Consider the following 57671-nt stretch of genomic DNA (forward strand, 5'->3'; position numbering starts at 1 on the left):
AGTATTTGGCCTTACACTTCCGTCCGATCCCGTCTCACGACGGACACCCTTGTCCTCAGCTCATGGTTCCGACTACTACGGCCCATAGCGGACTTTCACCGCCTAGCTAATACCCATGCCGGGCGCACAAACAAAAAAGAACCCTTGATACACAAGGGTTCTGCACTACTAGTTGTCGCGACGACGTTCAGCGATACGAGTAGCCTTACCAGTACGTTCACGTAAGTAGTAAAGCTTAGCACGACGTACACGACCGTAACGAAGAACATCAATCTTGTCAACACGTGGTGAGTGAACTGGGAAAGTACGTTCAACACCTACACCGTTACTGATCTTACGTACAGTGTAAGTAGCACTGATACCAGCACCGTGGCGCTTGATAACAACACCTTCGAACATTTGGATACGTTCACGTGAACCTTCAACGATCCGAGCGTGAACACGAACAGTATCACCGGCACGGAATTCTGGAATATCATCCCGTAATTGACTAGCAGTAATCTTTTCGATTAACTTATTTTGACGCATAATATATTTCTTTCCTTTCGCCGACATTCATGTCCTGTATGACGGGCAGCGGAATACCGTTATTCACAGCTAAACAGCCAATAACTACTATACATTGTTTTCGACTGTCTTTCAAGGGTAAATCAGTGGGTTTCTTTATTAATGATTGAATGACGAATCCCATAGATAAAGTAAATTAACAAACCAATCACAAACCAACCAACCATTAAAATTTTCGCATCAGTATTTAGGCCCCAGAAGATCACAGCTGAAAAGATCGCCGAAATCGCTGGAAGTACTGGATATAACGGCATCTTAAACTGAGCTTCGGGTAAATCTACCCCTTCCCGCGGACGCAAGGCATAGATTCCCAGTGAAACAAAGATAAATGCGACCAGGGTTCCCGCAGAAACAAGGGTTGCCAAGAACGTAAATGGGAAAACAGAACCCAAGATCATAGCCAAGAAAGTAATCATCCATAATGCATGATTAGGGACGTGTTTATCATCGATTTGTCCGAGTGATTTTGGTAATAACCCATCCCGTCCAAAAGCATAGATTAGTCGAGAGGAAGCTAAGAGAATTGCGATTAATGCCGAGAAAATACCAACAATCGCAACAACAGAAAGCAAGTTCGCCGTAATATAGTGTCCAGACTGCCTTAAAGCCCAGGCTGCTGGTTCTGCATTATTTGTATAACGGCTATATTTAAACATCCCCACCAGTACGAGCGAAACTGCAATAAAGAAGCCTGTTCCTAGTAAGAGTGTCCCGATCAATCCTCGTGGCATTGTCTTTTGCGGGTTAATCGTTTCAGCTGTATTAGCCGCAATCGCATCAAAGCCGACATAGGCAATAAAGATTTGCGCAGTCCCAGCTAATATCCCCTGCCAGCCTCCAAAAGTGGTACCTGGTTGATGAGCGGGGAGAAATGGGACATAGTTTTGGGGATGAATTGCAGTTGCGCCCACAACGATAAACATTAAAATAACCAATAGCTTTACACTAACAATAATATTTTCAATCCGGCTAACCTGATGGACACCGCGGGAAATTAAAATTCCAACGATTAGAATTGCAAAGGCGGCCAGAATATCAATATAAGACCCTGTATGTGGATCAAAGCCACCAGTTAAAGTATGGGGCAAATTAATCCCAAAGCTGCCGAGAAAGCCTTGCATATAAGCTGACCACCCAGACGCAACAAAGGCGACTGAAATAAAATACTCAGCTAAAAGGGCCCAGCCAGCAATCCAGCCAAAGAATTCACCAAACAAAACATTGATCCAGGAAAAAGCAGAACCAGCAAAAGGCAGTACCGAAGACGTTTCCGCATAAGCTAATGCCGATAATCCTGCACCAATTGCGGCTACAATGAAGGCCAATGGAACTGCAGGACCGGTATGCTCAGCGGCAACAATCCCTGGCAAAGTAAATATAGCTGTGCCCACTACCATCCCAGTTCCTAGTCCAATTAAGTCTCTTGTTCGTAAACTAGGAGTTAATTGCGCATCCTTTTCTTCATAAACGCGCGGATTTTGCTTAAGAAATAATCGTTTAATTAATTTTTTCATTCGCGTCACCTTAGTCTGGAACAGTTGGATCTTCATCCAGCTTAATATCTTCTAACATTAGTTGTTGTTCCCGACTGAGCTTAGCAGTTTTTAAAAGGTCTGGTCGACGGTGAAGAGTCCGTCGTAGCGATTCACGCATCCGCCATTCTTTAATTTTCTGATGATTTCCACTCGTAAGAACTTCCGGTACCTTCATTCCCCGAAAATCTGCCGGACGTGTATATTGCGGATATTCTAGCAAACCGTTACTAAATGAGTCTCCCATTGGTGAAGACATATTGCCGAGCACACCAGGAACAAAGCGGACGGTTGCATCAATCATCACCATCGCAGCTAATTCTCCACCTGTTAATACATAGTCACCAAGAGATGCTTCATCGGTAACTAAATTACGAATTCGTTCATCATATCCCTCATAATGACCGCAGATAAATGTTAAGTGATCTTCTTGGGCTAACTCTTTGGCATAGGCTTGATCAAATTTTCGACCAGCGGGATCCATTAAAATAACGCGCCCTTTTGAATACTGATCTTTCGTTTGTTCATGAATTGCATCCATAGCGTCAAAAATCGGTTGCGCTTGAAGAAGCATCCCCGCTCCCCCACCAAATGGTGCATCGTCAACATGGTTATGCTTATCGGTAGTATATTGACGAAAATCGGTCACATTAATATCAACAAATCCATTATCTTGTGCTTTACCGATAATGGATTCCCCCATTGTTGCTTGAAACATATTGGGGAACAAGCTTAAAATATCAATCCTCATTATTCAAGTCCTTCCATTAATTCGACTGTTACAAGATTTTTATCAAGATCAACGTTTTTAACAACATCATCAATCACTGGTAATAATAAATCCCGTTTTTCCGGACGTTCAACAACCCATACATCATTCGCACCAGGGGATAGAATTTCCTTAATTTTACCCAGATGACGGCCATCTGTTGTTTCAACGTCTAATCCAATAACCTGGTGGTAGTAATATTGACCATCGTCTAAGGGCTGTTGATCATCAGCACTGACCATTAATTCGTGGTCACGGAATTGTTCAACATCATTGATATTATCGTAGCCGACAAACTTAACAAGAACGAAGCCCTTATGTTGTCGAGCACTTTCGATTGTCAATGGTAAGGGTTCTCCTGATTGTTGTAAGTACAAGATACTTCCCTTGGCAAATCGTTCATCAATAAAATCAGTAGTTGCTAATACACGCACTTCTCCACGAACACCATGAGTATTTACAATTTTACCAACATTATAATATTCCATAAATTCCTCCTGAAAAGACAAAAACTCCCACAGATTAGTGTGGGAGTTTTAAATTTAGTGACGATGGTCATTAATTAATAACCGGACTCGCTTAGAGTTAGCCCGCCGAGATTGAGTACTCTCGACTATTGTTCGCAATGCTGCGGCAACGTGTCCCTGTCGGCCAATTAGACGGCCAACATCATTGGGAGCAACATCAATTATATAACGATGGTAACGTCCATCATCTTTTTGGGTAATTGACAATGCCTGTGGCTGCTTCAATAGCGGAATAACTAAACTACGAATTAACGACTCAATATCTGTCTCAGCCATGACTGATTATCACTACTTCTTAGCGTACTTTGCTTCGTGGTACTTCTTCATAACACCAGCTGCTTGAAGCATGTTACGAACAGTATCTGAAGGTTGAGCACCCTTTTGTAACCATTCCATAACAGCGTCTTCATCAAACTTGACTTCCTTAGGAGTAGTCAATGGGTTGTAAGTACCTACTGAAGTAATAAAACGACCATCACGTGGGGCACGTGAGTCAGCTACAACGATCCGGTAGAATGGACGCTTCTTTGAACCCATGCGCTTTAAACGAATTTTAACAGACATTCTTTGCACCTCCCTGATTTCTTTTAACAGGTAATAATATACCAGTGTTCAAATAGAATGTAAAGTATTTTTTCTTGACAGGCTTAAATTTTTTGAAATTATTTTTTCTTTCGTAATTTACGAAGCTTTTTAATGCGTTTTTGCTTGTCTTTTTTCATTTTTCGCGCCATGCGGTTCATTGCCATTTGTCCCATCTTGCCACCTGGCATTTGTCCACCAAACATATTTTGCATTCCATTGAAATTACCGTTTGTAACCTGCTTCATCATCTTACGCATTTGATTAAATTGCTTAATCATCCGGTTAACTTCAACAATTGGTCGTCCCGCCCCTGCTGCTAAACGACGACGACGACTAGGATTCATTAAATCAGGATTTTCACGTTCTTCTGGTGTCATTGAAAGAACAATGGCCCGGATATGAGCAAATTGCTTAGGATCCAAATTAAGATTCTTCAAGGCCGGGTTATTAGCCATCCCTGGCATCATCTTAATAATGTTTTCCAACGGTCCCATCTTGGTAACCTGGTCCATTTGTGCCAAGAAATCATTATAGTCAAATGTGTTTTCACGCATTTTATCCATTGTTTCTTGGGCTTGTTCTTCATCAAAATTCTTTTGGGCCTTTTCAATCAGGGTCATCATGTCCCCCATACCCAAAATCCGTGAAGCCATCCGGTCAGGGTGGAAGACATCAAGATCCTCCATCTTTTCACCCTCACCGACAAACTTGATCGGCTTACCTGTAACTGCTCGGATTGACATGGCAGCCCCACCACGGGTATCACCATCTAACTTGGTTAAGATAACCCCAGTGATATCAAGTTTATCATCGAACCCTTGAGCAGTATTTACTGCATTTTGACCAGTCATCGAATCAATGACAAGCAAAATTTCATTCGGATTTACTAGCTCTTTAATGTTTGCAAGCTCATCCATTAATTGTTCATCAATTTGGAGTCGACCAGCAGTATCAATAATGACATAATCATTATGATTTTTCTTGGCTACTTCCATCCCTTCACGAACAATTTCAACAGGGTCAACGTCTGTCCCCTTTTCGAAGACAGGAACATCGATCTGATTAGCGACTTGTTGTAACTGAGTAATAGCAGCGGGCCGGTAAACGTCAGCCGCAATAAACATTGGCCGGGCGTGATTTTCATTCTTTAACCGTAATGCTAATTTACCGGCAGTGGTCGTCTTACCTGCCCCTTGAAGACCAACCATCATGATAACAGTTGGAATATGCGGTGCTTTGTTAAGCGGAACCGCTTCTTCCCCCATCAGTTTTGTCAATTCATCATTAACAATTTTAACGATTTGTTGGGCTGGATTTAACCCTTTCAATACTTCCGCCCCGGCTGCTTTTTCCCGAATGGTCTTTACAAAGTCTTTTACAACTTTAAAGTTAACATCGGCTTCTAAAAGGGCGAGCCGAATCTCACGCATCGTTTCCCGAAGATCAGCTTCCGTAACTTTGGGTTTGCGTCGTAATTTTTCCATCGCCTTTTGCAGACGATCTGTTAAACCTTCAAATGCCATTTTATTCTTCCTCCAAGCTTTCCAGATGATTTACTAAGTGATTGAGCGTTGCATCATCTGGATAGTTTTCTCGGACGTATCGTTGAATTCGATCCGCCTGTTGATTACGAACTTGAAATTCAGCATACAAATGCAATTTGGCCTCGTAATCTTCTAGTATGCTTTCTGTGCGCTTTATATTATCATATACGGCTTGACGACTAACATGGAAATTCTCGGCAATTTCGCCCAATGAGTAGTCATCCCCGTAATAAAGCTCTAAATAATCATTTTGTTTTTTTGTTAATAAGGGTTGGTAAAACTCAAATAATGAATTTATCCGATAATTCTTTTCAATTTCCATATCGTCACACCTGCCTAGTCAACTTCGACTAACCCTTTGAACAGGCCATAAACAAAGTCGCCAGCATCAAACTTCTGGAGGTCGTCTACCTTTTCACCAAGCCCCACATACTTAACTGGTAAGTGGAGCTCATTACGGATAGCAAGGACAATTCCCCCCCGAGCAGTTCCGTCTAGTTTTGTTAAAACAATCCCTGTTACATCGGTACTTTCCTTGAATAGCTTAGCCTGGTTAAGAGCGTTTTGCCCAGTTGTTGCATCTAAGACTAACAGTACTTCATGAGGAGCATCTGGAATTTCACGAGTAAGGATGCGCTTCATCTTAGCTAACTCATTCATCAAGTTAACCTTGTTTTGGAGCCGACCAGCAGTATCAACAAACAAGATATCATACTTTTCATCTTTTGCCCGTTTTACTGCATCAAAGACGACAGCCGCTGGATCACCGTTTTCTGGCCCTGTAACGATGTCAACACCGTCACGTTTTGCCCACACATCTAGTTGTTCAGTTGCCCCAGCTCGGAATGTATCAGCAGCCGCTAAAAGAACTTTCTTACCTTGTTTCTTAAAGAGGGCGGCCATCTTACCAATCGTTGTTGTCTTTCCGGCACCGTTAACACCAACAAACATAATAACAGTTGGGCCTTCCTTTGCCATGGTTAAGTCAGGATTTTCATCTTGACCAGCTTCATCGTAAAGTTCGACCATTTTTTCAATGATAACATTGGAAACGTCCTGCCTGTTCTTAGCATTTTGCAGTTTTACTTCTTCCCGCAATTCATCACTGAGTTTCATTGCCATATCATAACCGACATCAGATTCAATCAACATGTCTTCGAGGTCATCAAAGAAATCTTCGTCAACATGCCGGAAATTAGCCAAGAACTTATTTAATCGTGCTCCAAAGCCTGTTCGGGACTTCTCAAGCCCACGATCATATTTCTTAACCGTCTCAGTTTCTTGATCCTCTTCTGGTTCAGGAGAAGGTTGTTGCTCTTGCTCCTCATCACCATCATTTTCTTCAGAATTATCAGGCTCATTTGATTCTTCAGCAGCCGAAGAATCTTCTGCCGGTTTCTCTTCGGTTGTTATTACTGGTTCTTCAACTGTTTTTTCTTCTTCTGCAACAGGTTCAGTCGGTTCAACCGCCTCTTTAGTTTCAGAAGTACTAGACGGAGCCGACTCTTCTGCAGAAATAGTCTCATTAGGAGTACTAGATGATGGTACTTCTTCTTCAGAAACACTTGAATCTGCTACCTCTTCTGAGTGACTCTCCTCATTAGTTCCCTCTTCTTTTTCCTCTTTAACCCCGTTATGAAACGTTTCGCGAGTTCCATCCGGGTTAATCTTTTCCTCATAGCTATCAGCAGGAGGAATATTTATCGGTTCAGGATGAATTGGTGCAGAAGCTGGCGCCGCACTTGTCGTATCTGCTGATTCATCTTCATGCGCGGTTTCAGATTGAACAGCCGCACTTGAACTATCAGGCTTTTTTTCTTCTTTTTTATGACGACGGAAAATATCAAATAATCCCATACTTGAAGCCTCCTAAATTAGTTAATTATCACTCTCTTGTAAAGTATCAACAACATCCACTGATACCATCTTCGAAACTCCTGATTCTTGCATTGTAACCCCATACAACACATCGGCATCCATCATCGTTCCCTTCCGGTGGGTAATGACGATAAATTGTGGACCTTCAGCACCAAATTTGCTGAGATAATGGGCAAAACGTTGTACATTAACCTCATCCAAGGCAGCCTCTGGTTCATCAAGAATTGCAAATGGAACTGGGCGAACCTTTAAAATAGCGAATAATAAGGTGATCGCCGTTAATGCTCGTTCCCCACCTGATAACAATGAAAGGTGCTGATTTTTCTTTCCTGGTGGCTGGGCCATAATATCGACCCCGGTTGTTAATAGGTCATGAGGGTCGGTTAAGACAAGTTTAGCATGACCACCAGAGAAAATTTGCTGGAACGTCTCGTCAAACATCTGTGAAACCTGATTAAAGGTCGTAATAAACCGTTTCTTTACTTGGGCATCCATCTCACCCATCGTCTGATTAAGCTGAGCTCGTGAGGCAAGCAAGTCATCTTGTTGACCCTTTAAGAAATCGTACCGTTCACGAACGCGCTCATATTCTTCAATCGCTCCCACATTAACCTGACCAAGATCATCCAATCCCCGCTTTAATAGCTTCAACCGGGTCGCCAAGGTCTCTTTGTCCAATTCACTCATCTGCTGGCGAGCTTCATCAATGGTCATAGAATATTGCTCAGATAATCGATTAAGAGCTTGGTCAACCATTGACTCATACTTCACACGCTCTTCATTTAAGGTATTACGATCATCAAGAGCTGCCCGCTGAAGTTCTTGCAGACGATTATAATGTGCTTCGGCTTGTGACAGCTTTTGCTCAAGTTCTTCAAGCGCAGCTGAATTATCTTCCAGTTGCACCTTAGCTTTTGCCTGCTCTTCTTTAGCATCTTTTAAGGCTGTTTGTGTCGATTGTTCACTTGTTGATTGACTAGCTGATTGAGTCGTTAACTCAGCGATTGCAATTGTGACCTTTTCTAAACTCTCCTCAACTTCTCGCCGTTGCCGGTTATACTCTTGACTTTGGCGTTGATATTGTTGAAGTCGTTCTTCGGCCACTGCAATTTTTTGTTGCATTTGTGCTAATTGTCGTGCCTGAGTCGACTCATCATTCTGTAATTCATCGATCTGGGTAAGAATTTGCTTAATCTTTGCAACAACTTGCGTCAATTCCCAGTTTACTTTATCAGCTTGTTCATTATTTTGTTGAACTTGTGATTCGTAATCCTGATGTTGAGTGTCTTGCTGTTTATTTTGGGTTTCTAAAATCTGTACCCGATTAGTAAGCGTCTCACGCTTACTTGAGATCAACTGACAACTACTTTCTTGCTCATGAAACTTATCCTGTAAAGTCTGAACTTGTTGCTGATAATCAGCTACTACTTGTTCGTTCGCTTTTTGCGCCTGTTGTAGTTTAGCAACTTCTTGCTCTAAGTTTGCTGCAAGCTGTTCCTGTTTTTTTAGCTCTTCTTCTAGTTGTTTAGCCATTTGCTTTTGACTTAAAAGTCCTGTCCGTTGGCTACGGGTGGCTCCCCCGGTCATTGCTCCACTAGCATTGATCAACTGACCGTCAAGGGTTACCACCCGTACCATATGACGACCTGCACGAGCAATCTCAGTCGCATGATCAAGGTTGTCAGCAATAACCGTTGTTCCTAGTAAGTGGTCAGCAATAATCTGAAACTTTTGATCAAACTTAATAAGTTCTGTTGCTCGCCCCAAAAAGCCAGGGAGGCCAGTTAGTTGTGACCAAATGTTTAATGGTCGCCGGTGGCTAAGCGTATCAAGCGGCAAAATAGTTACCCGACCAGCGCGCGTCTTAATCAAGAAGTTAATAATTGCTTTGGCAGTAGCTTGCCGATCAACAACCAATTGCTGAAGCTGACTTCCTAATACTGTTTCAACCGCTTGCGTGTACTTGGCAGGAACATCAAATAATTCGCTGACTGCTCCAGCTAATCCAGGAAATTGTTGCCGTTGCCGAAGAACCTCTTGAACTCCTCGGTAATAGCCACTATATTCATCAGCCATTGCCTGGTAAGCGTTAATTCGTGACTTAAGCGACCGCACATCCCCCAATGCTTCATACCAATCACGTTGTTTGGTTTGATACTCGTAATTAAGTTTTTCACGGTGATCTTGAGCCGCGTTTAATTTTTCGCTGACCGTCTGCAGGTCTTTCTTAGTATTAGCAGCTTCTTGTTGGTAACGGTTAAATTCTTGATTAATCTCTGCAAGCTGGTTCTTAGTAGCGTCAAGTTCCTCGATATTTTGTCTTTGAAGACTCATCGCCTGTTCATGATTACGGGACAAGAAAGATTGCTGATTGTGAATCGTTGTTCTTTCCTGCATCAAACTAACTTGTTGGTTACGTAAATCCTCCACTTGCTGTTTCAGGGCAGCGATCCGTTCACCACTACTCATCTTTCTGGCCGCTTCAAACTCAGCTTGCTGACTATTAATCAGCGCTTTTTGCTTAGTCAATTGCTGGTCATTTGCCTGTTGGCTTGTCTTAACCTCTTTTAAACGTGCATTGAGTTCAGCCTGTTGGGCAGTTAACCGTCGCTGTTCATTTTCACGCTGCTCGCGACGAACGCTGGAAACCGATTGCTGATTTTCATACTTAGCAATTGCCTCCGTTTGATTTAAGATGATTGCTTGGAGCCGATCCTTAGTTGCGTTTAGTTGTTGGCGTTTTTGCTTCAAGTTATCAAGTTGCTGCTGATCATGACCAGCTTGTCCTTGATAGTCTTTTACCATCGCACCCGCTTGATCGAGCTTGGTACTTAATTTGGTTAACTTTTCATAGTACTCATCATAATGACGAACTGTTTGTGTCCGGTCAAGCACATCAAATTGTTTCTTTTGTTCTAAGTAATCTTGGGCAATTGCACTTTGTTCTTCTAAAGGTTCAATCTGCTTTTCTAACTCACTAATAATGTCATTTACCCGGTTAAGGTTTTCCATCGTCGTAGTAAGTCGCTTTTCAGCTGTTTCTTTATTCTTCTTATACTTGGCAACTCCCGCAACGGTTTCAATGATTCCCCGCCGATCAATTGGTTTACCATTAAAGATCTCTTCAATCCGTCCTTGGGAAATAATGGAAAAGGATTCTCGACCTAAGCCAGAATCAATAAATAAGTCTGTAATGTCCTTTAAGCGAACGTTCTGGTCATTGATTAAGTACTCACTATCACCATTGCGGTATATTTTACGAGTAATGGTGAGTTCAGTAAATTCACTAGCTAAGTAATGATCACTATTATCTAGCGTAATCGAAACCAGGGCCCGGTTTAAAGGTTTACGATCTGATGACCCATTAAAGATAACATCAGCCATCCGATCTCCCCGCAAATGATGAGCCGATTGTTCGCCCATTACCCATTGAATAGCTTCGATAATATTACTCTTTCCACTACCATTCGGGCCAACAATCCCTGTCATCCCGGGCTCAAATTTAATTGTTGTTTTTTGGGCAAAGGACTTAAAGCCGTCCAAAGTTAAAGACAATAATTGCATCAGTTATTCCTACTTACTATTTATTTTTATTTCTCATATTATCAAGTGCCTGTTGTGCTGCTTGCATTTCAGCATGCTTCTTTGATGAGCCCTTTCCTTCACCGATAACGTCACCATTAGCAGTAACATTTACTTTAAATTCAGGGTCGTTTTCTGTTCCGCTTTCCTCTACCAAATGATATTCAATGGCAATATCACCGTCACGTTGGAGAAATTCTTGGAGACTAGTCTTGGCATCAACAGCATGATCAAACCAGCCCATATCAAGTTTAGGAAAGATAACTCGTTGAACAAATTTTTCGACTGCTGGTCGGCCTTGATCTAAATAGAGGGCACCAATAAATGATTCAAAAATATCACATAGCAAGCCTGGACGTTCTCTTGCGCCAGCCATTTCCTCACCATGACCCAAGCGAATATATTGATCAAAGTGACATTCCTTGGCAAATTTAGAAAAACTATCCTCACATACCATTGCTGCTCTTAAGCGGGTAAGTTTTCCCTGTGGCAATTCAGGGAAACGTTTATAAATATATTCTGAAACGATCAGTTCCAACACAGCATCGCCAAGAAATTCAATCCGTTCGTAATATTTTAATCCTTGGTTAGGATGTTCATTTACATATGAAGCTTGAGTAAAAGCTTCTGCTAATAAAGCAGGATTATCAAAATGAATATTAAATTCCTTGGCCAGGTAGTCTTGTAATTCTTCGATCATAAAAAATTCCTTTCGTTTTTGACTTAAAATTATAAAAAATGTCTAAGGCCTATTATACTAAACAACCCGCTATTCCGCAGGTAATTTTAATAATATTCGAAAAAATTAAAGGCTGTGAAAAAACTTTCGCCTTTTCTCAGCCCCTTGCTTTTCTACCTTAATAATTAAACAGTTCGATTAGTTAGCAGTATGCTCTGCAATATAATCAACAACTTCACCGATCGTACTTAACTTTTCAGCATCTTCATCATTAATTTCTTCGCCAAACGTATCCTCTAATTCGAGAACAAATTCAACAAAATCAATTGAATCAGCATCCAAATCTGTCTTTAAGTTCAAATCATCAGTAATTTTAGCCCGATCAACATCAAAATGGTCAGCAACAATCTCTGAAACCTTATTAAAGATTTCTGTTTTCTTATTATCAGCCATTATTATTAACCTCTCTTTACTAGTTCGCTACTTATTCTATTCGTTTTTCTTAAAATTGTCTAGATTTTCGGTGTGATTGAAAAATTCAACTGTTTTTTCAATCACATCCGTTTTGAGCATCGTTCTAATTTGACTAATTGTATTTTTCACTGCTAAAGCATCAGAAGATCCATGGGTTTTAACAACTGGTGCCTTAAGTCCTAATAAGACCGCCCCACCATAAGTTGAAGCATTCATTTTTTGTCCAATTTGATGGAAAACTGGCTTTAGCATGAGGTAGCCTAACTTAGCACGGAGACCACCATGTAAGATTCCATCTTTAATTAACGTCATCATCATCTTGGCGGTTCCTTCAGTCGCTTTCAAGGCTGCATTTGCCGTCCATCCATCACTTACAACAACATCAGCTTTGCCAAAAAGAAGGTCACCGGATTCAATGTTACCAACAAAATTCAGATCAGCTTTGCTATTGAGAATTTGCCACACTTCTTTATGCAATTTGTCACCCTTATCTTCTTCCGCACCATTATTTAATAATGCAATCCGGGGATTAGCAACTCCCAACACATTTTCGGCATAGAATTTACCAAGGTAGGCATATTGTTCCAAATTTCTCTCTTTACTTTCCGCATTTGCACCAGTATCAAGGTAGACAAAATTGTGTCGACTAGCACCCGGCTTGGCGATTGGCAAAATGCTAGTGAGGCCAGGACGGTCAATTCCTTTAATACGGCCAACAATAAAGAGGCCGGCCGCTAAAATTGCCCCGGTGTTTCCCGCAGAAAAGAAGGCATCAGCTTTACCTTCTTTAACTGCTGTTGCCGCACGAACAATTGACGAATCTTTTTTCCGCCGAATTGCCCGGACTGGTTCTTCACCCATTGAAATTTCTTCACTGGTAGCGACAATATTAAGCCGCTCATTATTTTTTATTAAGGGCTTAACCTTATCTAGATTTCCATATAGGTCAAATTCTAAGTCAGGGTATAGATCCCGTGCCTCTTCTACCCCTTCAATAATTACTTGGGGAGCGTTATCTCCACCCATTGCATCAACAGCAATTTTCATAAAATTTCCTCCTCATATTAGTCAAAGTGTGTCTCCAATTCATGACGCTTTAAATATAAAACAAGTGGCTGGTTTTCATCGACTTGATCCCAATTGGGCATTCCTAACAGGTTTCCGGCATCGGCACGGGCAATTTGCAACATCTTTAAATCAGCAACCGGATCACCTACCTTAAATTCTGGCATCCCCGATTGTTTCTTTCCTAAGACGTCTCCAGATCCGCGTAGTTTCAAGTCTTGCTCAGCAATCTTAAATCCATCATCAGTAGCAACCATCGTTTTCATCCGAGCTTTTCCTTCATCAGTTTTCGGATCTGCAATCAATAAACAATAGCTCTGCCGATCGCCACGACCAACACGACCACGTAATTGATGAAGCTGTGCGAGACCAAAGCGATCAGCATCATATATAACCATTACCGTTGCATTGGGGTTATCAACACCAACTTCAATAACCGTGGTTGCAACCAAAACTTGAAGCTCACCAGATTTAAACTGATGCATTGCCTCATCTTTTTCTTCCGTCCCCATTCGTCCATGAAGTAATCCTACTTTATAAGTTGGTTCAAGATCGGCTGACAGCTGATTATAAAGATCTGTCGCGTTTTGTACATCTAAAGCTGCGGATTCTTCAATCAGAGGACTCACAACATATGCCTGTGCTCCCTGTTTTAATTGTTCACGCAAAAAATGGATTGCTGCAGCATGTTGGTTAGACTGCAACCATTTTGTTTGAATTGGTTTTCGACCAGCTGGCAGTTGATCAATTATCGAAACATCCATTTCACCATAATTAGTGATCGCTAGTGTCCGAGGAATTGGGGTTGCTGTCATGGCTAATACATCAGGATGTTCGCCTTTTTCACGAAGTTGCTGACGTTGGTTGACCCCAAAACGGTGTTGTTCATCGGTAATTACTAGACCAAGATTAGCATATTCGACTCCATCTTGAATTAGCGCATGGGTTCCGACAATGAGGTTGACATCTCCCCGCTTCATCGCCGTCAATAGTTCCCGATGTTGCTTAGCAGTCAATGAACCAGTCAGAAGAGCAACCTGGACATGGGTTCCTTCAAAAATTTTCGCTAATTTCTCAGCATGTTGTCCTGCCAGAATTTCTGTCGGCGCCATTAAAGCTGCTTGATAGCCCGCAGTAATAGCTGCATAAATGGCAATAGCAGCAACAATTGTCTTTCCAGAACCAACATCTCCCTGTAACAATCGATTCATCTGGTATGGTTGACGCATATCACGACAAATTTCATTAACAACCCGTTTTTGGGCATCAGTTAATTCAAATGGGAGTCCGCCAATAAATTCTTTTAACTCGTCATTATGGTATAGAATCCGTTCGCCATCTTCTTGACGGTGGGCACGGCGAATCGCTTGCAGTCGTAACTGAAACAGGAAAAACTCTTCGTAAGCTGCTGTTCGGCGGGCGGCTTTTGCAGTTGCCTGAGTTTGTGGAAAGTGAATTTCCCTAATCATTTGACGCCGATCCATTAACCGGTATCGTTGACGAATCGTTTCTGGCAAATACGTTGGAATGATATTGGCATATTCCTCGTAAGCTTGACGGATAAAACTTTGAAGGACATTTTGGCGAATATGCTTATTTACTGCATAGACCGCACCAAACTCATTGCGATCATCAGCTTTTTCCTTAAGAAGCTTGTTTCCTGTTACTTGACGGCGAGGTGCATCCCACTTCCCCATTACAGTTACTTGCTGATTTAGTTCGATTTGCTTTTTAATATAGGGTTGATTAAAAAAAGTTGCGATCACCACTTCATTACCTACCTGCATTCGAAAGGTAAGCCGGTTGCGCCGATAACCATAGCGGACCAAGAGCGGTTCTGACACCACTACTCCTTGAAGAGTAATTTTCTGTTTATCCTTGGCGCTTTCAATGTCTGTAGGCGTGAAATCGTTATAGCGAGTGGGATAATATGTCAACAAATCTTCGATAGTATCTATTCCCAGAGTAGCTAGATCTGCTACCCGCTTAGGACCAACTCCTTTTAAATTGGCGACTGAATCCGTTAAACTCCGCAAATCTTTCACCTCTTTTTTAACACAACCAGTAACCAAAATAGGAGTGGGAATAAAAGTAGTCCTTTATTAACCCACCCCTATAGGAATTAATTTAATATGCCACTATTCAACCGAAATCAGGTATGGATAAACTGGCTGACCACCATCGTAAATCTGAATATCTAATTCATCATCTACTTCTTCAACTGCTGCTTTAATCTCTTCAGCAGTTTTTTGATCACCACCAGCTCCATATAAGATTGTTACAATTTCACTATCCTCGTCAAGCATGGCTTTAACCATCTTAATAGCGGCTTCTTTCAGATCCAGATCAGTGGTGACGATTTTACCATCAACGATTCCCATGTAATCATCTTTCTTGATTTCACGACCGTCAATTGTTGTATCCCGAACAGCATTAGTAACTGCTCCACTGGCAACCATCCCTGTATTAGCTTCCATATTCGCTTGATTTTCGTCTAAAGATGCTTCTGGGTTGTACTCAAGCAGTGCGCTCATCGCTTGGGCAATCGTCTTACTGTGGACAATCTTTGTTGGAATATCAGCGACTTCAGCGGCTTGATCAGCAGTCATAAAGATGTTACCGTTATTTGGCAAAACAAGAGCTTGCTTGGCATCACTATTATTAATGGCATCGAGAATATCTTGAGTGCTTGGGTTCATTGTTTGACCACCTGTAATGATATGGGTAACACCCAAACTCTTTAATAATTTTGCAATTCCTTCTCCTGATGCTACAGCAATAACAGCTGTCTGAAGGTCATTTTTAGCTTCTGCAGCTGCTTTTGCCCTCTCAATTGGCGACTCACTGTCAGCGTCTTCTTCATCTTTTTCCATGATTTCTTCTTGTTGCCAAACCATGTTATGAATTTCAATTGTCTGTAAATCACCGAATTGTTGACCCCAAGATAATACTTTACCAGGATGCTCAGTATGAACATGAACCCGCACAACTTGATCATCGTTTAGAACAAGTAAACTATCGCCTAAGTCAGCTAAGTAGTTATAGAAAGTATCATAGTCAAACTTTTGAGTCACTTGTTTACCCTTACCAAGTCGTACCAACATTTGAGTACAGTAAGTATACTTGATATCTTCAGGATTAAGCTTTCCTTGAACGCTTTGGTGATCCATGGCGTGAACCATCTCGTCAATTTCAGCATTGTCGGGTTTATAGTCATCACTTTTATCTACGCGGCCACTCAAGGCTTCGTCAAAGGCTTGAAGTACAAAGACGAGTCCTTGCCCACCAGAATCTACCACGCCAACTTCTTTCAGGACTGGCAATAAATCCGGCGTCTTTTTAAGCGCTTCTTCACCTGCTTCATAAATAGTATGCATAATCTCAACAAGATCATCAGTCTCTTTAATCTTATTGAGGCCTGCTTGAGCTGATTCACGAACAACAGTTAAAATGGTACCTTCTGTTGGCTTCATCACAGCCTTATAAGCTGTCTTTGCACCATTAGCATAAGCATTAACAAAGTCAGCAGTAGATAAAACATCCATGCCTTCTGTTGCCTTTGCAAAGCCACGGAAAATCTGCGATAAAATAACCCCAGAATTTCCGCGTGCTCCCATTAAAAGGCCCTTTGCTAACGCTGCACTCAGGTCGCCAACCTTCTTACTGGTTTCGTTGCGTTCGTACTTGGCACCACTTGCCATTGAAGAAGTCATGTTTGTCCCGGTGTCTCCATCTGGAACTGGAAAAACATTTAATGAATTAATAAATTCAGCGTTCTTACCAAGTTTATCGGCGGCCGCCTGGACCATTTTACCGAATTCAAGGTTTGTAATTTTTGTTACAGCCAATTCGAAATTCCTCCCCAATGCTCACTTAATCTTCTAGTGTCCGTACACCTTGGACACATACATTAACTGAATTTGCCGTAATGCCGAGCATTGTTTCAAGATTATACTTTACCTTTGCTTGGACACTTTTTGATACTTCTGAGATCTTTGTGCCATAGCCTACAATAATATTTACGTCAACAGCTACACCATTATCTTGCTGCCGAACAACAACGCCGCGCGCAAAGTTTTCACGACGAAGAATTTGGTTAACCCCATCACGGAGGGGGTTTCGGCTTGCCATTCCAACAACACCGTAGTTATCAGTAGCAGCCCCACCAACAACTGATGAAATCACATCATTATCAATGTCAATTGTACCTGACTTAGTTTTGATTTTTACTGCCATCGTCATGGCCTCCTTATAAAATTACCAATTGATTTTAGAATCCTATGATACTAAAATTCACAATTAAATCAATACCATCATACCATAGCATATTTCACTAAAAAAGTAACTGATGGATATTTTTGCCATCAATCAATGGGGTTAATCAATTAGTGTAAAAAATAAGCCGCCCAAACTGGACGGCATCATTTTAATTAAACCCGAGTCATTTTACCTGACTTCAGTGTACGTGCTGAAACGTATACCTTCTTAGGCTTACCATTAACTAAAATGGTTACCTTTTGCAAGTTAGGCTTCCAGCTACGCCGACTTGAGTTAAGGGCGTGAGAACGCTTGTTACCAAATTGCGTCCGTTTACCGTTGATAAAATCTTTAGCCATTGGTGATACCCTCCTCTTTGCTTCATAATTTTTTCGTTTACGCAAAACTGCGATGTAACTCACCTAATTAATCTACCATAGGCATCGTAACAATGCAATAGTTTTCTTTCAAGTAATTTTCCTTGACAGGGTATTTTCCCCTCAAAAACCTATTTTAATTGGTCGCTACACTGAATTACAGAAACAATTCCACTTTCAAATGAAAAATGATTTTCTTCAGCTGTAAATTCATTGCTTGTCCACGAAAATGGAATTTGACTACTCCAGTTTTGCAGCGGATATTTTTCGTCTTTCAATGTAAGACCTCGAACAGGAGTAAGATTGACAAAGGCCAGATACTTCTTATGCGGCAGGCGAGAAATAGTGTAATCCCCTGGCAAGTAATAAGAGACAACATTTTGACAGTCAATAATCTTAATCCGGGTTAAGTATGGTTTAAATTCACTCTGCAGCGGAAGAAAGAGGTTAGCTAATAGATGGTCTAAGCGGCCTCCCGTTGCACCAAAAATTTCAATTTCATCAGCCTGTTCCTGAATTGCAAATTTCACGCCCAATTGCGTATCGGTATAATCTTTTTCAGGAGGATAAGTTTTTATACGAGTAATTTTACCTTCTAAACCTTGCAATTCATCCCCGGTAACGGAATCAAAGTCACCAATTGCTAATACCGGCTTAATTCCCCACTTTAATAATCTTAAAGCGCCCCGGTCAACCCCAATCCATTTTTCATCCTTACGTTGCAAAATCAACTCGGTTGGAACCATTTCAAGCGGACCGCCAACTAGTACATTTACTCTCATTTTTCACTCCTAAAAAAATAGATCTTCAATATTCAGATAAACCCGAACTAGAAGATCCATTTTATTTTTCACTTAATGTAACTAATTACTTAGTAGCATCTTCAAGCGCCTTGATTCGTTCAGCAGGATCTTCAGCGTTAAAGACATATGAACCAGCAACTGCTACCGTAGCACCAGCTTTGTAGCAATCTACAACCGTCTTGTCGTTAACTCCACCATCTACTTCAATATCGAAATTGTAACCCTTTTCTTCCTTAATTGCGTTTAATTGGGCAATCTTGTCAACTGTTTCTGGCAAGAACTTTTGACCACCAAAACCAGGGTTAACCGTCATTACTAAGACTTGATCAACCATGTGTAATACCGGTTCAATCATCGCAACTGGAGTACCCGGGTTAATAACAACTTCGGCTTTTACGCCACCGTTTTTGATAATTTGAAGAGCACGGTGAATGTGTTGAGTAGCTTCTACTTGAACACCAATAATATCAGCGCCAGCATCAATGAACATTGGCAAAATATGTTCTGGACTTTCAACCATCAAGTGCACATCCAATACCATGTTTGTAATTGAACGAATAGCCTTAACAAAACCTGGTCCGTAAGAAATACTTGGAACAAAGGTACCATCCATAACATCAATGTGTAAGTATGGTGCACCGGCCTTTTCTACCTTTTCAATGTCCTTTTGTAAATTTACATAATCTGCACTTAAAATTGATGGTGCAACTTTAATCATCCTGATTCCCTCATTTCTTATAATTTGGTTTTTGATTAGCAATCAATTCATGGAACTGAAGATAATCATCATACCGACTCTTCATGATTATACCATTGTTTACTGCTTCCTTCACAGCACATTGTGGCTCTTTTATGTGAAGGCATCCCCGAAACTTACAATCAGCTGAAATCTTAGCCATTTCAGGGAATAAATGCGGCAAATCATTTACCGTCATATCAAATGTCTCATACGACGAAAAACCGGGGGTATCGGCTATCAGAGCCCCGTTAACATCTAGTAAGCTTACTTTTCGTGTTGTATGCCGTCCCCGTTGAAGTGCTTGGGAAATTTCGCCAGTCGCTAATTTTAATTGGGGAGCCAAATGATTAAGCAAAGTTGACTTCCCTGCTCCTGTCTGCCCCATCATCGTTACAATATTTCCCTTTAATTCTTCCATCAAACTTGCTAATTGATCGGAATCGAAAGGCTCACGGGCCGCATAGACCTGGTAGCCGATTTTACGATAGCCCTCGATCGTTGGCAAAAGTTGTTGGTATTCCTCATCTGTCAGTAAGTCAGTCTTTGAAAAATAAATTAAAGGAGTAACATCTTGTGCTTCTAAAGCAATCAATTGACGGTCTAAAAGGTTAGCGGAAAATGCTGGTTCTTTAGCTGAGGTCACGACAACTGCCATATCAACATTAGCAACAGGTGGCCGCACCAACTGATTGCGGCGGGGCAAGATTTTTAATAAATACCCTTCCTGTTGATTTTCAGCACTGAATTCAACATGATCGCCAACTACCGGCTTAACCTTTCGTTGACGGAAATTTCCACGTGCCCTTGTCCGATAGATCTTTTCATCTGCAATTACATCATAAAAACCACTTAATGATTGTTGGATTATTCCTGTTTTCAAACTGCACCTCCATTATCCAGTAATATTTGTTGCACTCATAATCGTTCGTCCATTGCGAACAACACGGTATGCGCCTGTTTGTCCTTGTTTAAGAGTAAATGGCACATTAATTGTTGTTTCCTGATTAATTGTAATATCTTGATACTCCATTGTTAAATTATGGTTAGCATCTCTGATATATACCTGCACCCGGTTTTCGCGCTGCCCACCATTTCCATCGAATGGAATGTTAATCTGAATATTCGTCGTCTTTGTTTGGTTACCAGAATTAGCAATGGAAACTGTTAACGTATCACCATGATTTAATGTCGATCCGGCTCGCGGCGTCTGATTAATCACATGGTTAGTCGCAATTGTTTTTGATTTTTTCTCTTGAGTTGTCAATTGCAAATTATTTTTATTTGCAAACTGTTGCACAGCACTAATATCTTGATTCTTAAAGTTTGGAATCTTGATCGGTTCTTTACCTGCACTTACCCGAAAAATAATTGTATCAGAAGCAGGCTTAACAATCGTACCCTTTTTGTGGTTTTGTTTGATAATCTGTCCCTTATCAATATCATCCGAATACACTGGTTCTTGATGAACTTGAAATCCCTTGCGACGAAGGTTAGCGGCCACTGAAGAATAGTCTTCACCAACATAATCAGCCATTTGCAATTGCTTAACTCCTGTACTAACCGTTAAATTAATCGGGGTACTAACACGGGTCTTATGGCTGACATCTGGATTAGTTGAAACAATTCGGTTTTTATCCACTGCCTGGCTATTTACCTGAGTAATCTTACCAATCCGCAAATTTTGTTGGTGCAATCGTTGCTCTGCCTTTTGTACCGTCATTCCTTCTACATCGGGGATGATTACTTGACGGATCAAGAACCACCAGCTACAGACTGCAATCAGCACAATCATACCAAGCGTCCCGCTAACAATCCCATATTTTTTCCACTTTTGCGTTTTAGTTGATGGATCAACGGTTGGTGAATCAGTTGACTTCTTTGATTGATAATCATCAGCTTTTAGGTGTTTAATATCTAACACCTTAGTTTCTCCATTATCATCTTGTTGGATCTTTAACCGCGGCTCATTAGCTCTTTGTGGATCAAGGACAGTTTTTAAATCAGCCGCCATTTCATTAACTGAATTATACCGCTCGGCTGGTTCCTTTGCCGTCGCTTTAATGATTACGTTTTCGAGTGCTTGAGGAATTCCTTTATTCTGTTCACGGACAGAAGGAATTTCTTCACGGAAATGCTTTAATGCAATTGAGACAGCTGTTTCTCCTTCAAATGGAACCTTTCCTGTTAAAAGTTCAAACAAGATAATTCCTAGTGAATAGATGTCTGATTGTTTAGTAGCAATGCTTCCTCGCGCTTGTTCTGGAGATAGGTAGTGGACTGAACCCATCAAGGTATTAGTTTGCGTTAATGAGTCTTGCGATACAGCAACCGCAATTCCAAAATCAGTAATTTTAACATTTTTATTTTCATCAATTAAGATATTTTGTGGTTTTAAGTCCCGATGGATAATCCCATGAGCATGGGCGGTCGCAACTGCCGAAAGCACCTGTTCCATAATATCAATAACTTGTGGAAGTGGAATTGGATAATGCTTTTTTATATATGCTTTAAGGTCTGTTCCTTTTACATATTGCATTACCATGTATTGCAAGCCATGATCCTCACCAACGTCATAAATTCCAACAATATGAGGATCATTTAACTGCGTCGCGGCCATTGCTTCCCGGTGAAATCGCCGTTTAGTACTTGGATCGTCCCGTAAGTCAAGACGCAATAGTTTAACAGAAACGTCCCGATCAAGAACCATATCATGTGCCAAGTAGACATTAGCCATTCCACCTTCACCAAGTGACCGAATTATCCGATATCGGTGACCAATTTCATATCCAGGATTCATTTCCTATCCCTCCTGGTTACTATTAATCCCAATTAAAACGGTAATATTATCTGGTCCGCCGGCATCATTTGCCATTTTTATAAGTTGAGCACACTTCTCTTCAAGCGGTATCGGCAATTCAAGTACCTTGATAATCCGCTCCTTAGAAACAGTCTTAAACAAGCCATCAGAACACATTAACAGTTGATCACCCTCGTTTAATTCAAAGCGATTTACATCAACTTGTGCATCAGGAGAGATTCCAATTGCCCTTGTAATTATATTGCTCTGGGGGAGCTTTAGTGCTTCATCTTCTGATATATCTCCCGTTTTTACCAATTCATTAACCAATGAATGGTCTACTGTAATCTGCGTTAATAGGTTTTGGTGAAGAATATATCCTCGACTATCACCAATGTTAGCAACCACAACCGCATCCTTAAATGTAATAGCGGCGACCATTGTTGTTCCCATCCCTTGCAAGCGAAGATTACGTTTGGATTGCGCTAAGATTTTATTATTAATTAATTGGGTTTCACGAGCAAACCAGCGGATTCCTTCCATCGAAGTTTGCGGGGGCCGTTTTTTAAACTGGCTCCCCAAAGTAGCAACAGTTTGCTCTGCAGCGATATCTCCACTACGATTGCCACCAATTCCATCAGCAATCACCATTAATTGATTACCGAGGTTATTAGTAAAAACAGCAACCCGGTCTTGGTTTTGCTTTCGCTGGTGGCCGATATCTGTTTGATAAGCAACTTTCATTAATTTACTATATTCCCTTCTTAAGGCTACTGATGAAGAAGCCATCAGAATCAAAGTCACTCGGTAAAATAGTTAAGGTTGGTGAGTGACGACTATCCTTAACCTTTCGTGCAGTTGTTGTTTTTACTAACGCAAATTCTGGATGTTCAGCTAAAAATGCTTGAACAGTATCATCATTTTCTTGTCGTAAAATTGTGCACGTGCTGTATGTGATTATACCGCCTTTTTTAACTTTTGCGGCAACCGCATTTAAAATTGCTAATTGAATCTTATGTAATTGTTTGCTATCACTTAGCGTCTTTGTATAACGAATCTCTGGTTTCCGGCGTAAAAGCCCGATTCCACTACAAGGTGCGTCAACTAAAATCTTGTCAAAACTTTCATCATCAAAAAGTTGATCAACTTCTCGTGCATCAAGAGCGTGAGCAGTAACGCGCTTTTCAACTCCTAGTCGACGAGCGTTTCTTTCAATCAGCTTAACCTTGTGTTGGTGAATATCAAGTGCATCAACATGGCCGGCTTCATTAGTAAGGGCTTCTGCTATTTGAACAGTCTTCCCACCCGGAGCTGCGCAAGCGTCAAGTACTTTATCGCCCGGCTCAATATGCATGCTTTCCACGGCTAACATGGCACTTTCATCTTGAATAGTAATTTCGCCTTTTTTGAAGAGATCGGAACTGATAATTTCACCTTTAGTAATTACTAAAGCATTTTGAGCAATACGGCTTTCTTGATATTCAATTCCAGCAGCATCCAAAGTTTGTTTGACGGTCGGAAGGTCAGTTTTGACGGTGTTAACTCTAATTACCTGATGAGCCGGCTCATTAATTGATTGAAGTATTTTTTCAGTATCTTCTTCGCCATATTCCCTAGTCAGCTCGTTGACTAGCCACCGTGGCACACTGTTTTCGATACTCAGCCGTAAATCACGTTCATTTATTTGATGCAGGTCAGGTAATCCTTTCCGCAAAACGGCATGTAAAACACCAGTAACAAACTTTCGAATACCTGGATTTCCCCGGTGTTTAGCTATTTCAATACTTTCGTCAGTTACCGCCCAATCTGGAACTCGTTCTAAATAATGATACTGGTAAAGTGCAGATAGGAGAAGTGTCTTTACCCAAGGATCAAGCCGTTTCCCCTGCACAAACGAATTTAACCAATACTCAAGGGTAAGTTTATGCTGCAAAACACCATAAATAATATTAGTTGCCAACCGGCGATCTTTATCTGCCAACGGGTACTTTTTTAATAACTGGTCAACCTGCAAATTTGAGTATGCACCATTTTCGACAACCCCTTCAAGCGCCACTAAAGCTAATTCACGTGCATTTTGCGGTTGAAATTTAGTCTTCACTTACAACTTGGCCTCCCTCTATAATATCTTTATGTCCATTAAGGTAGGATGTAATGTCCATCGCCTTTTTCCCTGCTGGCTTTAACTTATTAATCTGGTATGTCGTTCTATCTCCAGCAGCAATTACTAATTGATGTTTCGTGACCCGCACTACTTTTCCTGGTTCAAGGTCTGTTTTTTCTTCTAGTGGGGTCACATCATAAATTTTTGTCCGTAATCCATCAATAACCATGTTACCAAGAGGAGCCGGCCGTAATCCCCGCACCTTAGCATCAATTAAATGTGCTGGAAGGCGGAAATCAATCTGTTCTTGTTCACTAGTAATATTGGGAGAAAAGACTACTTTATCCGGATCTTGAGCGACCGGATTAACATCCCCGCTAATAAGTTTAGGCAGCGTTTCTAACAGCAAGTCTCTCCCTAGCAAACTAAGCTTTTTAAACATCGTGCCACTATCATCAGTGTCTTCAATCGGAATAGACCTTTGTGAAATAATATCTCCCGCATCCATCTTCTTAACCATGTACATAATGGAGACCCCGGTTTCTTTATCACCATTAATAATGGAATATTGAATTGGAGCCCCTCCACGATACTTTGGCAGTAATGAACCGTGAACATTGATTGCCGCAATTTTAGCAGCCGCCAATAACTTTGTTGGAAGAAATTGCCCATAAGCAGCAGTAATCATTAAGTCAGGCTGTAAACTAATAATTTTCTCCATTTCAGGACTTTTGCTGAGTTTAGCCGGCTGTAAGACTTCGATATTATATTGTTCAGCTAACTCTTTAACTGGCGATTGATGAAGAGTACGTTTCCGGCCGATATGGTGGTCTGGCTGGGTAAGAACTGCTTGAACATCGTATTCTGGATTATCAATTAAACTTTGTAAAATCGGAACAGCAAACTCCGGTGTTCCCATAAAAACGACTGATGTTGACATTAATAACATCCTTTCTTTTACATAAAATACTGTGGATCAGGATCGATACTTACTTGAACATCCTTAAAACCGCGACTTTGCGTATCCTGAAGAATATCAAACAATAGCTGATGCAAATAAGGATCCTTCTTATATTTGATGACGATTTGGTAATAGTAACGACGCTTCATCCGGGCAATCGCTCGTGGGGTGGGGCCAAGAATAACCGTCGAAGATAACAACCCCTGTTTTAGGCGACCATAGATATCTGCCATTGCCCGGGCTGCTTTGGCTTCTTCAGGATGACTAGCCATCAAACGAACCGTGTAATAGTATGGCGGATAACTGGCTTGTCTTCGCAGCATCATTTCCTGGTTAAAGAATTTTTCATAATCATGTGTTTTAGCATCTTGAATAGCGTAATGATCGGGGTTATATGTCTGGATAATAACTTTTCCTTGCTTATTTGCCCGACCAGCCCGACCACTAACTTGACTTAGCAAATCAAAAGTCCGTTCACTAGCACGAAAATCTGGTAAGCCTAGACCAGTATCAGCATTTAAGACCCCTACTAAGGTAACATTAGGGAAATCAAGCCCCTTGGCAATCATCTGGGTTCCTAATAAGATATCCGCTTGGTGTTGACCGAACTGTCGCAATAATTTTGCATGCATCCCCTTCCGCCGGGTGGTATCAACATCCATACGAATAATCCGGGCCTGAGGTAATAATTGATGCAATTCTTGCTCAACTTTCTCTGTTCCGGTCCCATAGTAGCGAATCTGATGGCTATGACAATTTGGGCATTCACGGGGGATTGGTTCTTCATGACCACAATAGTGACATTTCATTGTCCGCGTATCCATGTGGAGCGTCAAAGAAATATCACAATTCGGACACTTTAAGACATTTCCACAATCACGGCACATCATAAAGGATGAAAATCCCCGTCGATTTAGCATTAAAATACTTTGTTCGTTCTTTTGCAGGCGGTCATTTAAGTCGATTAATAGTTTCTGCGAAAAGTTACTCTCCCCGTACTTTTTAATTTCATCCCGCATATCAACCACTTCAATTGGCGGCAGTTCCTGTTTGTTTACCCGGTGGGGAAGACGCAACAAGTGATAAACGTTTTTTACTGCTCGTGCACGACTCTCCAGACTAGGAGTAGCTGATCCGAGGACTACCGGTGCTTGATTATATTTCCCTCGCCATTTAGCTACTTCCCGCGCTTGATAACGGGGTGATTCATCTTGTTTATAACTAGATTCATGTTCTTCATCAAGAATGATTAACCCTAAATTAGTCAACGGAGCAAAGATTGCTGAACGAGCGCCCACAACTACTTGCGCTTCTCCACGTTCGATCCGTCGCCATTCATCATATCGTTCCCCATTCGATAAGCTACTATGTAAAACGGCAACCTTGGAGCCAAATCGTCGCCGCACACGGTTAACAATCTGGGGAGTTAATGAAATCTCGGGTACAAGCATTAATGCTGTCTTTCCCTGTTGAAGAGAATTAGCAATCGATTGCAAGTATACTTCTGTCTTGCCACTCCCCGTAACTCCTTGTAAGAGAAAAACTTTAGGGTCATGATTGTCGATTGCTTGATTAATCTGATTAACAGCATTTTGTTGATCGGCGTTGAGCTGCAGGGGGGCTGCTAAATGAGCATCATCAGGAGTGCCCTGCATAGCCAAGGGTTGTCGATATACTTCAACTGGTGTTTTCTCTAACCATCCCTTCTGTTGTCCCTGATTGAAGGTGGCTGCTTTTAAACCAGTTTTATGTTCAGCATCCTTTTGCTTAACAACTTGACTGCCAATTGATTGTAAATATGAAAGAAGGCGGTTTTGAGCATGCGCATTAGCATGAAGGGATGCGCGCTCATCTTCCAGTTGTTCAAAGTTAAGTAAAGAGCGAATACCAGTCACCGTTTTAGCCTTGGCCCGGTCTTCCACTTGGTATTCAATCGCTATCTTTCCTTCCTTTTGCAGTTTGAACAATTCACTTAAAATTGCCGGTTTATCTTGTACCGCCACCATTTCTAATTCATCTCGACCATGAAAAATATCAAAGGCAACATGTTCGTCTACTTCATCTATAATTCGAATAATTCTGGTAGTCTTAGCCTTCAATAAGTTAGGCAACATCGTATATAAGCAAGAAATCCAAAAAGAATAAGTAGTATCAGCCAACCATTTGCTAAGATTCATTAACTCAGGATTAATTACCGGTTGAAGATCCATTATCGCCTGAATCGGTTTGAGTTCTCCCTCATATTGGGATGCATTGTCAAGGGCAACAACGAATCCTTGAACAGTCCGCTTTCCTTTTCCAAAAGGAACAATCACCCTTACCCCGACCTGAATTTGTTTTTCAAGCTTTGGCGGAATCTGATAAGTATATGGTTGATTTGTTTGCATTGTTGGAACATCAACAACTACCTGTGCCAACTCTGGCATTTAATCACCTGACTTTAATTTTGCGCTAACTAGCTCAATAATCTCGTTTGCAATTTTAGTTTTAGATTGCCGAGCTAATTTAATTGGCGTTTGATCTTTTTGTAAGATGGTCACTTGATTCTGGTCACTACCAAATGCCCCCGTAGCTCCTGCCACACTGTTTGCAATGATCATATCCGCATTTTTACTAGCAAGTTTGCGGTTGGCATTTTCTAAGAGGTCATTTGTCTCTGCCGCAAATCCAACGATATATTGACCGTTTTGCTTCATCTTCGCAATATTCTTTAAAATATCAATCGTTTCAGTAAGTGTAATGGTAAGATGCGGGTCACCATCTTTTTTCTTAATCTTATGACCAACTATCTCAACTGGTCGATAATCAGCAACCGCGGCCGCCATGATTAAAATGTCTGCTTGCGGAAATCGTTCTTTTAAACTGATGTATAAATCTTCAGTTGTGGTTACGCGCACAACTTCAATCGCTGGTGTTTGTGGAAGCGGGACGGTAACTTGACCGGCAATCAAGGTTACCTTAGCTCCTGCTTGAACCGCGGCGTTGGCAAGTGCAATCCCCATTTTACCAGAGGACCGGTTACCAATAAAACGAACAGGATCAATATTTTCACGTGTTCCGCCAGCAGTAACAATCACGCGCTTGCCCTTTAAAGCTTGACTGCTAGTTAAAAAGTCCTCTATATATCGGCAAATCGCTGTTGGTTCTGGCAAACGCCCATGCCCAGCATATCCTTCAGCTAATCTGCCGTTAACTGGTGGCATAATATTAACCCCGTCTTGTTTAAGCTGAGTAATGTTTCGTTGAGTTGCCGGTGCCAACCACATATGGCTATTCATTGCCGGAACTACAATTTTAGGGGCACTAGTTGCTAATAAGGTGGTAGAAACAGCATCATCAGCCAGTCCCGTTGCCATTTTAGCGATGATATTTGCTGATGCTGGTACCACCACTGCTAGTTCTGACCAATCAGCTAGCTCAATATGAGGAATAGGTGTTGAATGCTCATCCCATAAGTCAGTAAGAACTGGTGCTTTCGTCAAGGCAAAAGGAGTAGCAGGAGTGACTAACTTAGTAGCGGCGTCAGTCATTCCTACGCGAACCTCATGTCCCATTTTTTGCAGGCCACGCACTACTTCGATCCCTTTGTAAGCAGCGACACTGCCTGTAAGATACACTGCAATTCGTGTCATTATGTCACCTCAACTTATTTTTTCTTAATTGATTATAGCATTTTTAGAAGCAAAAAAGGGGCCAGTGACAATCTTGCCCTAGTCCCTTACTTTTGTTTATCCAGCTTATTTTAATCCTGTAAGTCTTCAGTATGATCAGGATCGATCGTAACTTTTCCAGCCAAAATCTCTTCAAGGGCCTTCCCAACTGACTTGCTTGAATCATAATGTTCAAGCAATGGGGCAGCTCCTGCATCTAATTCATTGGCACGCTTACTAGCAAGCATAACTAATGAATAACGAGAATCAATATGTTTTAATAATTCATCAACTGATGGAAAAAGGATCATTTTTCGGCATCTCCTAACATTTCAAGATAACGTGGCATTACACGGGTAACACGAAGCCGTTCAGTACGAATAATGTCTTTAATCTTCTCAACTGCATTTGGTACTTCGTCATTAACTACTGCATAATCATAGTTTTGCATCATTTGAATTTCGCCAAATGCTTTATGAATTCGTTTATTAATGACTTCCATACTATCAGTTCCCCGGTGAATCAATCGTTGTTTTAATTCATCCAAATCAGGAGGGGTTAAGAAAATAAACACGCCATCTGGGCACTTAGACCGTACTTGCATTGCTCCGTTAACTTCAATCTCAAGGAAAACATCTTTCCCTGAATCTAAGGTCTCATTAACATATTTTAATGGGGTACCGTAATAGTTGTCAACATACTTAGCATATTCCAACATCCCACCAGTTTGAATTTGGTGTTCAAACTCTTCTTTGCTTACAAAGAAATAATCAACACCATTAACTTCTCCAGGACGTGGTTTCCGAGTTGTCATCGAAATTGAATATTGAAAATCATTATCATTTGAATCAAAGATAGCTTTTCGAACAGTTCCCTTCCCAACCCCGGAAGGACCTGAAAGAACAATTAACATTCCACGATTTGCCATTATAACGCTCCTATTTATTTAATCGTATTAATACTATAATGCACTAGATTAGTACTGAAATCAAGCACCTGAATAACAAAAAATTATTGAGCTTTTTGCTTGCATTTCTGAATGTATGTTCGTATACTGTAATCAAACGAATGTTCGGAGGCGCGATTATGCAAATTGAACAAAAGTCTATTTTTAAATTTACGCCACAAATTATTAGTAAGAAACTTCGCCATATTTTTGAAGAAACACCTGCTGACGATCAGCAAGCAGGGTTGCTTACTCCCCAACCTGCTAAACAACGACAATTATTTTTAAAACGAGCTATTAAAGATAAGATTAAAGCAACGTTTCAGCTAATGCCGATCAACAATGATGGCTATCCTGTAAATGTTACTGGTAATATTGCCCAATTAGCAAATAGCAATCGATACCTTATTACGAATCAAAACGTGAGTTACGTTGTTAACTTTAATCAAATTAGGTACATTGCAAATTTGTAATATTAGATTCGATTTAAAGAGAGGATGAGAAAAAACGTTTGTTTTTTTCTCATCCTCTCTTTATTTACCGAATAATAGCAAGATAACGTGGAACTAGCTTCGCGTCGTTACAAGGCTCTTTCCCACTTCTCTTTCCTTTTTATTTTGCCATATTAAGTAATTCTTGCGCATGCTCTTTTGTCAATTGGGTAATCTTTTCACCCGATAGCATTCGCGCAAGTTCTTCAACCCGGTCGTTTTCTTTCAATGGCATAACTCGAGTAGTTGTCCGGTCATCATGGACAGATTTCTTAATAAGAAAATGGTGTTGCGCAACCGCTGCTACTTGTGGCAGGTGCGTGATACATAATACCTGCGAATGCTGAGCAATCAAGCGAATCTTATCAGCAATTGCTTGAGCAACCCGTCCGCTCACCCCAGTATCAACTTCATCAAAAATGATACTAGTAACGCCTTCCTTTTGCGCAAAGATTGTCTTTAGGGCCAACATTACCCGTGATAATTCACCACCAGAAGCAATCTTTGCTAATGGTCCCATCGATTCCCCCGGATTAGTCCGGATATAAAATTCAACCTGGTCAATTCCCGTCGGTGTAAACTGTTCCCGACTTTGATTGGCAAAGTGAACTTCAAATTCTGCTTTTTCCATATAAAGCTCTTTAAGCTGCTGGTGAACTTTTTTACCGAGTTCATGAGCAGCTTTTTGCCTTACCTGACTCAATTTACGACCGGTTTCTCGAATCCTATTTTCGGCTTCTGCTAACCGTTGCTCTAGATCACTGCTAGAATCAGCCGCGGCTTCCATCGAATCGAGCTCTTTTTTGATCTTATCATAATACTTTAAAACGTCTGCCAATGTATCGCCATACTTATGTTCAAGATCGCCGATAGTAGTTAGCCGTTGTTCAATCTGAGCTAACCGTTCATCATCAAACTCAAGCATGTCTAATTGCTGACTAGCTTCATTCGCCACATCTTGAAGTGCATAATAAGCATCATTAAGAGCCTTGCTAAGGTTAGCATAAGCATCATCAAATTCAGCAATTGCATTAATCGAGTCCATCACCGTGGCAACTTGATCTAAAACTGGCGCCTGCTCACCTTCATTAAAGGTCGTTACAGCTAGTTGAAGGGCATTATTAATTTGTTGAAAGTGTTCCAATCGATCACGTTCACTAATTAATTCATCTTCTTCATTTTCTTTCAGATTAGCTTCTGCAATTTCATTAACTTGGTACCGAAGCATGTCCAATCGCTGCGCCCATTGTTGCTCATTCGCTTGCTTCTTATTTACCGCAGCTTTTAGTTTAGAATAGGCTTGATATTCTTCCTGGTATTTTTGAAGTAACGGCTGAACTTCTTTAACCGCAAATTGGTCAAGCATCCCTAAATGAGTCTCAGGCTGCATTAATTGTTGATGCTCATTTTGTCCTTGAATATCAACTAATCCTGCACCAATTTTACGAAGAGTTGCCGTGTTAATCAGTTGCCCATTGATCCGGATAATATTACGACCATTACGATGAATTTCCCGGGAGACAATTAAGATCCCATCTTCATGGTCAATTCCTAGCGATTCAAGTAGTTTATCAAATTCAGGATCATCAGGAATCGCAAATTGCCCTTGAAGACTTAATTTTTCTTCTCCACGGCGAATAAATTCCTGCGATCCCCGACCACCGGCCAACAACCCGACTGCATCAATAATAATTGACTTTCCAGCACCAGTTTCCCCCGTTAGAACAGTCATTTGGTCAGCAAAAGTTAAGGTTAAGTGCTTAATAATTGCTAAATTATCAATCGTCAATTCTTGTAACAAAAATTTTCACCTCGCCTAGTCGAGCATTGCATTAAACTTTTCTTCTAATTTAATTGCTGCTTCTGGAGACATACAGACTACAAGAACATTCCCATCATCACCAATTGTCGTGAAAACCGTTGGAAAATCCATCTTGCGAATTAAGGTAGCTACTACCGGACCATTCCCGGGATGAACTGTTAATGCTAAGAAACAGTCATTGCGTTTTAATTGTTCCAAGCTATCTTGAAGAGTCTGGGCTAATTGATTTTCATGTCCTTGATGATGATATGCCGGCAAGCCATAACGATAGCCTCCATTATCAGCAGGAATCTTTATCAGTTGCATTTCTTTAATGTCGCGCGAAATAGTCGCTTGAGTAACTGTCAATCCCATTTCACGCAGACGCGCAACAAGATCTTCCTGCCGCTCAATGCTCTCATTAGTAATGATTTCCCGAATTTTTTGTTGTCGTTCTGCTTTTTTCATGGATTAAGTCACCTTTATTTATTCCTTATGATTTAAATCACTATCAGCGGCTGCAATAACCTTATCGATATTTACTTTTTCGGCAATGATCCCCGGATTTTCACTTAGGCGCAGGTGAACTAAAAATTCCATATTTCCTTGTCCTCCTTTGATTGGTGAATAGTCTAATCCAAGGATGTCAAAATGATCTTCACGAGCAAAAGTCAGTACTTCTTCTAAAACGGCCCGGTGAACTTTATGATCATGAATGATCCCATTTTTGCCAACATGCTCTTTGCCCGCTTCAAATTGCGGCTTAATCAGCGCTATTACTTCACCACCCATTTTCAGTATCTGAGCCAAGGGTGGCAAGATCAAACGAAGGGAAATAAACGAAACATCAATCGAAGCAAATTCTGGTTGACCACTGGTAAAATCTGCTAACTTACTGTAACGAAAATTGGTCTGCTCCATAACAACTACCCGGGGATCCTCCCGTAATTGCCAAACTAACTGATTAGTCCCGACATCAAGAGCGTAACTTAACTTCGCCCCATTTTGTAACATTACATCAGTAAAGCCACCAGTTGATGAACCAATATCTAAAACCGTCTTGTCCTTAACTGAAATATCAAAAACTTTTAATGCCTTTGCTAACTTCAAGCCACCCCGACTAACGTACGGCATTTTATGACCTTTCATGTGAAGGGTTGTGGTAATCGGAATCTTTTGTCCTGGTTTATCTAATCGTTCATTATTTTTGCCAAGGATTTCTCCTGCCATCACTGCCCGCTTTGCTTGTTCGCGAGAGTCAAACAGCCCTTGTTGAACTAATAATACATCTACACGTTCTTTTTTCATAATCCCTTTCCTTATTTAAAATATGCTAAAAAGTCATCATAACCAGCAAATGACTTGCCAGTAAGCTTTTCAAGATTCTTTTGATTTTGGCTAGCAGCCGTTAAAGCTATCTGCAACTGCTCCTTTGCGCCATCTACACCGAGCAATCCTGGATAAGTATTTTTTTGTTCATCAGCATCTTTATGAACGGCTTTTCCCATCTCTTCAGTAGTACTGAGAACATCCATTAAGTCATCATAGATCTGAAATGCTAACCCATAGTTTTCACCAAATGCTGCTAGCTCTTGTTTGATTTCAGCAGATTGATCCATCATAATCCCACCTGCCAAAACAGCATAGCGAATCAATTCCCCCGTTTTTTGATGGTGCAAGTATCTCAACTGGTTTAAAGTTAAATATTGGTGTTCGCCTTCAATATCCCGCGCCTGACCAGCAACCATTCCAGATGGTCCCGCAGCTTTTGCAAGTTCAAGGGTTAATTGGCTCCGAACATTAGCTGAAAGGTGATTATCGGCAACCCACTGAAAGGCCAACGTCAATAATCCATCCCCTGCTAAAGTTGCCATGCCCGCTCCAAATTTACAGTGATTAGTTGGTTTTCCGCGGCGTAGATCATCATTATCCATCGCTGGAAGGTCATCGTGGATTAATGAATATGTATGAAGCAATTCCAATGCAGAAGCTGCACGTAGCAGATCATCATTAAGCGTGCCACCCAGCATCTCAATCGTTGCAAGCGTCAATGCTGGACGCAGCCGCTTGCCCCCAGCCATTAGGGAATAAGACATTGAGCTTTCTAACGTTGCTTGATCAACATCTGTGGCCAATGACTTGCTTAGATAATCTTCAATCTGTTCTTTTAAAATCGGCAATGGTGTACTCATCTTTTTTGCTCCGTTGCTTATTGTTCATCAGCGCTACCAAATCCACGGTTACCACCGCCATTATTGCTTGGGTCATCGGTTTGTTTTTCGTAGACTTGCTCATCACCATTATCGTCAATTAAGTGCCCAAGCGTTTTTTCAGCATTTGTTAGCTTCGTTTGTAATTCCTTAGAAAGCTTGATTCCTTCTTGAAACTGTTGAAGGGCTTCTTCTAGTGGCACATTCCCCTGTTCAAGGTGATTAACGATCTGTTGTAATTGTGCTAATTGTTCTTCAAATGTTGGTTTTGCTGTTGCCATCTTAGTGCTCCTTTACCTTTTTTATTTCTGCTTGAACTTCCCCGTCATCAAAATGCAGGTGAACATTTTGCCCAACCGTTAATTGATTGGCATGATTAACAACCTTTTCATCACTCGTTACATACGTATATCCCCGACTCATAATTTTAAGGGGACTCAGTGAATCTAATTGTTTAATAAGAGTCGTCACTTGTTGCTTCTTTTCATTTTGGTTGGCAAGGGAGGCTGTAACTAATTGTTTTTGCAACTGATTAACTAACTGTTCTTGTTGTTGAACCTGGTGCAGTGGAGAAATAGCGGTTAGACGCCCGCTTAATCTTTCCACATTTATCCGCATGTCTTGCATTTTATTTTGCGTTGCTTGACTTAACTGTTGAGTTAGTTGGTCAACCTTTTGCGCATAATTTTCATACAGTCTTTCCGGTTGCTGAAAAATATAGCTTTGCAGCTGTTTATTCAATTGTTGGCGGTCAAAATTAATTTTGGTTCGCATCGTATTTAATAAACGATTCTGATCATCTTTAAGCGTCAATAACACATCGTTTAATTTTACCGGCGTTGCTAATTCAGCGGCGGCAGTGGGGGTGGCAGCGCGTTGATCAGCTACGAGGTCGGCAATTGTTGTATCTGTCTCGTGACCCACTGATGAAATTACCGGAATTTTACTATTGGCAATTGCACGGGCAACCACTTCTTCATTAAAAGGCCATAAGTCTTCCATTGATCCCCCACCACGACCGATAATAAGGGTATCAAAGTCTCCACGGTCATTGGCACGGTTAATTTGCCTAGCAATATCAGCTGCTGCCTTATCTCCTTGAACAACAGTAGGGTATAAAACAACTTGGGCAATTGGATAGCGTCGCCGAACAGTCGTATTAATATCCCGGATAACAGCCCCATCAATACTAGTAACAACTGCAATTCGTTTTGGAAACATTGGGACCTGTTTTTTAGGCAAATTAAATAGACCCTCAGCACTCAACTTCTTTTTTAGTTGCTCAAACGCTAAGTATAAAGAACCTAGACCATCTGGCTCCATCCGGTCAATATAAATCTGGTAACGGCCACTTTTTTCATACAAGCTTACATGACCGACTACACAAACCTTCATCCCCTGTTCAGGAGTAAATTTAATTTTCCGAAATTGATGCTCAAACATTACAGCATCAATCACGGCATTATCGTCTTTTAAACTAAAATACTGATGCTTTTGCCGTAAACGAAAATTAGAAAGTTCGCCGGTTAAATAAACCGTATGTAAGTAAGGATCCCGGTCAAACTTCATTTTCAAATACTTAGTTAGTTCACTAACTGTTAAATACTGGCTTCTATCCATGGTGCCTCCACTGCGCTAAATCAACTGTTTGTTCCATCAAAGTTGCAATCGTCATCGGTCCTACGCCACCTGGAACAGGAGTGATTGCCTGAGCTTTTTCCTTTACCGCTGCAAAGTCAACATCCCCCGTCAATTTACCATCGCTTAAACGATTAATTCCCACATCGATTACTACTGCTCCTGATTTCACATCTGTCGCCTTGATAAGGTTAGGCACACCAGTAGCCACAATCAAGATATCTGCTGTTTTCGTTAAAGCAGAAAGGTCACGAGTATTTCTGCCAGCCATCGTCACAGTTGCGTTAGCGTTATTTAAAAGCGCTAAAAGAGGCTTGCCGACTAAAATACTCCGGCCAACAATAACCGCATTTTTTCCTTGTAAATCAATATTATATTCTGCTAACATCCGCATAATTCCGCGAGGTGTACAAGCCACGGGATAATTACCATGCTGATTAGCAAATAATTTCCCTAAGTTTAAAGGATTAAGACCATCAACATCCTTCGCTGGTAAGATAGCATTAGTAATTACTTCTGGATCCAATTGAGGAGGAAGAGGTTGTTGAACAAGGATGGCATCAATTGTGTCATCATTATTCAACTTTTCAATTTCAGCAAGCAACTTATCCTGGCTAACATCAGCAGGGAATTTTTTTAAAATTGAATTGATTCCTAACTTAATAGCCTTATTATGTTTATTTCGGGTATAGATTAAACTCGCTGCATCATCACCAGCAATTACGACTGCAATTCCCGGGATTAGATTTTGTTTTTCTTTTAACTGTGCTACCAGTTCTTGGGTCTGGGCATTGATTTTTTTAGCAAGGGCCTTACCATCAATAATTGTTGTCACAATGATTCCTCCTCGTTAAATTTCCATTTTATATTCTACCATAATAATATTGCGCCTAAGCAAAAAAGGAGTGGAATCAGAAGTTTATCGCTTCATCTTTTCCACCCCAGAATTATTGTTAACAGTAAGATTAATTATTTTCGTTGACTTGCTTTTCAAATTTACCAAGGGCTCCATTGATAAATTTACGTGACTTATCGCTACTGAATGTTTTCGTAAGTTCCAATGCTTCATTAATTGCTACTACTGTTGGAACATTTTCAGCGTATTGAATTTCAAATAGAGCAAGCCGTAAAATCACTAAGTCTGGCTTTGCTAAACGGTTAATCGTCCATCCGCTTGCCAAGAGATCATTGATTTGTTCGTCAAGCTGATCTTGATGTTCCCGTACCCCATTTACCAAAGTTAGTAAATAAGGCGGAATTTGCTTTTCATCATGATGAGGAATCGCCTCGTATACAGTTTGAATATCAGCTTCAGGGTCTGATTGTAAAGCAAAGAGAACTTGGAAAGCCTCCTCACGAATCATGTGTCGGTTCAAACTCATTTTATTCACCAGCCTCGTCGTTAAGATGTTCGCCAAACAAGTCATTAGGGTCTACTTGTTGGTCTTCTTTAGATGTTACGATTCCCTTAATATGAACATTAACTTCTTTTACTTTTAGGTCAGTCATTAATGCGATTTGTTGTTTGACCTTATCTTGAATCATTGCCGCTACTTTAGGAACAGAGACACCATATTCAACATAAACATCCACATCAAGTGATAATTTTTCATCATTGCTGGAAAGCTTTACCCCACGCCGGCGATCAGAGCGTCCCAAAAGTTCACTTACGCTATTTGCAAATGAACCATACATCTTTGAAACACCATCGATTTCACTTGCGGCAATCCCCGCAATAATTTCTAAAACTCGTGGCGAAATTTGAATTGTCCCGAGTGACTTGTCTTCACTACTTAAAACAATCTTTGATTCTTCAGCCATCGTCAGCCCTCCAATTTATTTCTTCTCTTAATTATAGTAATCATTTCTATTCTGCACTATGTTCGAACAAATTGCAACAACTTGGTCAATTAGGAACGTAGCGACAATTTAGAAATTAACTGCGAATTATGATTATACCAATCATGAACGACTAAATCGAGACTAGATGTGGTAAATTGTCCGAAATTAATTGATTTAAATCCTTCTAACGTCTCCAAAAAGCAATCTGCTTGTTGAAGAGGCCTAGTATACCGTGCAACTGTCACATGACCTGAAATTATTGGATATCGTTCTTTTAGCAACAAATTATGTAATGGCAGCTCTTGCCGAAGTTGATTCCGTAACGTTGATAATTCTGCTGAATAATACCCTTTTACAAGAAGCGCTCCTGAACTAGTGATCATCCCTGCTAACTGCCAGTGAATCGGTTCAATTTGTGAAATAATCTGCCCTACTACGTTTTTATATTTTTCCACTTCGAATGTTGAGAGCGAAAAATTAGAACTAGCTGCAATTAGGTCAATAATTGTAATATGCAAGTCAGCAGGAGGATAAAAGTATTGGTTAGGTTCAATTGCAGCCAATTTTTGCAGGCAAAACATAATATTACGGCTAACATGCGCAGGAAGTGAAGCAGTAAGCGTCAGTCCCCGTCGCATATCTTTATCAGGATTTAGCAAGTTACTATCTAGCTGTTCTTGATGGTTTCTAATTGCCGACATTCCCTGTTGATTAATATTATTATACAGAGTCGCTAGTTGCATCTTATTCTCCAACAATTATTAGGTCAGTGGGCGCCTTCGTCAATACCTCGATTCCACCGTGAGTAATCAAGATATCATCTTCTATCCGGACTCCGCCAATTTCAGGAATATAGATACCAGGTTCAACAGTGATAACTTCATTATTTCGTAATTTAACATTTTTAGTACTAGGACCATAGCTAGCAGGTAATTCATGAACCGATAATCCTATTCCATGCCCCATTCCATGATTGAATTCATCGCCATAACCTGCTGTTTCGATTATTTGTCGTCCTGCAAAGTCAAGTTGATTTCCTCGTTGACCAACATGAGCAGCTTGAATTACAGCTTCACGAGCCTCATTGACAATTTGATAAACATCACGTAATTCTGGATCAATCGAACCAACTGCAAACGTTCTGGTCATGTCGGCCGTATAGCCATTAACATAGTAACCAAAATCCACAGTAACAACATCGCCGTCTTCAATCACTTTTTTTGAAACTGTAGCATGCGGTTTGGCTGCATTTTTACCACTAGCAATAATTGTTGGAAAAGAGGCCCCGCTTGCTCCATGCTCCTTCATCCAAAAATCAAGCAAATTCGCAACATGGCGCTCTGTCATCCCGGCATGAGCATTTCCTAAAAGATACTGGTATCCTGCTGAATGGAGGTCCGCAGAAGTACGCAAGGCATTTACTTCATCACTATCCTTAATCATTCGCATCCGTTCAATTTGCTGGTGAAAAGGAACGAGATCTGTCGTCATCTGCTCATCAAGCACATCAAATAAGGCGTAAGTAACTGTATCTTCATATCCAAGAACAGTCACTTTCATCCCCTGACATATTTTATTGAGCGAACCGTAATAGTCACGGGTAATCATTCCCACAACCTCATCGTTTTCAAATTCTTCTAATGCAAGTTGGTACCGGTCATCAGTAATAATAATCGCATTATCTTTTGTTATTAAGAGGCATCCATCACCTTCCATAAGATTAAAGCCAGTAAGGTAATAAATATTTTTCTCATTCGTTACCAAAAATGCATCGATATACAAGTTTTCAAATTTTTTCTGTAGACGTTTAATTCTAGACATAGCAGATTTCCTTTAATACTGGCGGTTAGAGTAATCACGAGGGCCAAAGATAGCTGTCCCAACTCGCACACAAGTTGAGCCTTCTTCTACCGCTATCTCATAATCATGGGTCATCCCCATGCTAAGGACATCTAACTTTAATTGATCATTTTGCTTATTCATCTCATCTCGCAATTCACGTAATCGGCGAAAAATCGGCCGTGTTTTTTCTGGATCATCATAATAAGGTGCACTAGTCATTAATCCCTGTAACTTTATATGTGGTAATTGAAGACTTGCCTCAGCTAATTCCATGCAATCTTGCAAAGTTGGCTTAACCCCAAATTTACTCTCTTCTTCTCCAACATTAACTTCAATTAAAATCGGGATTATTCGATCGTGCTTTTTTCCTTCTTTTTCGATTGTCTTCATTAATTTAAGGGAGTCAACCGATTGAATCATTGTAACGTAATTAGCAATGTATTTAACCTTATTACGTTGAAGATGGCCAATCATATACCAGTTAATGTCTGCTGGTAATTCACCATGCTTTTTATCCAATTCTTGAACATAATTCTCACCAAAATTGTCCCATCCTGCTTTGTAAAGTTCTGCAATATCTGCTGCTGGATGATTTTTGCTAACCGGTAACAATTGAACGTCTTGAGGGTCTCGACCGCTTCGCTTGCATGCAGCAATAATTTTTTTTTGGACTTCTTTAGCTTTATCAACAATCGTCATTAAACGTTATACTCCCTTCAATATATCAGTTAATTATATTCTTATATTATAGATTAACATACAATGAAGCACGAAAAATTATTTTAAAAATAAAAAGACTACTATTTCATGTAGAAAAGCAGTCTTTTTATTACTATTCAGCGATTGGATAAACTGATACCTTACGCTTACTGCGACCCATGCGTTCAAACTTAACAACACCGGCTACCTTAGCGTATAATGTATCATCTCCACCACGACCCACGTTTTCACCTGGGTTGATGTGAGTACCACGTTGACGATAGATGATTGATCCAGCAGTTACGATTGAACCATCAGCAGCCTTAGTACCAAGACGACGACCAGCTGAGTTCCGACCGTTAGCAGTGGAACCACCCCCCTTGTGGTGGGAGAAGAATTGCAAATCCATAATCATAGTTGTTCACCTCCAGCAATGAACTTTAATCAAACATTTTTACTTCAATGTTTTGTGGATAACTTTCCTGGATATCACATAATCCATTTAACAAAGTTCTGAGAAGAATCTGACTATCATGACCAAGATCCAATTCTGTAACTTCAAGAAAGCCACCATTAGCATTATCTTGTTTAAGATGAGGCTTCGTATGAACAACTTGTTCAAGGCCGTTCACCGTTGAAATAGATAATGCAGAAACTGCAGCACAAACAATGTCTTGCCCATATGGACCAGAGTCAGCATGCCCAGTCATTTTAAAAGAAGTGATCCGCTGATTCGAATCTAAAGTAAACTGTGCTCGAATCATGATCTCACCTCCACATTAAGCGTTGATCTTGTTGATAGTAACCTTAGTGTAAGGTTGACGGTGACCTTGCTTAGTGTGAGTGTGCTTCTTAGGCTTGTACTTAAAGGTAACAACCTTCTTTTCCTTACCTTGCTTGTCAACAGTACCTTCAACAGAAGCACCATCAACTACAGGAGTACCGATCTTTGTGTCGTCTCCACCGACAAAGATAACTTGGTCAAAAGTTACCTTGTCACCTTCCTTAGCATCAAGCTTTTCAACATAGATAGAAGCACCTTCTTCTACCTTGTATTGCTTACCACCAGTAACGATAATTGCGTACATACTTTGTGCACCTCCTTATATCTCAGACTCGCCGTACTAAGCAGCTAAATAAGCTTTAGACTTAATAACGTGCGGTTGTAGTTGTTGGTTCACAAATACAACGTTTGTATAATATCAAATATTATCCTCTTCGTCAACCGCAATCTATACTTTTATAACGAAAAAGAGACTCTGAAAAGATAATTTTTCAAAGCCTCTTTATCTTGTAGTAGCTACTAAATTTTTTCTAAAGTTCCTTCTAATTCACCATCAAAAAAATTAACCAAAGAAACATTTTCACCACTAAACTGATCCAACATTTTTGCCACGCTTTGTGTCATGTAACGTGGAGTATAAATCATGCCATCTTCTAGCCATCGACTTACCAAGCCAAGAAATGCTGAATCAATAAAGGAAATCTGCAAATTAAGCGGGACTTTCAACTGTTGATTCTTGTTCACTTGCTCATTAAAGTGTGTCATCTCATTTGCTAACCGATTGTAAAGTTGTTCATAAAAGAAGTTATTCTTTTCATTATTTAATAGAACATCAAAAATATCGGCGTTATTTTCGATATACTGAAACGCTTTGCGGAGTGAAAACACCTTTACCGTCCGTTCTTTCGAAAAATTACTATCAATCATTACTTGGTTAAAGAAATCGTCAATAATCTCTTGGATTGCTGACTGAATAAAATCTTGTTTATCCTTATAGTGAAGATAGAAAGTTCCCCGGGTGATGTTGGCAGTTTCAGTAATCTTTTGGACGCTAATATCTTCAAGCTTTTCACGTCTCATCAGATATACAAGAGCTTTACGCAGACTATTACGTGTTTTAATTACACGCGGGTCTGTCTTATTAGCAGCCATTTAATCATCATCCTTCCATCATACAGCTTAAGTTCCTTCTACTTTCGTACTTCTACTATGTTTAAAGTATAGTTGTCATGAAAGCGTTTTGTCAACGAAAGTGCCGGCTTTATCTTAATAAAATAATTATATCAGATTATTACCATTGACAACTTTGTAGTGAAAATTATATACTTAGATCTGTTTGGAGCGGTAGCTCAACTGGATAGAGCATCGGTCTTCTAAACCGAGGGTTGCGAGTTCAAGTCTCGCTCGCTCCATATAAACGCTATTTTAAAAAGAGGATAGAGAAACATTTTTGTTTCCTTATCCTCTTTTTTTAGTTATCTCAGTATAAACTTAGGAATAACTTTCTAATTTTCCACTTTTATTTTTTAAGTATTTCTTAAATATTTCTTAAATGCACTCTCATATGTTACAATTTCGTTGCAAAAATAAACATTTTTAATAATAATGAATATAGAGATTGCTTTTTGAGGTGATTATTATGCTACCATTTCTTATTATTGTTTTAATTTTGGTTGCGTCGGTAATTGGTGAATTTATGTTTGGCAGTCTTAGTAACCAAGAAACTGGAAAACATAGTGCAACTACCAATCGCCTACGAGATCGAAAAGCTTAATCTTATATTCCGTTCAACACGAGAGGCCGAGGAAAAATTCCTCGACCTCTCGCTTTTTTATTCTAATGTTGGTCAATCATTGCTTGGTAAGCATCGGAAATCTGATCAGGCGTTAATTGCCAATCGCTAATTCCCATTTTTAACAAAAGATGCCAAGCGTGCCGGAAACTTTCCTGTTGATGATTAAAGTAGGCATCACTCAAAAAGTGTTTGATTACCAAATACGATTTATTAAGGTCTGCTAACTTTGTAGATCTTTTCGCATCCGTAATCCGTTGCCAGGCTTGATCATCGAGTACAACCAAGTGTGTCCATTGCATCTTTGCACTATACAATAAGAGTAGCGCTACTGATTCAACATATGATTTTAGCAAATCCTCTTTGTCTATTTCACTAGGATTAACTACCTTATACCACCCTGCTGCTTCAGCCATATTTGATAACGAAATATCAAGGTCAACAAAAATTGTTTGCTTTCTTGTTTCTGGCCCAATCATTAATTCCTTTTCATCATCAATTTTTAATTCTAAATCGATAATTTGGTGAAGCATTTTAGTAATATCTAACATTGCCATGCCTCCACAATAAAATCTGCTACTTATTCTTCCTCATTCGAAGTTGAATCTTCTGATGATTCAGTCGATGATGCTTCTTCTGGAGATTCAGCTTCTGCCATCTCTGCTGTGGCTTCTGATTCTTCATCAACAATCTCCATATGATCTGTTCTCACGGCCAGGGCAGAACGGTTTGCTAAATACCATTCGCGAACTAGGTCGTAATGAAGCAATACATCAAAGAATGAAATTTGCTCATCAGAATCTTTCACCAAGAAGGCCCACTCTTGACTATAATCGTCCGGATCAAAAGCAATGTCAAGTTTTGTACCTTGATCTAATAGTAACTCAGCCCCATTGTTCCGTGGCAAATTCATCAACATATAATCTTCATCAGCAGTCGCAACAAATAAACGATCAATTACTGTCAGTGGAAGTTCAGGCTTATCCAACATAAAGCGACGATCATTAGAAGTTGCTAAAATACCTAGATCAATCGTGAAATCAAGATCTTTTTGCAAGTATTTAGCAAAATCAATTAGAGGTTTAACCGCATCACGTAATTCAAGGTCAGTATGCTGTTTAAGCGCATAAACGATAAAATAATTTACTAATGCGCGGTTATTAAATTGCATTAATTTATCTTCTAAACTCAAGTAGAAAAGTGGTTCGTGCTGACTTTGCTCTGTAAAAGCTGCTTCTCCTCGACTATCAACTTCAAATTTAAAAACAGCTTCACTACCAATAGCCGCAACAGTCGCTTCAAATTCATGATTTAATTCATTTTCTGCAACGTTAACAGCTGTATCACCATGCATTTTTAATAGGCGATCCATAAAAATCAGATAATAGTCAGCTGCTTTATAATGTGGTGGAAAATCAATAAACGCATTCGCCAAGTCCATTTTTGCTAATTTATTAGTAGCTGATAATAAATTCTTAGCATCCTTAGTCTGGGCTAACTGGTCTAAGAGGTCAACATACCTTTGTCCAAGACTTAAAACATCCTTAAATGAATCAGAAAGAGCTTGGACCCGTTCACTAGGAGAAGTCACGATTCGATTATTGCTCATCGTCGTCCACCTGCTTTCCTTCTGATCCATTTAAACTAGCTAAATAATTAGCATATAAATTGCGATTAGCTAATTCGAAATCTTCAAAGCTGCCAAAAGTATCGATAATGCTCTTTTGTTCATAACTTAAAATCGTATTTTCTTTTGATAAAGATAGGACAACGCGTTCATTATCCTTAATAGTTTGGGCTGCATTACGAGACTCTTCTTCTTGATCCTCTAACTTTTGTAATTGTTCAACCAGTTCCTGACGACTCTCCTTGTTACGACTTGATTCCCAAATTCCAGAACGTGAACTAATCTCTTTTAACTGTTCTTGAAGAGCTTCCTTTCGCTCCTCACGTTCTCGTTGGTGATCAATTAAATCCTGGAGACGGTCATTTTTACTAGAAATTTTACTAATCCGGTCACTATTGTAGCGTTTATTGTCACGCGCTAATTCAAAAGCTGTCCGTAATTTATCATATTCTGTTTGGTCAAAAGAAAAACGAACATTCAAAACGTCTAATTCACCAAATTGACGACGATCCCACCAGTTACCAAAATAAATCCGGTAGTGACCAGTTTGATATTCTTCATAATAGAAGAAGGGATAGGTTTTACCCAAATATTTAATTAAGTTTTCACTAAGGTAATTACTTAATTGATCAGCCAAATCATCGACTAGGTTCATTACACCTTTATCATTTGGTTGTTGTTCCCGATGCTCAATCTCTTTAGCATAGCGTTGGTTATCTAATAATTGGTAGATTTCCCGATCACGATGGTTTGAGATTGCATCATTAAAGCGTCGCAAATACTTTATCTTTGTAATAATTTGTTGATTGATGACTTGAGTAACATCAAGTGAATCACTATTAGTTTCTACACTCGCCATAAGCATGCTCCTTGTCTAAATAACTACCTATTATAATAAATAACTTTACTACCTTTTTTCCACTCTTTTTAAATTTTTTTCAAAAACTTTATATTTTTAGCATAGATCTGGTTTTACAAAGGCAAAAATAAAAGACTTTCCGTTATGAAAAGCCTTTATTTTCCCATATCTAATTATTTAAATCTTAATGAACCCCTAACGACAATTTGGCAAAGCGGCTCATGCGGTCAATCGTCCAAGCAGGTTCCCAGACGAATTCCACATCAACATTTTTTACCTCTGGAACCTCTTTTACCGCTTTAACTACCATCTCAGCCAACACATTTGTTAACGGGCATCCCATTGTCGTTAGCGTCATTTCAATCAAACATATTCCATCATTATCGAGATCAATTGTATAAACGAGGCCCAAATTAACAATATCAATATGAAGTTCAGGATCAATAACCGTTGCTAATCGTTGGACAATATCGTCCTTAATTGATTGTTTGTCTCTCATAATTAATTATTTTTCCAATACTTCTCAATAAATTGTTGCCGGCCACCAGCTTCTTCTAAGGCAAACCGTTGCGGATCTTTCTTATAAAAGCCCTGATGATAGTCTTCCGCGGGATAGAAAGGCTGCGCATCCTCAATTGTTGTTACAATCTTTGCATCGCCAAAACGGCCGCTTTCCTGTAAAGCCTTTTTCGATTCCTCTGCAATTTTACGCTGTTCATCATTTTTAACGAAAATTACAGGACGATAATTATCTCCCCGATCCTGGAATTGACCACTTGCATCAGTCGGATCAGTTTGGTGCCAATAAATCTCTACTAAGTCTATATATGAAATTTTATCAGGATCAAAAGTAATCTTTACTGCTTCTGTATGGCCTGTTGTTCCAGAACATACCTGCTCGTAGGTTGGATTGGCAACATGGCCACCAGTGTAACCTGATTCAACTTTCTCAATTCCCGGATAAGTATCAAACGGCTGGACCATGCACCAGAAACACCCGCCGGCAAATATCGCTGTATCTAAACTCATATATATCAACCCTTTCCTTGATTTATCAATGTTTATAGACGTTATGCTTTTTGACTAAATACCGAGATTTAATGAGAAATATCGAGAAATCTAGAATATTTTTTCCCATGATTTTCCCATGGGAAAATAGTTCAATTCACAAAGTTTCTCTAAATTATTACTTAATTATAACCCAATATATCAATTTAGATTAGTTTATCTACAGTGTTTTAAATTTGTATTCATTCATCGCCTCATTTCTTTATGACCATTTCGAAAAAGAGGTTTTAGTTTTACAGTTTTCGGATTCAAAGCTTTTTGTTCGTTAATATGTTTATGGTAAATTTGCTCATTATCATTAGGAAGAAGCTCTAACATTTTTGAAAAAGCCTTATTTTCGGCACTATGATCCGTTGCCCCATAAAATCGCATTAAGTTAATTGTAAATTCAGCACGATCTAGTTCACTAAAAGGCAGAACTAAATAATTTTCTTTCTCCCAAACATTATAGGCTGCATTTGCAGCAATTAACGCTGTCCGCTTATTACCATCTTGAAAAGGTTGTAATTTTGCTAACTTTGCAAATACAAGCCAAGCATCCTGTTTAGTTTGCGCAGAATGCTTAAATTCGTCAATAATCTTTTGTAAATCAGCTTTATAAACTACTTCTGGAGGAAAATAGTGATCTTTTCCAGCTGTATCAATTGTAATCGCAATATTATCATCTGAATTATACATTGAATTCCTTAAATGACCAGGAATAGCAGGATCTTCTTCCTTACTATATACAAAAGATTTATTGATATTAATAATTCCCTCAACTGTAAAACCATCTTTTTTCACTGCTTTAATCCCAGCTAAAGCATCTTTAAAAATGGGTACATCTTCATTATCTTGTTCCAAAGCATTAGTATTTCCTGTATCTAAAGCCCTTTTTGTTTGAGCAACAGTACTTCCATAACCATTCAAACTCCCAAATGAGGCAATAAATTGAGCCAAAGCTGTATTATCTACCATAACTATGCTCCTTTCTTTTATTGTTATCTAATACGAATTTACCTCTTATGAATATTCTTTTTGTTTATTAAATTAGATTGTTCGAATTGATTTGATTTTACCTTAGTCTTAGGAAGAAGTTCAAAATCATTACCATAGACCTGTTGTACTGCATCAGTATATTCATCAAGCGACTGGCCAAACGTTCCTAAAAGATATTCTGGATCGTTTTTATACTGTTTAAGACCGCGAATATAAAAAGCACGATTTTCATCTCTAATAATAAATGGCATTAAGGAATTACGACATCGTTCTTTAAATAAGAGTATCCGACCAACTCTACCATTGCCATCGCTAAATGGGTGAATATTTTCAAACGCATAATGAAAATCAGCAAAATCTTTCATTTTAAGATGATCTGTTTGTTCCCATCTTTCTATTAGTGCTTTCAAATCACGAGGAACATCTGCTGCTCTTGAGGTTTGAGTGTCGCCCAATCTAGTATTGTTAATAATATTATTAATTCGCTTAAAATCTCCAACAACCTTTAAGGGGTTTTCTTCATCACTTGTCCCCTTCTTTAATATTCCCTGCAATTTTTTAATATATTCTAGTGTTAAAGGATGATTAATTGTATCTAGCATATAATTAAATAGTTTAAAGTGATTTTCCGTCTCAATTTGGTCATCGCGTCTTATTCGCTGATCCTTATCTGCTATGAACTCACGATTGTGATAAATTTGTTCGGTCTGTCCTAACGTCAAAGTTGAGCCTTCCATATGGTTACTATTAAATGAGAACTGTACTTGGGACCAGTCATACAATCCTGCTGACGTCTTTGAGTCTCTTTCCATTCTTAATGCGTATGCAACATCAATTTTTTGATTCTCCATTATAATCCTCGCACTCCTTTCTTTCTTGAACAGCAAGTTTATATATCTGTTCCCACCATTCTTTATCAGACTGACTCTCACATTCATTAATCTTTTTTCTTAACTCATCTAGTGGAACTTGAAGAAGCCAATTTTTGATTAATTTAATTGAATCAGAATTTAAATTCATTGTATCAATCCCTACTTTATTTTGAAAAAGATTCTAACAATTTATATTATTAACTCATAAGTTTCAACATAAGTAACATTTAACACTTATATTAAAAATAACAGAATACATTCAACTAAAAATTACTATTATAACTATATAAACTTCATAAACTCAAGTTTATGAAGTTTATATTTTACAATTAAAATTTAAGTTTCAAATATTCGACTATTTATCATCTAAATCTGTACTAATCATTGATAAATCAATATTAGATGAATCGGATAAATCAGCGTTCATTTGTGATTTTTGATTTTCCTGCGTATTAGTTTCTTTAGTCTGAAAACTATCTTGTTTGCTTAACTCTTTCGGATTATTAAAGAAAGACTGTTCTAAAGCGCTAATTATTTCTCCCTGTGAAAAAGATAAGGCACAAGGAAAATCAGTAATTCCGAACATACCAATAATTAAAAAGATTAATTGGTTCACTGATTCGCTAGGAGCCGTCTGTGCTTCAAACCAAGCGTTAACTTCACTATAGTCCGGTATTCTAATTGTTTTAGTCTTGGTTTCAAATTTTCCATTTTGGATATTGTCGCTTTTTTGTCCATTTTTTAAATTACTATTATTAAATTTCATTTGTTGATTTGCTCGTATTTTAGGGAGTGTAGAAGGTAAATCTACTTCCCCATACAATGCAGTAATAAACGTAATGGATTGACCAATAGATGAACCAAGCGAGTTTTGAATATCCATCCATTCTTTTACTGGTCCGTCATTATACAATTGTAAATTACGTGCTTTAGTAACTGCTCCTCTCGGCATATGCTTCGCTCCCATTCATTATATATACATATCATTATAACAGGATTTTGTAATCTATATTATTCTTTAGGACCCATTAATGCTTTCAAAATTAAAACTAAGCCCATCCTATTTAATACCTGAGCATATGGTCCATCAACCCAAACAATTGGAATTATTTGATCACCATTGAAACTCATAAATTTATTGTTAAGTTTCTCATAAAGCCGAGTAGTTTTCATTGGTACTGCAGCTCCACCGAATACAAACCCGATCTTAATACTTGTTCCAATCTTCCGTAGTGTTTGAGAAGCATTACTTACAATCTCATCAGCAAAAGGCTCTGCTGCTGAACTTACCACTTTAATAACTTTTTCTTTACTGCCTGGCGCAAATGGATTTTCATCTTCATTAAGATATTTTTGTAATTGACGAATATTATCAAATCCATAATTCTTAGTTTGTAAGTAATCAACCGAACGTTGAAGGACATTATCGTATCCTCGCATAATAGAATTCGAAGCCATTATATTTGGCTTTCCATTAGTAATTACTGTACAGTCACTTGTTTTACCACCAAGGTCAAAACCTATCGCATCTTTAATATTTTTAATGAATTGATTATTAATTTTATCTGCTACTTTAGGATACTTTTCTTTAAGAGAATTAATGATGATATTAGCCAATTCAGGATATGCATTTGGCGAATTTTTAATCGCTGCAAAAGCAACTTCTCCTTCCAACCCGACAAAAACATTTTTAAATTGCAGCGATACACTAATTGGATTTTTAAAGTTATGAAATGTAACAATATGTGTATTATCCATATATCGTTTACGATAGTTTCTTAAAACATTAGGCTGTTTCGCCTCGCTGATTGGCAATGCAGTTGTCATATATACGTCCATTTTTAACTGATTATCTAAATCTTCTCCTTTTTTATAAGCATCCTGGACTCTTTTGCCGGCTAAATTGCTTAATGTAAGTAACAAAGTAAGGTCAACTTCAGATTTTCCTGATAAGTCATTGTAATCAAAATGCGTTAATGGCATTGTACTATCTAAAGCTGCTTGACCGACTAAAAATCGACCTGATTCACTAACTGAACTGCTAGTAATAGAAACGTCCATATGCTTTAAAAAATCGTCCATATAAGCATCTTTTTCTGCTTCTGAGCTAAATTCAACAGGAGCAGTCACATCCAAGGAATCTTTCATAGCAATTACTGAAGGACATTCTATATCTTCTCCAGCACTAAAGATTTGTTTTGCAGTTTCTGTACCATCACTAGTAAAGAGAGTTCCTTTCAATGAGTCATTTCCTGCATCATTTGCAAAATAAAGTTTATAAGTCATTTGATTACCTCCAAAATATATTCGCTAAATAGATGTCATATTGAAATTTATTTGTTACTTATATCCGCTAATTAAAGTATAAATTTCAACATACAGATTAATTGACGCTTATATATTAATTCTTTTTATTTTAGGTGTCAATAACTAGATAAAATAACATCTAAATAAAAAGATTTAATATAACTAGAGTAACCTTAATTTCAATTAAGTGAAGTTCTGCCATCAAGGGACTAATCTAATTTGGAGATAATAAAAAAGACGATAGTTATTCTACCGCCCTAATTTCATATTTATATCATTTATAGCCTATAGGATAACCTTGTCCAAATTTAGACAATGTTCCTTTACTACAAGCTTGCCATTACCATCAATCCTAGTGTACTAGTATTAAAAGTAATATGCGCAATAATGTTCATTTCCAGATTACTGAAGTGTAAATAAATAAATTGAAAATACAAGCTTAATAAAATGTAGATAATCCCAATTGAGGCGCCGTGCATTTGCGCAAACACTGTTGCAACTATAAATGCACTAATTCCAACTCTCAATTTTGAATTATCAACCCAAGATGCTAGCCAAGCATCGACACGATGAAAAAAACTCTTCCGAAAGACAATTTCTTCCAAAATAGGTGCAATTATCACTACGTAAGCTACATAGATTATATTTTTTTGAAGTAATTTTACAATCAATGATGTATTTGAATTACCAATTATATGATTATTAAACTGTATTACAATTAGTAAAAATATAAGTTCAACCATTAATGGTAATAGCCCTAAGCCTAGTGCTTCCACAAATTTTTTCCAGGAAAGCCGGCGAATTTTAGGACGCAGCCATAATAGATAGGATATTAATAATAAAGTAAAGCTACCAGCTAGCAAATATGAACCTTCAATTCCCGTAACTGTGCCAGCATATAGCCAAATTAGCACATAACCAAATATGATTACCCATTCATTAAATTTTAGGCTTTGTCCTTTAAGCCATAAAGCATATTTTCTTATTTTTGCTGTCATATTCATCGCCACTCACTAATTAACAACTGTTCCAATTGTCCCAATCCGTTGAATTTGAATCACTTTTCTTTGATTACCATCAAATTTCACTAAGTAAATATCGGTTGTTTTAGAAGAACTATGAGAACCCTTACGTGAAGAATATGATACTTCAACAATCCCACTAACAATTTGATTTTGATCTATACCACTCACATAAGCATTGCTTCCATCATAAGATGAAGTAATTTGTTCTGCATCAATTATGCTATGACCAGTTTTATCAAGGCCATTATTGAACAACTTCTTATCATTTAGCACCGAACTAGTTGCAATTCCATGTACTCTATTCTTACGTTTGATATAAGTATTTTGACTATCATAAGTAAAATACTCAATAAAGAACTTTTTAGTAATTGTTTGTAAATCTTGGCTAGCTTCATAAGCTTGGGTGTTTTCAGATTTAGTTTTGTTAGAACTTACTAAATTCTCATTAAGAACACTCTGACGGGCTATTTTTTGTCTTTCTTGTAAGACCTTTTTACGTTGATTTAACATTTGCTTGACATTCGCTGTTTCTTTATTGTATTGAATCTGCTGTAGCTTAAATGTTCCTAAACAAATTAGACTGACAATGATCACTATCAAGCCTATAACTGAGGATATTTTCTTACCCATATCAATCACCGCCCTCAACGTTCATAACTTGCTTAGTCACTGGTTTAATTTTTTGATAATTTAATACCTTCTCATTTTGTAGATCATAATTCATTTTAATTAAATAAACGGCAGATTGATTATCCATAGTTTTAAAGCTAACCACCGCAATCACAGGCACCTGATTGTTAACTTTAACTTTCCCATAACCAATTTCTACACCATTATTTTCTTTGAAAAGCCATTCCTTAGTATTAGGATCGACATTATATACTTTCAATTGCTCAGCTAACTTAGGGCCTAAATCTTCTTCAATTTGGGCCTTATTAGCATTCCAGTCATCATTTGAGTGTATTCCGCCAACAACCTTGCTTAATCCTTCTTGCAGTTTCTTAGAAGCTGTTATTTCAGCTGAATAGTAATTAAAAGAATCGTTAATAGATAATTTGTTTGCTTCATGCTGTTCAACCTTATTGATTTGGTTGTTGGTAATCCTTAATTGATCTTTATAATAATTTAATTGCTTTTGACTCGGTATGCTTAGAACAGTAGCAATTACACACAGAATCGCAATTATCCATAATAAAATATTCGGACTCATTTTCCTCATTTCCATCACCTAATTATTTATTCCTTCTTTAATAATCTTGATTGGATCAAGCCAGGTTCCATCGTCAGAATAACCACTTTGAACTGATGAAGTAATTGCTTTCTTGGTAATACCTAAATGGAGATGCGAACCACTAAGAGTCCCAATTTTATCACCAACTTTAATTTCATCACCTTCATTAACTGCAATGTCTCCTCGACCGTTAAATGCCTCTTGATAAACTTCATTGTATCCATCTGAAGATTTAACCCAGACGTACCACCAGCCAACATCGTTAGCAACTTTAAATACTTTACCATCATGAACCGCCAAAATTGGTTGCCCAGCTCCGACAATCGCTGAACCAAAATCATAACCATCATGGAAGTCATTTCCACCACCACGAATCATTCCGGTATGGCCATATTGTTGCCCATTTTCATATCTTGTTGGTCCATCTTTAGGAATAGTCTTAAATGGCCACCCCCATTTACCACTTGCTGTATCGCCACCACTTGTATCACAAGAATTATTCTGTTGATCCGCAGCCTCGCCAGCGCTAGCCGTTGAAGCAGCTTCACCAAGTAAGCTATCCTTACCACTAATATTAGATCCTCCAAATAGCTGATAAGCAGTTCTTGCTGCAGCTCTTCGGGCTCCATTTGTTTTTTCCCGTGCCTTCGCACTTGGACGCTCATACATATTCATCCAATCAGTAGCACAATCCTCAGGAGAACTATTCTTAGTTTTTCTAAAATAGGCAGCGATGGTATCTGGTTCTAGGTGCAATACAACCTCACCTTGATTTTGAACTGACCAAGATTTATCAGATTTAGCATCATTTAAATATTTACTGTAAGGCGTAAATTGATAAAGGCCCCCACCTGAGCCACCGCTTAATTCTTTTTGATCAAGAACAAATCCAGTGTCTTCAGCGCCACCAATGTTACCAACAATTCCAGCAACTTGTGGACCCGACATACCTTTTGCAACCCAAAAGTCAAAAGTATCTTTAGCATTTTTATAAGCTGGCGTTCCCTTTTGAGTCCAAATACCACCGCTGCCTCCTACTCCGTTGAATTGACTTGTGTCAGTCTCACTGTCACAACCGTTATCCATACCGAACATCATTAAAATGACCATGCAGAGTACAAATAACGATAAAACCACGCCAACAATCATTGAAATAATAGCAAGCAGATGTGCTTTCATCATCTTTTTCAATTCCTTCACCTCTTTAAAGCAATTGAAGAACGGCTTCTAAAAGGATTAACCCACCAATTACCACTAAAATTCTAAGTAAAAAATGTAATTTAGGTACTTGATAATCAGGTACTTTCTCACCTTTAATCAACTTTTGCGCTTGCCTATTTACTACTTGTTGAGCATTTGACTTTAAATTTCGATACCAGGTAATTGGTCCTTTTCTTTTATGAGCTTCCTTGCTTGACGAGGTTCGATGGTGGATAGCCATTAGATACCACCCCCATAACGACGCTCCTCTTCTTTAGTGATTTGAACCTTAAATTGAACATTACGATCTCCATTAATATTCATGAGACATTCCGTTTTTTCAAGTTTAGGCAATCCTTGGAGTTCATCGATCGTGGTTGAGCCACCAAGCGCTGTCTTTAGCCGTGGTAAATCATCATCTGAAATTTGGAAAAAGAAGCGAATCTGGAATAAAGAAAACATTTTTTGTACGGCAATGATATAAGGATCATGCGAATTTCCGTTCATAATCAAATCTTTAATTGTTGGTGCTGCCATCGTAATAGCGCAGAAGTTTTTGCGCATTTGTTCCATCATCATCGTGAGAAATTCAACTCCATAGGCGAACTTAGGATTAATAATATTTTCAACTTCGTCTAGATTTAAGTAATACCAAGGAATAAAGTCAGGATCTAATCGACCCTCTTTTAATAATCGCCGTAAATGCATACCGTTTTTTACAATATCTGCAGATAATAACGTTAAAATTGAGTAAATTTGAGCATTAAATACTGCTTGTCCTTGCGCTAATAATCCTTGGATGTTGAAAGTCACTACTTGTTCTCGCGAAATATCAGGGAAACGTGTAATACCGTCAAACATATCCCCTTTCTGTTCCTCAATTGAACTAAAAGTATTGGTAATGCGACTCATTGATTGTGACATTAAGCTAGTTATATGAATCTTTGGGTCCCGCTCTGCTTTACGCTTGCGTTCAGCAGCATAGATTACAAAATCCTGTAAAGTTGGGTACATATCATGAGGAAGGCCGGTAATTTTGATATTCGGCATGGTCTTACGAGGATTGGCTACCCATAAGTTCTGATCAATGTAAAAGTCTCCTAACCACTGAGACAGAATTGTCATATCATCACCAGTTGCGTCATCACAAAGAAACTTAAAAAAGTTAGTAAGTTTTGTAATGTGTTGAGCCATCGAGTTAATCTCATCAACCGTCCCATCATCATTAACTACTGTAGGAAAGACTTCAAATGGATTAATTAAGTTTTCTGGCTTGTCAAGACGAATAATAATTCCTCCTTGATCTTTAGTTTGATCAGTATATTCAGACGAAACATCAAAGTTCCGAATAATCGCTCCTCGAGAAAAAACATCATCATTCATTTTCTTGAGCAATGTGGATTTACCCATACCAGCATTACCAGTTACAAAGAAAAATGACCGAGTTCGGCGATTATCCCGTTGGAATGGATCGAACATAACCTCCCCATTCGTTCGCGTATAACCATAGTAAGAGCCATTGGGATCTTCCAATTTCACATGATTAAATGGGAAGAAACCAGATAAATTTTCGGCATCAATAGGAGTCCCAGTTGGTTTATTACCCATCTCTTCTTCAGACATCGTGGGAACAAAGATGGATTCAAAATCATCAAGCTGCTCATCAGCATACCTAGCCATATGGAACATTCCGTTCTGACGAATTACATCGTGAACACGCTTATCTAATTCTGCTAAAGTTGGCGCATAGACAAAAATTCGAAAGTAGATTCGTTTCATAACTTCACTTTGCTGAGTAATCTTTTGCATTAACCGCATTTGATCATTGTAATTACCTGCTGATTGAACATTATCTAGAGCCTTAGCTTTCGATGAAATTCGTGTTGCCTCTTCAGTTGCAGCTTTAGAAATTTGCTTAACAATCTGATCACGATTTTCAGTACCTACCGAAATAACGGCCAAAGTTGATGGACCATTTGTGAGATTAACTCCCCAGAACGGTGACATTCCTTTAGAGGGATATTTATAAATTCTCAAGCACGTTAGAAAGCCATCGCCAAATTCTAAATAACGGGCATGACGTTTGAGATTCCCTTGTGGCTGTACTCGTGCTAAGAAGTCTAGATCATAACCAACACTTTCATAATGCAAAACATCTTTTTTCTTCATACCTATAAACACCTCTATCGTTGCGTATTAAGATTATTAATTCGTGTCAAAACTTCTTCTTTCCTTTTTTTGCTTAGCGGTTCAAGAAATAAAGCACTTCCTCCCCAATTCATTGCCGCATTCCGATTATTTCTTAAAATGGTCTTAGTTTTTCCAAACAATAATAGGAAGAAATCTTCTGAAATTAGTTGATTTTCTACCAACATATTTCTTCGCTGAGTTTGATGAATGTATTTTAATTGCGTCATCAATTGATGTTTCCTTCTAGGATCGGTTTCTTGACTAATCGCAATATTGGTCCGATTGTATCGTTTTCCCCAATAAATCTTTTGCTCCGTAGTATCAACTGGAAAAGGACAAATGATAAATTTCATATCACTTAATGCTGCTTGTAGAAAGTGATAGAAGTCATCTAGCACGATATTAGCTTCTCGTTGTGCCATCGTACCCACGCCTAGTCCTCGAATATTTAGTAAATCAGCATAGCCATCCTCCTTTTCTTTTAAGGCAAGAAAGTGTTCAGGATCATCAGTAATAGCTTTATACGCCAACAAATTCATCATGGGCGTATAAGCTAATTTTTCACCACGGTAATGTTCTAACGGATCTTTTCCGTTTTCTTTCTGTTTATGACTAAATAAACCGCTATGAATTTTCTTTTGCTTTGTAATTGTATTAATCGCCATTATTCTGTCGCTCCTTTCTTATTTCGCTAAAGGGCTTAAATTCGTAGTAACCATATGATTTGAAAAGCTTACTTTGCCGATGAGTAATCAACATCCAAATAACTTCAAAGTTTCTTTTCCCTGGGTTAGTTCGAGGATGTAAATCCAAATAAAAGGCTAGAATCACCGAAAGTACTAGAAAGATTGCTGACTCTACCCCTTGATCTGCCGGGAATAATTGGTCAAGAAAAATACTTGGCCCTATTACTAAGGCCAAGCATGCTATATCTGTAAGATAAAGCCACCCCAACTTGACTCCTTCTCGTATTCCGGCTACTACACCATAAGTTTTCATATGTTCCACCTCGTTTCTTATTGATAGTAATTAGTCAGGTTTTACGAACAAGTTTCGCCAAAAAAAGTCTTCTCATTTCCGTATTAAGAAACAAAAAGACTTTTCGTTGATTGTATTTAATTGTTATTCATCATCAAAGGGATCACTTTCGCGACCATGGATATGACCACTTTGACTTAAATTAAACTGCCGATTTTTGAGATAACTAGCACTACGTTGTTCTACCCCTTTTGAAAGATGAGTAACGTGTTGTCCAAATCTTTCTACTTTTCCTGGTCGTGTGACTGCTGGCGGTGGAGTAGGCGACGAGTGTGTGGTTGTCGGTGCGACATTAGTGTGAGCAGTATTATCATAGTAATCACTATGTACGCTTCCTTCAT

The 57671-nt window shown here is 39.1% G+C and carries 65 protein-coding genes, 1 tRNA gene and 1 other annotated feature (1 of these 67 running past the window's edge); of the genes, 3 read left to right on the forward strand and 63 right to left on the reverse strand.

All coding sequences use genetic code 11. The annotated features are described in order from the left end of the window. Window positions 1–168 precede the first annotated feature (168 nt). The 28 genes from rplS to gmk all read right to left on the reverse strand — a co-directional run bounded on the left by rplS (window position 169) and on the right by gmk (window position 29818). Window positions 169–528 (reverse strand): 50S ribosomal protein L19, encoded by a 360-nt coding sequence (gene rplS, locus CBG10_RS07540; RefSeq protein WP_003675625.1) that lies wholly within the window; start codon window positions 526–528, stop codon window positions 169–171. A 122-nt stretch (window positions 529–650) separates the two neighbouring features. Next, complete coding sequence (locus tag CBG10_RS07545; protein ID WP_094502495.1) at window positions 651–2081, reverse strand: APC family permease; 1431 nt, start codon at window positions 2079–2081, stop codon at window positions 651–653. 10 nt (window positions 2082–2091) lie between these two features. Continuing rightward, window positions 2092–2850 carry a tRNA (guanosine(37)-N1)-methyltransferase TrmD gene (gene trmD, locus CBG10_RS07550; RefSeq protein WP_094502492.1) on the reverse strand — a complete coding sequence of 253 codons (759 nt, stop codon included), beginning with the start codon at window positions 2848–2850 and terminating at the stop codon, window positions 2092–2094. Continuing rightward, window positions 2850–3356, reverse strand: a complete 507-nt coding sequence (rimM, locus tag CBG10_RS07555) for a ribosome maturation factor RimM (RefSeq protein ID WP_094509292.1) — start codon at window positions 3354–3356, stop codon at window positions 2850–2852. The genes trmD and rimM overlap by 1 nt, the downstream gene beginning before the upstream one ends. Before the next feature lie 54 nt (window positions 3357–3410). After that, a complete protein-coding gene (locus CBG10_RS07560) occupies window positions 3411–3671 on the reverse strand; it encodes a KH domain-containing protein (protein WP_094512176.1) in 261 nt (86 codons plus the stop codon). Between the two features lie 12 nt (window positions 3672–3683). After that, window positions 3684–3959 carry a 30S ribosomal protein S16 gene (rpsP, locus tag CBG10_RS07565; RefSeq protein WP_003663816.1) on the reverse strand — a complete coding sequence of 92 codons (276 nt, stop codon included), beginning with the start codon at window positions 3957–3959 and terminating at the stop codon, window positions 3684–3686. 98 nt (window positions 3960–4057) lie between these two features. Then, window positions 4058–5503, reverse strand: a complete 1446-nt coding sequence (gene ffh / locus CBG10_RS07570) for a signal recognition particle protein (protein ID WP_094502490.1) — start codon at window positions 5501–5503, stop codon at window positions 4058–4060. 1 nt (window position 5504) lies between these two features. Next, window positions 5505–5846, reverse strand: a complete 342-nt coding sequence (locus CBG10_RS07575; RefSeq protein ID WP_003663818.1) for a putative DNA-binding protein — start codon at window positions 5844–5846, stop codon at window positions 5505–5507. Between the two features lie 14 nt (window positions 5847–5860). Then, window positions 5861–7381 (reverse strand): signal recognition particle-docking protein FtsY, encoded by a 1521-nt coding sequence (gene ftsY, locus CBG10_RS07580; protein ID WP_094502489.1) that lies wholly within the window; start codon window positions 7379–7381, stop codon window positions 5861–5863. A 21-nt stretch (window positions 7382–7402) separates the two neighbouring features. Continuing rightward, window positions 7403–10966: a chromosome segregation protein SMC gene (smc, locus tag CBG10_RS07585; RefSeq protein ID WP_094512178.1), complete on the reverse strand. Its 3564-nt coding sequence runs from the start codon at window positions 10964–10966 to the stop codon at window positions 7403–7405. Window positions 10967–10982: 16 nt separating this feature from the next. Next, window positions 10983–11684 (reverse strand): ribonuclease III, encoded by a 702-nt coding sequence (gene rnc / locus CBG10_RS07590; protein ID WP_003663822.1) that lies wholly within the window; start codon window positions 11682–11684, stop codon window positions 10983–10985. A gap of 177 nt (window positions 11685–11861) precedes the next feature. Then, a complete protein-coding gene (gene acpP, locus CBG10_RS07595; protein WP_003663823.1) occupies window positions 11862–12116 on the reverse strand; it encodes an acyl carrier protein in 255 nt (84 codons plus the stop codon). Between the two features lie 36 nt (window positions 12117–12152). Then, window positions 12153–13184: a phosphate acyltransferase PlsX gene (gene plsX, locus CBG10_RS07600; protein WP_094512179.1), complete on the reverse strand. Its 1032-nt coding sequence runs from the start codon at window positions 13182–13184 to the stop codon at window positions 12153–12155. 17 nt (window positions 13185–13201) lie between these two features. Further along, the gene (recG, locus tag CBG10_RS07605) at window positions 13202–15274 is read right to left on the reverse strand and encodes an ATP-dependent DNA helicase RecG (protein ID WP_257525176.1); all 2073 of its coding nucleotides are present in this window, start codon (window positions 15272–15274) and stop codon (window positions 13202–13204) included. Between the two features lie 66 nt (window positions 15275–15340). Further along, the gene (locus CBG10_RS07610) at window positions 15341–17050 is read right to left on the reverse strand and encodes a DAK2 domain-containing protein (protein WP_094502485.1); all 1710 of its coding nucleotides are present in this window, start codon (window positions 17048–17050) and stop codon (window positions 15341–15343) included. Between the two features lie 25 nt (window positions 17051–17075). Then, the gene (locus CBG10_RS07615; RefSeq protein ID WP_003663831.1) at window positions 17076–17438 is read right to left on the reverse strand and encodes an Asp23/Gls24 family envelope stress response protein; all 363 of its coding nucleotides are present in this window, start codon (window positions 17436–17438) and stop codon (window positions 17076–17078) included. A gap of 194 nt (window positions 17439–17632) precedes the next feature. After that, window positions 17633–17818 (reverse strand): 50S ribosomal protein L28, encoded by a 186-nt coding sequence (gene rpmB / locus CBG10_RS07620; protein WP_094512181.1) that lies wholly within the window; start codon window positions 17816–17818, stop codon window positions 17633–17635. A 149-nt stretch (window positions 17819–17967) separates the two neighbouring features. Further along, complete coding sequence (locus CBG10_RS07625) at window positions 17968–18618, reverse strand: thiamine diphosphokinase (RefSeq protein WP_019252459.1); 651 nt, start codon at window positions 18616–18618, stop codon at window positions 17968–17970. 85 nt (window positions 18619–18703) lie between these two features. After that, complete coding sequence (gene rpe, locus CBG10_RS07630; protein WP_094502484.1) at window positions 18704–19357, reverse strand: ribulose-phosphate 3-epimerase; 654 nt, start codon at window positions 19355–19357, stop codon at window positions 18704–18706. Between the two features lie 10 nt (window positions 19358–19367). Further along, window positions 19368–20258 carry a ribosome small subunit-dependent GTPase A gene (gene rsgA / locus CBG10_RS07635; RefSeq protein ID WP_019252457.1) on the reverse strand — a complete coding sequence of 297 codons (891 nt, stop codon included), beginning with the start codon at window positions 20256–20258 and terminating at the stop codon, window positions 19368–19370. Between the two features lie 12 nt (window positions 20259–20270). Continuing rightward, window positions 20271–22175, reverse strand: coding sequence for a Stk1 family PASTA domain-containing Ser/Thr kinase (pknB, locus tag CBG10_RS07640; RefSeq protein ID WP_094502482.1), 1905 nt, complete (start codon window positions 22173–22175; stop codon window positions 20271–20273). 3 nt (window positions 22176–22178) lie between these two features. Then, the gene (locus tag CBG10_RS07645; RefSeq protein ID WP_094502481.1) at window positions 22179–22919 is read right to left on the reverse strand and encodes a Stp1/IreP family PP2C-type Ser/Thr phosphatase; all 741 of its coding nucleotides are present in this window, start codon (window positions 22917–22919) and stop codon (window positions 22179–22181) included. 7 nt (window positions 22920–22926) lie between these two features. Beyond that, complete coding sequence (rsmB, locus tag CBG10_RS07650; RefSeq protein ID WP_094502480.1) at window positions 22927–24276, reverse strand: 16S rRNA (cytosine(967)-C(5))-methyltransferase RsmB; 1350 nt, start codon at window positions 24274–24276, stop codon at window positions 22927–22929. Further along, window positions 24266–25219 carry a methionyl-tRNA formyltransferase gene (fmt, locus tag CBG10_RS07655; RefSeq protein ID WP_019252453.1) on the reverse strand — a complete coding sequence of 318 codons (954 nt, stop codon included), beginning with the start codon at window positions 25217–25219 and terminating at the stop codon, window positions 24266–24268. The genes rsmB and fmt overlap by 11 nt, the downstream gene beginning before the upstream one ends. A gap of 17 nt (window positions 25220–25236) precedes the next feature. After that, entirely contained in the window at window positions 25237–27666 is a 2430-nt protein-coding gene (gene priA / locus CBG10_RS07660) for a primosomal protein N' (RefSeq protein WP_094502479.1), read from the reverse strand. After that, window positions 27667–28872, reverse strand: coding sequence for a bifunctional phosphopantothenoylcysteine decarboxylase/phosphopantothenate--cysteine ligase CoaBC (coaBC, locus tag CBG10_RS07665; protein ID WP_094509311.1), 1206 nt, complete (start codon window positions 28870–28872; stop codon window positions 27667–27669). 110 nt (window positions 28873–28982) lie between these two features. Beyond that, entirely contained in the window at window positions 28983–29201 is a 219-nt protein-coding gene (gene rpoZ / locus CBG10_RS07670; protein WP_003663855.1) for a DNA-directed RNA polymerase subunit omega, read from the reverse strand. After that, window positions 29198–29818, reverse strand: coding sequence for a guanylate kinase (gene gmk / locus CBG10_RS07675; RefSeq protein WP_003663856.1), 621 nt, complete (start codon window positions 29816–29818; stop codon window positions 29198–29200). Before gmk ends, rpoZ begins: the two co-directional genes overlap by 4 nt. 140 nt (window positions 29819–29958) lie before the next feature. On the opposite strand from gmk, the gene CBG10_RS07680 reads away from it, so the two are divergent. After that, window positions 29959–30309 (forward strand): hypothetical protein, encoded by a 351-nt coding sequence (locus CBG10_RS07680; RefSeq protein ID WP_035169255.1) that lies wholly within the window; start codon window positions 29959–29961, stop codon window positions 30307–30309. Between the two features lie 139 nt (window positions 30310–30448). On the opposite strand, the gene recN is transcribed toward CBG10_RS07680, so the two are convergent. The 16 genes from recN to CBG10_RS07760 all read right to left on the reverse strand — a co-directional run bounded on the left by recN (window position 30449) and on the right by CBG10_RS07760 (window position 42295). Continuing rightward, window positions 30449–32128 carry a DNA repair protein RecN gene (gene recN, locus CBG10_RS07685; protein ID WP_094512182.1) on the reverse strand — a complete coding sequence of 560 codons (1680 nt, stop codon included), beginning with the start codon at window positions 32126–32128 and terminating at the stop codon, window positions 30449–30451. A 15-nt stretch (window positions 32129–32143) separates the two neighbouring features. Beyond that, the gene (locus CBG10_RS07690) at window positions 32144–32596 is read right to left on the reverse strand and encodes an arginine repressor (RefSeq protein WP_035169259.1); all 453 of its coding nucleotides are present in this window, start codon (window positions 32594–32596) and stop codon (window positions 32144–32146) included. An 18-nt stretch (window positions 32597–32614) separates the two neighbouring features. Beyond that, window positions 32615–33436, reverse strand: coding sequence for a TlyA family RNA methyltransferase (locus CBG10_RS07695; RefSeq protein WP_094502476.1), 822 nt, complete (start codon window positions 33434–33436; stop codon window positions 32615–32617). A gap of 11 nt (window positions 33437–33447) precedes the next feature. Next, window positions 33448–34320 (reverse strand): polyprenyl synthetase family protein, encoded by an 873-nt coding sequence (locus CBG10_RS07700; RefSeq protein ID WP_094512184.1) that lies wholly within the window; start codon window positions 34318–34320, stop codon window positions 33448–33450. Between the two features lie 17 nt (window positions 34321–34337). Then, window positions 34338–34619 carry an exodeoxyribonuclease VII small subunit gene (locus CBG10_RS07705; protein WP_019252445.1) on the reverse strand — a complete coding sequence of 94 codons (282 nt, stop codon included), beginning with the start codon at window positions 34617–34619 and terminating at the stop codon, window positions 34338–34340. A 1-nt stretch (window position 34620) separates the two neighbouring features. Beyond that, window positions 34621–35958, reverse strand: a complete 1338-nt coding sequence (xseA, locus tag CBG10_RS07710; protein ID WP_003675664.1) for an exodeoxyribonuclease VII large subunit — start codon at window positions 35956–35958, stop codon at window positions 34621–34623. Beyond that, on the reverse strand, window positions 35951–36811 hold the full coding sequence (locus CBG10_RS07715) for a bifunctional 5,10-methylenetetrahydrofolate dehydrogenase/5,10-methenyltetrahydrofolate cyclohydrolase (RefSeq protein WP_094502475.1): 861 nt from the start codon (window positions 36809–36811) through the stop codon (window positions 35951–35953). The genes xseA and CBG10_RS07715 overlap by 8 nt, the downstream gene beginning before the upstream one ends. Window positions 36812–36941: 130 nt before the next feature. Beyond that, the gene (nusB, locus tag CBG10_RS07720; RefSeq protein WP_003663865.1) at window positions 36942–37358 is read right to left on the reverse strand and encodes a transcription antitermination factor NusB; all 417 of its coding nucleotides are present in this window, start codon (window positions 37356–37358) and stop codon (window positions 36942–36944) included. A 1-nt stretch (window position 37359) separates the two neighbouring features. Further along, window positions 37360–37797 carry an Asp23/Gls24 family envelope stress response protein gene (locus tag CBG10_RS07725; protein WP_094502474.1) on the reverse strand — a complete coding sequence of 146 codons (438 nt, stop codon included), beginning with the start codon at window positions 37795–37797 and terminating at the stop codon, window positions 37360–37362. An 89-nt stretch (window positions 37798–37886) separates the two neighbouring features. Then, window positions 37887–38561, reverse strand: a complete 675-nt coding sequence (locus CBG10_RS07730) for a 2'-5' RNA ligase family protein (protein WP_094512185.1) — start codon at window positions 38559–38561, stop codon at window positions 37887–37889. Between the two features lies 1 nt (window position 38562). Beyond that, window positions 38563–39639, reverse strand: a complete 1077-nt coding sequence (locus tag CBG10_RS07735; protein WP_094512187.1) for a M24 family metallopeptidase — start codon at window positions 39637–39639, stop codon at window positions 38563–38565. A gap of 12 nt (window positions 39640–39651) precedes the next feature. Beyond that, on the reverse strand, window positions 39652–40359 hold the full coding sequence (locus CBG10_RS07740; protein WP_094509317.1) for a YggS family pyridoxal phosphate-dependent enzyme: 708 nt from the start codon (window positions 40357–40359) through the stop codon (window positions 39652–39654). Window positions 40360–40492: 133 nt separating this feature from the next. Next, window positions 40493–40774 (reverse strand): 50S ribosomal protein L27, encoded by a 282-nt coding sequence (gene rpmA / locus CBG10_RS07745; protein WP_019252495.1) that lies wholly within the window; start codon window positions 40772–40774, stop codon window positions 40493–40495. Window positions 40775–40799: 25 nt separating this feature from the next. Continuing rightward, window positions 40800–41123 (reverse strand): ribosomal-processing cysteine protease Prp, encoded by a 324-nt coding sequence (locus CBG10_RS07750; protein WP_094509319.1) that lies wholly within the window; start codon window positions 41121–41123, stop codon window positions 40800–40802. Window positions 41124–41138: 15 nt separating this feature from the next. Then, window positions 41139–41447: a 50S ribosomal protein L21 gene (rplU, locus tag CBG10_RS07755; protein WP_003664009.1), complete on the reverse strand. Its 309-nt coding sequence runs from the start codon at window positions 41445–41447 to the stop codon at window positions 41139–41141. Between the two features lie 14 nt (window positions 41448–41461). Then, window positions 41462–41534, reverse strand: a sequence feature (ribosomal protein L21 leader region). A 128-nt stretch (window positions 41535–41662) separates the two neighbouring features. Further along, window positions 41663–42295: a TetR/AcrR family transcriptional regulator gene (locus tag CBG10_RS07760; protein ID WP_019252494.1), complete on the reverse strand. Its 633-nt coding sequence runs from the start codon at window positions 42293–42295 to the stop codon at window positions 41663–41665. Window positions 42296–42481: 186 nt separating this feature from the next. Between CBG10_RS07760 and CBG10_RS07765 the strand changes: the two genes are divergently transcribed. Both CBG10_RS07765 and CBG10_RS11730 read left to right on the forward strand, forming a co-directional pair. Continuing rightward, window positions 42482–42555: transfer RNA gene (locus tag CBG10_RS07765), tRNA-Arg, on the forward strand. Window positions 42556–42782: 227 nt separating this feature from the next. Then, on the forward strand, window positions 42783–42917 hold the full coding sequence (locus CBG10_RS11730; protein WP_003664012.1) for a hypothetical protein: 135 nt from the start codon (window positions 42783–42785) through the stop codon (window positions 42915–42917). 62 nt (window positions 42918–42979) lie between these two features. On the opposite strand, the gene CBG10_RS07770 is transcribed toward CBG10_RS11730, so the two are convergent. From CBG10_RS07770 to CBG10_RS07855, 19 genes are all read right to left on the reverse strand, one after another. Beyond that, window positions 42980–43486, reverse strand: coding sequence for a hypothetical protein (locus CBG10_RS07770; RefSeq protein ID WP_094512189.1), 507 nt, complete (start codon window positions 43484–43486; stop codon window positions 42980–42982). 29 nt (window positions 43487–43515) lie between these two features. Beyond that, on the reverse strand, window positions 43516–44544 hold the full coding sequence (locus CBG10_RS07775; protein ID WP_094512190.1) for a hypothetical protein: 1029 nt from the start codon (window positions 44542–44544) through the stop codon (window positions 43516–43518). Further along, window positions 44534–45421, reverse strand: a complete 888-nt coding sequence (locus CBG10_RS07780) for an exonuclease SbcC (protein WP_094502467.1) — start codon at window positions 45419–45421, stop codon at window positions 44534–44536. Before CBG10_RS07780 ends, CBG10_RS07775 begins: the two co-directional genes overlap by 11 nt. A gap of 184 nt (window positions 45422–45605) precedes the next feature. Further along, window positions 45606–45920 carry a metal-sulfur cluster assembly factor gene (locus CBG10_RS07785; protein ID WP_019252490.1) on the reverse strand — a complete coding sequence of 105 codons (315 nt, stop codon included), beginning with the start codon at window positions 45918–45920 and terminating at the stop codon, window positions 45606–45608. A gap of 2 nt (window positions 45921–45922) precedes the next feature. After that, a complete protein-coding gene (gene msrA, locus CBG10_RS07790) occupies window positions 45923–46450 on the reverse strand; it encodes a peptide-methionine (S)-S-oxide reductase MsrA (protein WP_094512191.1) in 528 nt (175 codons plus the stop codon). 225 nt (window positions 46451–46675) lie between these two features. Next, complete coding sequence (locus CBG10_RS07795) at window positions 46676–47446, reverse strand: Fic family protein (RefSeq protein ID WP_094512193.1); 771 nt, start codon at window positions 47444–47446, stop codon at window positions 46676–46678. 38 nt (window positions 47447–47484) lie between these two features. After that, window positions 47485–48318 carry a Fic family protein gene (locus tag CBG10_RS07800; RefSeq protein ID WP_179225345.1) on the reverse strand — a complete coding sequence of 278 codons (834 nt, stop codon included), beginning with the start codon at window positions 48316–48318 and terminating at the stop codon, window positions 47485–47487. Further along, window positions 48299–48487 (reverse strand): hypothetical protein, encoded by a 189-nt coding sequence (locus CBG10_RS11240; protein WP_168353416.1) that lies wholly within the window; start codon window positions 48485–48487, stop codon window positions 48299–48301. Before CBG10_RS11240 ends, CBG10_RS07800 begins: the two co-directional genes overlap by 20 nt. A 207-nt stretch (window positions 48488–48694) precedes the next feature. Further along, window positions 48695–49291, reverse strand: coding sequence for a hypothetical protein (locus CBG10_RS07805; RefSeq protein ID WP_094512196.1), 597 nt, complete (start codon window positions 49289–49291; stop codon window positions 48695–48697). Between the two features lie 59 nt (window positions 49292–49350). Then, entirely contained in the window at window positions 49351–50625 is a 1275-nt protein-coding gene (locus tag CBG10_RS07810; RefSeq protein ID WP_094512197.1) for an acetate and sugar kinases/Hsc70/actin family protein, read from the reverse strand. A 347-nt stretch (window positions 50626–50972) separates the two neighbouring features. Then, window positions 50973–51644: a CPBP family intramembrane glutamic endopeptidase gene (locus tag CBG10_RS07815; RefSeq protein ID WP_179225359.1), complete on the reverse strand. Its 672-nt coding sequence runs from the start codon at window positions 51642–51644 to the stop codon at window positions 50973–50975. Window positions 51645–51659: 15 nt separating this feature from the next. Next, entirely contained in the window at window positions 51660–52301 is a 642-nt protein-coding gene (locus CBG10_RS07820) for a hypothetical protein (protein WP_094512200.1), read from the reverse strand. A gap of 1 nt (window position 52302) precedes the next feature. Beyond that, window positions 52303–52881, reverse strand: coding sequence for a hypothetical protein (locus tag CBG10_RS07825; RefSeq protein WP_094512201.1), 579 nt, complete (start codon window positions 52879–52881; stop codon window positions 52303–52305). Between the two features lie 18 nt (window positions 52882–52899). Then, entirely contained in the window at window positions 52900–54084 is a 1185-nt protein-coding gene (locus CBG10_RS07830) for a phage tail tip lysozyme (RefSeq protein WP_094539323.1), read from the reverse strand. Window positions 54085–54106: 22 nt separating this feature from the next. Beyond that, complete coding sequence (locus CBG10_RS07835; protein WP_094512203.1) at window positions 54107–54343, reverse strand: hypothetical protein; 237 nt, start codon at window positions 54341–54343, stop codon at window positions 54107–54109. After that, window positions 54343–56271, reverse strand: a complete 1929-nt coding sequence (locus CBG10_RS07840; RefSeq protein ID WP_094512205.1) for a conjugal transfer protein — start codon at window positions 56269–56271, stop codon at window positions 54343–54345. Before CBG10_RS07840 ends, CBG10_RS07835 begins: the two co-directional genes overlap by 1 nt. Window positions 56272–56285: 14 nt before the next feature. After that, on the reverse strand, window positions 56286–56957 hold the full coding sequence (locus tag CBG10_RS07845; RefSeq protein ID WP_094512206.1) for a hypothetical protein: 672 nt from the start codon (window positions 56955–56957) through the stop codon (window positions 56286–56288). Then, complete coding sequence (locus CBG10_RS07850; protein WP_094512207.1) at window positions 56947–57291, reverse strand: DUF5592 family protein; 345 nt, start codon at window positions 57289–57291, stop codon at window positions 56947–56949. The genes CBG10_RS07845 and CBG10_RS07850 overlap by 11 nt, the downstream gene beginning before the upstream one ends. Window positions 57292–57414: 123 nt before the next feature. Further along, window positions 57415–57671, reverse strand: partial view of a pLS20_p028 family conjugation system transmembrane protein gene (locus tag CBG10_RS07855; RefSeq protein ID WP_094512208.1) — the final stretch only. Its footprint extends 2458 nt past the window's final position; the window shows 257 of its 2715 coding nt (coding positions 2459–2715); its start codon lies off the right edge, out of view; its stop codon occupies window positions 57415–57417.

The organism is Limosilactobacillus reuteri (assembly GCF_002254085.1).
In the GTDB taxonomy this organism is placed as follows: Bacteria; Bacillota; Bacilli; order Lactobacillales; family Lactobacillaceae; genus Limosilactobacillus; species Limosilactobacillus reuteri_K.

Bases quoted from the DNA above. Each gene is read 5' to 3' on its own strand.
- pknB (WP_094502482.1), bottom strand. From the start codon at position 22,175: ATGAATCCTGGATATGAAATTGGTCACCGATATCGGATAATTCGGTCA.
- CBG10_RS07740 (WP_094509317.1), bottom strand. From the start codon at position 40,359: ATGACGATTGTTGATAAAGCTAAAGAAGTCCAAAAAAAAATTATTGCT.
- rnc (WP_003663822.1), bottom strand. From the start codon at position 11,684: ATGATCGAAGAATTACAAGACTACCTGGCCAAGGAATTTAATATTCAT.
- CBG10_RS07795 (WP_094512193.1), bottom strand. From the start codon at position 47,446: ATGGTAGATAATACAGCTTTGGCTCAATTTATTGCCTCATTTGGGAGT.
- gmk (WP_003663856.1), bottom strand. From the start codon at position 29,818: ATGGCAAATCGTGGAATGTTAATTGTTCTTTCAGGTCCTTCCGGGGTT.
- CBG10_RS07835 (WP_094512203.1), bottom strand. From the start codon at position 54,343: ATGGCTATCCACCATCGAACCTCGTCAAGCAAGGAAGCTCATAAAAGA.
- CBG10_RS07825 (WP_094512201.1), bottom strand. From the start codon at position 52,881: ATGAGTCCGAATATTTTATTATGGATAATTGCGATTCTGTGTGTAATT.
- CBG10_RS07775 (WP_094512190.1), bottom strand. From the start codon at position 44,544: ATGAGCAATAATCGAATCGTGACTTCTCCTAGTGAACGGGTCCAAGCT.
- plsX (WP_094512179.1), bottom strand. From the start codon at position 13,184: ATGAAAATTGCTGTTGATGCAATGGGTGGAGATAACGCTCCCCAAGTA.
- CBG10_RS07625 (WP_019252459.1), bottom strand. From the start codon at position 18,618: ATGAGAGTAAATGTACTAGTTGGCGGTCCGCTTGAAATGGTTCCAACC.
- CBG10_RS07705 (WP_019252445.1), bottom strand. From the start codon at position 34,619: ATGGCAACAGCAAAACCAACATTTGAAGAACAATTAGCACAATTACAA.
- CBG10_RS07845 (WP_094512206.1), bottom strand. From the start codon at position 56,957: ATGGCGATTAATACAATTACAAAGCAAAAGAAAATTCATAGCGGTTTA.
- CBG10_RS07730 (WP_094512185.1), bottom strand. From the start codon at position 38,561: ATGCAACTAGCGACTCTGTATAATAATATTAATCAACAGGGAATGTCG.
- coaBC (WP_094509311.1), bottom strand. From the start codon at position 28,872: ATGACACGAATTGCAGTGTATCTTACAGGCAGTGTCGCTGCTTACAAA.
- CBG10_RS07750 (WP_094509319.1), bottom strand. From the start codon at position 41,123: ATGATTCGAGCACAGTTTACTTTAGATTCGAATCAGCGGATCACTTCT.
- CBG10_RS07700 (WP_094512184.1), bottom strand. From the start codon at position 34,320: ATGAGTACACCATTGCCGATTTTAAAAGAACAGATTGAAGATTATCTA.
- ftsY (WP_094502489.1), bottom strand. From the start codon at position 7,381: ATGGGATTATTTGATATTTTCCGTCGTCATAAAAAAGAAGAAAAAAAG.
- CBG10_RS07735 (WP_094512187.1), bottom strand. From the start codon at position 39,639: ATGTCTAGAATTAAACGTCTACAGAAAAAATTTGAAAACTTGTATATC.
- CBG10_RS07725 (WP_094502474.1), bottom strand. From the start codon at position 37,797: ATGGCTGAAGAATCAAAGATTGTTTTAAGTAGTGAAGACAAGTCACTC.
- CBG10_RS11240 (WP_168353416.1), bottom strand. From the start codon at position 48,487: ATGAATTTAAATTCTGATTCAATTAAATTAATCAAAAATTGGCTTCTT.
- CBG10_RS07815 (WP_179225359.1), bottom strand. From the start codon at position 51,644: ATGACAGCAAAAATAAGAAAATATGCTTTATGGCTTAAAGGACAAAGC.
- xseA (WP_003675664.1), bottom strand. From the start codon at position 35,958: ATGGATAGAAGCCAGTATTTAACAGTTAGTGAACTAACTAAGTATTTG.
- CBG10_RS07760 (WP_019252494.1), bottom strand. From the start codon at position 42,295: ATGGCTGCTAATAAGACAGACCCGCGTGTAATTAAAACACGTAATAGT.
- CBG10_RS07800 (WP_179225345.1), bottom strand. From the start codon at position 48,318: ATGGAGAATCAAAAAATTGATGTTGCATACGCATTAAGAATGGAAAGA.
- fmt (WP_019252453.1), bottom strand. From the start codon at position 25,219: ATGTCAACATCAGTCGTTTTTATGGGAACACCGGAGTTTGCTGTTCCG.
- CBG10_RS07690 (WP_035169259.1), bottom strand. From the start codon at position 32,596: ATGAAAAAAGCAGAACGACAACAAAAAATTCGGGAAATCATTACTAAT.
- rpsP (WP_003663816.1), bottom strand. From the start codon at position 3,959: ATGTCTGTTAAAATTCGTTTAAAGCGCATGGGTTCAAAGAAGCGTCCA.
- acpP (WP_003663823.1), bottom strand. From the start codon at position 12,116: ATGGCTGATAATAAGAAAACAGAAATCTTTAATAAGGTTTCAGAGATT.
- rimM (WP_094509292.1), bottom strand. From the start codon at position 3,356: ATGGAATATTATAATGTTGGTAAAATTGTAAATACTCATGGTGTTCGT.
- CBG10_RS07830 (WP_094539323.1), bottom strand. From the start codon at position 54,084: ATGATGAAAGCACATCTGCTTGCTATTATTTCAATGATTGTTGGCGTG.
- CBG10_RS07810 (WP_094512197.1), bottom strand. From the start codon at position 50,625: ATGACTTATAAACTTTATTTTGCAAATGATGCAGGAAATGACTCATTG.
- CBG10_RS07785 (WP_019252490.1), bottom strand. From the start codon at position 45,920: ATGAGAGACAAACAATCAATTAAGGACGATATTGTCCAACGATTAGCA.
- rpmB (WP_094512181.1), bottom strand. From the start codon at position 17,818: ATGGCTAAAGATTTTATCAACGGTAAACGGACGCAATTTGGTAACAAG.
- CBG10_RS11730 (WP_003664012.1), top strand. From the start codon at position 42,783: ATGCTACCATTTCTTATTATTGTTTTAATTTTGGTTGCGTCGGTAATT.
- rpe (WP_094502484.1), bottom strand. From the start codon at position 19,357: ATGATTAAAGTTGCACCATCAATTTTAAGTGCAGATTATGTAAATTTA.
- rplU (WP_003664009.1), bottom strand. From the start codon at position 41,447: ATGTACGCAATTATCGTTACTGGTGGTAAGCAATACAAGGTAGAAGAA.
- CBG10_RS07575 (WP_003663818.1), bottom strand. From the start codon at position 5,846: ATGGAAATTGAAAAGAATTATCGGATAAATTCATTATTTGAGTTTTAC.
- CBG10_RS07820 (WP_094512200.1), bottom strand. From the start codon at position 52,301: ATGGGTAAGAAAATATCCTCAGTTATAGGCTTGATAGTGATCATTGTC.
- CBG10_RS07780 (WP_094502467.1), bottom strand. From the start codon at position 45,421: ATGGCGAGTGTAGAAACTAATAGTGATTCACTTGATGTTACTCAAGTC.
- rpmA (WP_019252495.1), bottom strand. From the start codon at position 40,774: ATGATTATGGATTTGCAATTCTTCTCCCACCACAAGGGGGGTGGTTCC.
- CBG10_RS07840 (WP_094512205.1), bottom strand. From the start codon at position 56,271: ATGAAGAAAAAAGATGTTTTGCATTATGAAAGTGTTGGTTATGATCTA.
- CBG10_RS07545 (WP_094502495.1), bottom strand. From the start codon at position 2,081: ATGAAAAAATTAATTAAACGATTATTTCTTAAGCAAAATCCGCGCGTT.
- rplS (WP_003675625.1), bottom strand. From the start codon at position 528: ATGCGTCAAAATAAGTTAATCGAAAAGATTACTGCTAGTCAATTACGG.
- CBG10_RS07695 (WP_094502476.1), bottom strand. From the start codon at position 33,436: ATGAAAAAAGAACGTGTAGATGTATTATTAGTTCAACAAGGGCTGTTT.
- rpoZ (WP_003663855.1), bottom strand. From the start codon at position 29,201: ATGATCCTTTTTCCATCAGTTGATGAATTATTAAAACATATTGATTCT.
- CBG10_RS07680 (WP_035169255.1), top strand. From the start codon at position 29,959: ATGTTCGGAGGCGCGATTATGCAAATTGAACAAAAGTCTATTTTTAAA.
- ffh (WP_094502490.1), bottom strand. From the start codon at position 5,503: ATGGCATTTGAAGGTTTAACAGATCGTCTGCAAAAGGCGATGGAAAAA.
- msrA (WP_094512191.1), bottom strand. From the start codon at position 46,450: ATGAGTTTAGATACAGCGATATTTGCCGGCGGGTGTTTCTGGTGCATG.
- CBG10_RS07850 (WP_094512207.1), bottom strand. From the start codon at position 57,291: ATGAAAACTTATGGTGTAGTAGCCGGAATACGAGAAGGAGTCAAGTTG.
- CBG10_RS07770 (WP_094512189.1), bottom strand. From the start codon at position 43,486: ATGTTAGATATTACTAAAATGCTTCACCAAATTATCGATTTAGAATTA.
- CBG10_RS07645 (WP_094502481.1), bottom strand. From the start codon at position 22,919: ATGAAAGTTGCTTATCAAACAGATATCGGCCACCAGCGAAAGCAAAAC.
- smc (WP_094512178.1), bottom strand. From the start codon at position 10,966: ATGCAATTATTGTCTTTAACTTTGGACGGCTTTAAGTCCTTTGCCCAA.
- priA (WP_094502479.1), bottom strand. From the start codon at position 27,666: ATGCCAGAGTTGGCACAGGTAGTTGTTGATGTTCCAACAATGCAAACA.
- CBG10_RS07805 (WP_094512196.1), bottom strand. From the start codon at position 49,291: ATGCCGAGAGGAGCAGTTACTAAAGCACGTAATTTACAATTGTATAAT.
- CBG10_RS07615 (WP_003663831.1), bottom strand. From the start codon at position 17,438: ATGGCAGTAAAAATCAAAACTAAGTCAGGTACAATTGACATTGATAAT.
- trmD (WP_094502492.1), bottom strand. From the start codon at position 2,850: ATGAGGATTGATATTTTAAGCTTGTTCCCCAATATGTTTCAAGCAACA.
- nusB (WP_003663865.1), bottom strand. From the start codon at position 37,358: ATGAGTTTGAACCGACACATGATTCGTGAGGAGGCTTTCCAAGTTCTC.
- CBG10_RS07560 (WP_094512176.1), bottom strand. From the start codon at position 3,671: ATGGCTGAGACAGATATTGAGTCGTTAATTCGTAGTTTAGTTATTCCG.